This window comes from Veillonella atypica, from assembly GCF_041431435.1.
Classification (GTDB): Bacteria; Bacillota; Negativicutes; order Veillonellales; family Veillonellaceae; genus Veillonella; species Veillonella atypica.
The window spans coordinates 57,672-115,342 of record NZ_JAPVXV010000003.1; the positions used below are offsets into that span (position 1 = coordinate 57,672).

Genomic DNA, 57,671 nt, shown 5'->3' on the forward strand with positions numbered 1-57,671 from the left:
TCGTATAATTGATCCATCGTCAATGGATGGTACCCATTATCCTTGAGGAACTTCATTTGCTGACGGAATAAATCCTCGCGGATAACCGCATCATTATCTTTATCGTCGCCAATCTTGTGATACATGAGCACCGGAACTCCCGACGGATGTACCATTGTAACCTGTTGTGTAGGTGGCGTTTTAGTTTCATTTTCTGTCGTTTGCTGTGAAAGCATTCCACATCCTGCTAACGCTGTAGCAATTACAATTGTGAAAAGCACTACCAATGAAAATCGTTTCATAGGTCCCCCTTTATATAGACACAATTTAATAACTTATATTATATCATTTATAAGGAGAATAGTAAAAACTAGCGAATTGTTTACCCGTGATTGTAATCTACTCAATAATGTTTTAATATTTTAATTATAATATATTTCACATAAACGATACCATTTCACCAAATAAAGGATGTACTATGAAAAAACGCCTAACTATTATTCAAATGGACGTCCATGTCAATGACGTTGAATATAATTACAATCGTGTTCAAGAGTTACTCGTTCAGTCTCTTTCTGAAAGCCCAGATATTATCGTATTGCCAGAAACATGGAACACAGGTTTTTACCCATCTAAAGAATTAATCAACATCGCTGATAGAAATGGAGAACGAACAAAATCATTATTAAGCACATTTGCAAAAGAGCATAACGTAAATATCGTAGGCGGTTCCGTAGCCGTTGCCAAAAATGATGTCGTATTCAATACGTCCTATGCCTACAACCGCAAAGGCGAACTCGTCGGAGAGTACTCAAAAATGCATGGATTTAGTCCCGCAAAAGAAGATCACTATTTTGCAGGTGGCACTCATACCACACATTTTGAGTTAGATGGCATTCCTTGTAGTACTGTCATCTGTTACGACATCCGTTTTCCAGAATTAGTGCGCATGGCCGCATTACCAAATACAGAATTGCTATTTGTACCGGCTCAATGGCCTACCATGCGTCTACGACACTGGCAAGTACTCAATGAAGTACGGGCCATCGAAAACCAACTATTTGTATGTGCTGTAAATGGCTGTGGTACAGTTGGCCGCGTTCAAAGTACGGGGCACTCTGCTGTATATGATCCATGGGGTACAAATCTATTAGAAATGGATACTAAGGAAGGCATCGCTTCTGTGGAAATTGATTTTGCCGTTGTCGAAGACATTCGTAACAAAATAAATATATTTAGAGATCGTAAACCTGAACTGTATAATCTATAAACTTATAACACAAAAGACACATTGCAATGATTTGCAATGTGTCTTTTACATTAGAATTCAATAAGATTCCACATATCCTCTGGCACTTGTTCCAGAGGTTTATTTTTGGCTATCGCTTCTTTCAAAATATCAATCGTATCTTGAACCTCTTGTTTATCCTTTGTATTTGGGTCATGAAGGATAACACGATTTAAAGAATCTTCACCAAATTGTTTGAGATATTCCTTTTCTACTTGGTTTAATTCACGACGTAAGTATTTCATTATTATGACCTCTACTTATAAATAAATTTCCGATGACCTACTTCTACCGCTATAATTACACAATTCGTATCACTAATATCAGCAATAACTCTATAGTTACCAATTCTATACCGCCACAATCCTTGTTTATTACCAGTCAACGATTTACCAGAATATCGTGGATTTTCTACATTATCCAAATGTTTTATCAGCCAATTAAAAATATAACGTTGTGTTGACTTATCCAACTTTGAAAATTGTCGGTCAAACCGTTTACTAAACTCTAGCTTATAAACCATACTTTGCACGCATTTCCGCTACAGAATATGTAACAGGATCCTGCTTATATTCTTTCAGAGCTTCTTGGCCTACTCTAAGATCAAAGTCATTTTCAATTTTTTCTAGTAAAGCTTTTTTAAATAGTGTAGACAATGTTTCATCCATAAATTCTGCATAGGTTTTAAATAGATTTTCTTCTTGTTCATTAAGTCTAACAGAAATATTTGACATACAAAGCACCTCCTTATGTATTACATTGTAATACATAAGGAGGTGTCTGTCTATAACTCTAATTATATTATTTTGTCATACTTGCTTTTAATGCAGCAATTTCTGCACGAATTTCTTGTAGCATCCATATTTTATTTATTTTTTACTATATTTATTTATCAGCCGTAGTATAAAAAGCTGTAATTATACTATATAAAACGAGCTATTATCTGTTTTTAGGTATACAAAAAAGACATGTTACTCTTCTCTCGTCTCTCTCGTAACATGTCTTAATTTGTATATAGATCTCTCGAACTATATCATATTGTATCTGGCTAAACTCTCTAATCCCTTTTTGACACGCCAGTATGTCTACAATTATTTTATATTTTAAAATATTTTATGTCAATAATTTATTTTTAGTTTAATAATTGCTATTTATAAAGAGATTAAATCAGCTAATTACAATATAAAACCTACAATTAACCTTGCTGACAGAAATAAATAATATAATTTCTCTCAGGGCTCACTGCTGCCCCCAGTGCATACGGATGATTCCAATTACCACCAAAATCAAATAAATATATTACGTAATCATCAGGTAATTTTACCGAGTCTTCATTAAAAGACAATCTATGTAAATATTGTTTCTGTAGTTTTCGATTCTCCGACTCTGTATAAATAGGATATTCCTTCTTATCTAAACTTACCATATCCATCTGTTTAGGTTTTAATATATCTCGCTCAGCCTCTACTCTCTTTCGAGTTTCTATATAACGCTTATACTTAGCATCGCTACTTTCACCATCAATTTTAATCTTATTAAACTCAGTCAATACTTGATTCTCTAATTCATATATTTCATCAACAGATTTCTCAATAGGATTATCCACTCGATTTTGTACATATTTGCCCATAGCTACTGTTGTATTTTTTACAACAACTATCGATGTAGGCATTAATGTTTTCAAAGTATCTGCATATTCCATCTTTGAATCAACATAGTTTTTTACATAGACATTGGATAGATCAGATTTCGAAATAACAACTTTAGAATCAGTCCGTGCCTCATCAATGTAAGGCTTCAATTGATCTGGTGTGCCACCAAAAGCTAGTTGTACATATGAACCGCCTTGCAAGAATGCAGGATTACTATGTAGATGAATATTCTTTGCAAAGCTAGGTATTTGTTTAGGAAACCCTGGAATGGCCGCAACTCGCTTATAATCCTTTGGATTATTAATAGGATACTCAATTAACTCTATGGGCTTAAAAAACGCCTCTATTGATTCTTTTATCTCCTCTTTAGTTCTAGGTGTATATAAATCATAAGATTTCCCTTTATTCTTTTCTAGAAAGGCTTTAAATTCTTTATCATATGCTTTATTCTTATCTGCACGCGTTCTGTAGGATGGAATATTAACTGGATGCGTTAATTTAATTTCCCCGTGTCCATTTTTTCTCATATAAGGGCTTACGATACGTAATGGTTTATCTCGATTACCATATCCAATACCTTGCTTATTTGTTTCCAAAGTATTGTAACGTATGATTTGTTTGAGTGCCTTTTCATCCCGATCATTATAAAGGGGATCAAAAATTTGATACTCCACCTTCATATCTGACTTTTGTAATTCTACTAATCGCTGTTTAGATCGTTTCTGGCTTTGTACTTTTAACAACTTAATTTCTTCATCTGAAAGCTCTCTTGGATATTTTGAATTACTCTTCCTAACACTTTTAAAAGCTCCAGGAATTACCTCAACAGACTCCGATGTTAAAGAATCTTCAGATTTTATATTACTTTTTATTCCAACACTTACCGTCTGACTTTGATTTTCAACTGATACAGCCAAACTAGATTGACTAGACAATGCTAGTGAAAGCATGCATAAGGCAATACTTTTTTTAATCATATCTCTCTCCCATAAAACTCTGCTAATCCAGATATAGAAAAAGGACCTACAGCGAACTGTAGATCCTTATATTTGGTGCGGATTGAGAGTTTATACTCAATACTCCGCATCATTACTACATTATTTAAACTCTACATTTCAAAAAGGGGCAACCGTTATTTTTCTTTTATTGAATGCAAGTATTAACCACTTTTTCTAAATCCCCTGTACTATCAAATATGTTGACCTTTATCCTTTAAATGCCATAGAATACTTGTTCTACTTCTTTTTACTATTTCTGCAAAATCACCAATGGTTATGATAGGTACACCATTATAGGTCTTACAATGTATATCACTTTGGTTTACAGACTCTTCTAAATAGCCTTGTTTTAATGTCTTTTCCATTTCGTTGAAAGCCTCAATGTATTTTAATTTCTATTGTAATGTTTTCTTGCCTGTAAATCCCATGGCAAGGAGTGAAAAGCCATCTCGGTTCATAAGGTATGCTTTATAATCTTTCCCACGATTTTGATGTGTAGTTTCTTGGTAAAATTTGGTGGCGGAATTTTCCGCTACTAAAATTCATTGTCACAATTTTGTTCCACTAAGCTTTCACGATAAAAAGAGCCACCGCATTATGATATGCAGTGGCTTTTGCTTTTGTTACCTCTTATGATTAACTGGAAATACTGAATGATCATTATCATACCATAGCGGAAAGAACGTTCCATTTGATACATATCCAACTAATCTCTTTTTTGCAGTTAATCGTAACGAGAATACTTGTTCAAAATTTCTCATATACCCATCTTTGATATATTTCTCTTGATAATCTTTTGGCAATTTAATAGCTGGAATATAGTGGCTATTACTCCCATTACCTTCACTTTTTCCACCAGATGCAGATTTTACTTCAGACCATGTTTGTGTAGAATAGTCCTCTAACTTATGAATAATATTAGTAATAACATCATTCCCAGCTAATCTACACCAGCATTCATGTTCACTGTAATATGATTTAAAAGACCATTTAAATAACTCTGTATCAAAGTTACGCCTATTAGATAGTGGTTTTTCAGACCTCTTTATTGTTGCTCTACCTTTTTTATTTGCCATATTACCAATTCCCTTGGTAATACTCTTCCATGGCTTCTTTGGTAATAATAGTATCACAATGTGCACTAGCTGGCAGTCCACCTCTGGCATCTAACCAAGGTGCTTCTGAATGTGTCATTTGGCTCAAATCATATCCAGATACATCTTTAAGGCTATTACAAACTGCATCTATAGTAGCTTTATGATCATCACTGATTCTATTAATATCTGGTTCATAACTTTCTAAGAACTCTGAACCCTCAATCATGAACATACCTTTATGTGTTTGAAATAGATTTCTACAAACAGGACCTTTTGGCCATGCTTCAAAGTCATCTTCAAAGATAGGTACATCATCCCACACTAATGCCATTGCTTGCGAATAGAAAGCTAACTTCTGTAGCTTCATTGCTGACATTGGTCCAAAGTTATCAATTATGTATTTTGCAACATCATAGATAGTACTTTGTTGTCCTTTTCCTTTCATAATATTTGCCTCCTTAACATCACAACCTTTGTTAGATTTAGTTTATAACCCTTTCATTAATCATACATGAAGAAACGATGAAAAGACAAATCTTTATTTATGCTTCTTTCCCATATAGCCGTTCCATGCCTTGACGGGTTACAAGCCACATTTTCCCAGACTTTCTAAACTCGCCTTCTTTAAATCCATTCTTTACACGGCCTCTACAATTCTGTTTCAATGCATCAGCCGTAACATTCCATCGTTCTGCAGCTTCTTGTGTTGTCATTACATCCTCTAATTTCATTTCAGTAGCCCTAATATTACTAATAAATTATAAACCGATAATATAAGGGCAATAATACTAATTATTAAAGTTAATCTTGAAATCATATGCTCTCCATTGGTATAATACTAAGAAAGATTGGAGCTCTTTCGAGCCCCTGTGGTTTGTGGTTACTGATTTAATAACTGTATTATCGCTATTTCAAGTTGGATAAACGCGGTTATTAACGGTAGCCACTTTTTTATTTTCTTCCTTTTCAAGGGTTTCACCTTCTTACACCCTTTATACCCTATATTGTGTACCAAAAACAACTGTTTATTTTGATTTTTACAAACAAAAAAACCACCGCATCATATGCAGTAGCCTATTATAACCCTCATATAAAAGGGGCAAATATTTATTTTTTTAGGGGCAGAAAAGGGGCAAATTATCGTTACAATGCGTTACGATTTATTACATCTTCCCTTTCCAAATAGCTATATAAATTCTATGTCCGTTATTGTTTAATACAATTCGTTACCATCTATTAATTAGCTTGTAGAAATGGTGCGGTTGGAGGGACTTGAACCCTCACGAGCGTACGCTCACCACCCCCTCAAGATGGCGTGTCTGCCATTCCACCACAACCGCGTGGAATACAAAAATGGTGCCTCAGGACAGAATCGAACTGTCGACACACGGATTTTCAGTCCGTTGCTCTACCGACTGAGCTACCGAGGCATGTTTTTTGTAAAAAAAAATGGCGACCCCGATCAGATTTGAACTGACGATCTTCGCCGTGACAGGGCGACATGTTAACCGCTACACCACGGGGCCGCGTATCAACTCTCGTTGACTACTCGTATATATTAACATGAGCCACTCATATAATGCAAGTACTTTTTTCTAATTTTTAAATGAATTTTTCCAAAATATATAGAAATATGAATTATACATCAAAAATCGTATATATTAATCATTTATATTCAGTATACTTGAATATACTCCAGATTAAACCAAAATTTATAGAAATAAAATTGGCACCTAGTATTCTTTAAGAAAACTAAGCGCCAATTAAAATATAATTATATGGAATTGTTTATTATAGAGACTACATAACTATTATACTATTTATAAAACATCCCACGGTGTATCTCGATAATTTTGCTCCCAATAGTATTCAACAGCCATTTCATGACGTTTTACTTTATCGAGCATCTCGGAACGTGCTGTAGTCAATGTGTCTTCGCTATGTTTACCACCAAAGTACGCATACTTAGACTGACCTAATGTATACATAATAGATACATAAGGGTCACCAGAACTAATATTATTTTTATTAAAACCAAAATCTAAAGAAATATGAGGCGTAACATTTAATATAGCCCCGAACTTCAAACCATTTATAGATTGCCACTTATGTTGATTAATATAATACATACTAGTTGGATGTTCGCTAGGGATCTTCGTTTTCCAATGATATACATCTACATATGTAGAAACCCATCGCGCATTCTTAAAGTCACGTGTATATCGGAGGTTATAGCCATCTAGTACATGCTCATAAGCATATCGTATCTTGGTAAAACCAGTTGGATGCCCATCATTTGGATCATGAAATTCATCTTGTCTCGGAACTATTATAAGCGAATCATTAAAATAATATGGCTCTGTCTTTTTTGTAGACAATCCATAATATACATTGGTACTGATTTTATTCAAGCCAGCAACGTATTCTAAACCAATACTGGCACGAGATAATTTGTTTTTAAATGCATAATCCAAAAATGTATTCGCACCTATATAGGCATGTTCATGCTTACTAAGTCGACGATACCCAACGCCAATACTTCCTAATAGGCCAAGAGAATCATGCTGAACTGTTTCACCTTTATCAACATAGTCATTCTGGCTATTTGCCTGATTGTCATGTTCTGATCCCCCACCACCATTCCAATAAGCATGAGTAGAAATCTTTTCGCCGCCATTTGCATCTAAACGACCTTGCACAAATAAAACGGATGAGTCATTTTTTCCGTAATACTTAATAGGTTGTATCGTTTCTATAAAATATTGTACAGGTTTAACCTTATTTTTAGCACTATGAGTGCTACGATAATATGAATTAGAGTTTCTGGTATACGGTACTGGATTTATTTTTGCATCATGATATGTATCACTCTGACTACCTTGAACCCCAATACCAACATCAGTACGATCCATCCAGCTACTTTGTTCAGTATCCCCAGCTTTTACGTCAGTACTCACATCTGCAGCCATCGTTCCCACACTTAGACTGCACATAAAAGCACTGCAAACCAGAGCTTTTAGTATTAATTTGTCTTTCATTTCTAACTCCTCTCTTACACATTCACTTTAATGATGAATATAAAATGAATACACTTTATTATACCTATAATCTAAAGCGCTGACAACTGTAGAGAAGGAGAAATTTATGTGTTAAAATATATGTATTATATACATCGGAGCAACATTATGAGATCAAAAACATTAACAATAGCAATCATTATTGCCATCATAGCTGCACTGAGCGCTATGTGGTATTTCTTATGGTATATTCCTCATACACCAGTCTATACGTTCCAAACTATCCGTGAAGCCGTTGAAAACAAAGATGCGGACACGGTATTGGAGCACATCGATACAACATCATTGGTTAAAAATATCGTTACCCGCGAAGGCAACACCTATGTGGATACATCCTCACCATTAGGCAAGGCCGCTGTGGCAGCAACAAAAACATTTGGACCAGCCCTTCTTGATGATGTAATTCGTAAATATGTAGAGGATCCAGATAGTTTCAAATCGCAAAATAGTAGTGATTCAGATGTTGAAAGCGAAGATACATCCAATACGTTTTCTATGATAGATCGCATCCAACGCGGTGAATTATTTAAACAACGCCATTTGGAAATCAAGAACATTACCTCTGAAGATGATGGCGATACCGCCACAGTAACCGTAACGATTCACAATACAAAAACAAACCAAATAGCTCCCATCCGAGTACTTATGAAGCACATCGGTGACGGAACTTGGGCTATCTATGATATCCCAGATATCGAAGCACTCTATAAAATCACAAGAAAATAAAGACCTCTTTCGTAGTAAATACGTTTGTAGAAGTAGATGATAGCAAAATTCTCCACCGGCCGGGTCTGTTTACGCCCTTCGGGCTTCGCAGGGCCAAAGTCGAATTTTGCTATCATCTACCTCTTTTCCGTATCAGCTTACAAAAAGAGGTCTTTTTTTCTTATCGATTTTTAGGTACTATCGCACAGGTTACGGTAACCTGAGATATCAAGCGATGGCTTTCATCATACATATCAAAGCGCCACACATGAGATGTTTTCCCTTGTAAGAGTAGCTGTCCTTTAGCAATCAAATCGCCTTCTGCTTTCATAGGGCGCATGTGATTTGCGGTTACCGATTGTCCTACAGCAAATTGATCATCTCGAATCAGTTGATTGCTGAGCATCCCTGATAAAATTTCACCAAAGGCCAAGGTAGCTCCGCCATTGAGATAGCCTTGTGGCTGCGCATGATAACTAGTTAAATGCATCACCCCTTGCCCACTGGTAGGTCCAGTTAGCTCTACACAATCGATTTGTAATGCGTCTATCATTGTCATAGTGTTCGTTTCTCCACTGTATATTCTTCAATACGATTATCCAATACATCAACGCCAAGACCAGCACCATTAGGCACCTGCATGGACCCATCGGTAAATAAAATTGCTGGATTGATAAGGTCATGTTCAAAATAGCGACTAGAATCAGATAAATCCCCTGCCATATAGGTATCACCTAAGGCAGCAAGTTGAACATATAATATCTTTGAGATTCCTGATTCAACCATGCTACCAATCCAATAGAGAATACCTGCTTCGCGGCATCGTAAAATAGCGGCTCGCGTCTGTATTAAGCCCCCAAGACGACCTACTTTCACATTGAGTACATCGATTAATCTATACTCGATTGCATAAGATAAGTCATCATAGGATAAAATCGACTCATCTAAACAAATAGAGGTCGTAATAGGCCAATTAGGCAACGATTCCTTCCACGTTTTATAGGTAGTCAAATTCGTCATGCTAAAGGGTTCCTCTATGCATAGTAAATTCAAATCATTATAGGCAGCCACCATATCCAGCTGGTCATAGGTATAACTTTGATTAGCATCAACAGCTAAGGCTAGAGCTGGATAAGCATCATGCACAAGTCGTGTCCGTTCATAACCATCACGAGGCGATACCTTGAGTTTAATTCGTTTACAACCATTGGCTACATGCTGTTCCACGATACCTAATAGTTCATCCATGGACACGTCACCAATGACGATGCCATTGGAAATAGTTGATTCTAAAGACTGCCCCATGATATACGACACAGAATTCACGCCTTTTCGGTTGCAATCTAGATTAATTAAAGCATTTTCAAGGCCTGCTATCGTCATGGGCATATTATCGCGCTTTAACCAAAATTGTAACTGCCGAATATAGGCCATTAATGGTTTTGGCCGCATCAAGCGCAACTCTAGAATATAGGTATCTACCAATTGTTTCCATGCGGAATCAACAGTTTCCGCCGTATAAAAAGGGTCTGTGAAAGCGACACATTCCCCGTATCCAACATAGCCTTGTTGATCCTCGATACGAACGATGATACTTTCACGAACACGAACAGTACCCTTAGCCGTTTTAAATTCAAACTTTAACGGCAAAGCCACACGATACGTCGTTATGGATTTAAAGTTCAATACATCATTCATAAGAACCTCCATTTGACGCAGTCATGTCGAGATGGGAGGCCAACGACTTACGCATAATCTTACCTGTCCCATTACGTGGCAATGCATCCATAATTGTAATGTATTTAGGCACCTTGTATTTGGCTAGCTTACTAGAAAGATAGCCTCGTACGATCATTTTCAAATCGGTACCTAATGCATCTATATCATCAAAAGCAACAAATAGTGCGGGCACCTGCCCCCATTTCGTATCGGCTACAGGAATAACCGCACATTCCTTCACACCTTGCATAGCATACACAGTATCTTCAATTTCCTTCGGATAGATATTCTCGCCTCCAGAAATAATCAAATCTGTACGGCGATTTAAGATGTATAAAAACCCATCTTCATCGACATAACCCATATCATCGGTATTAAAATCGCCATGAATCGGCTCGCGATTGATATAACCACTCATAACCATGGGCCCATTCAAATGGATTTCCCCGACCCCATCGACATCAGGATTTACGATATGTACGGTCATCCTCGGCAAGGGTTTACCTACCGAATCGAGTTTATTTAGATTTGATAATACAGGCATGGTCACGCTTTGACTAAAGGTTTCTGTCATGCCATATGTTTTATAAATCGGAAGTTGTTTTGCCACACATGCATCAACTAGAGGCCGCGGTATAAACTCACCGCCCAATAAGATGACACGCAATTGATGGTGTGTAATGCGAGGTTCCAAATTTTTTAAGATGGTAGGTACTAAAGACATCATATTGATGCGACCATCATGAATATATTGCAGCACTTGTTCTTCGTCATAGGATTCCATGATTGTCATTGCGGTTCCATTGTAGAGTGATCGCATCAAAATAGATAAGCCACTCACATGAAATAAGGGCAATACCATGAGCCAATTGTCCTGTTCAGACCTACCAAGCACCTCTTGTGATGCTTGTACATGCGCTTTAATTTGACCCCAACGAAGCGGCACTGATTTAAACTGCCCCGTTGTAGCACTGGTATTCATGATAGCTGCTATATCATTATCATTAACAATCCAATCAAAGATATCCTTTTCCCCATTATGCAACATAGACTCCATAGATTCGAACTCCATAGACGTTACCGATTTAGGTACTTGGCCACATCGCTTAGCACTACGTAACACGGTTGTAATATGCAGCTCACATAACTGTTTTTCTATTTCGCCCGCTGTAAGATGAACATTTAATAAGAGTACCTCTTTGCGGACTAGCATGGCTGCCAAGAGATAAACGGCCATTGTTACGGAGTTATCCGACACTATAGCGATACGTGTATCTGACAGTGTTTGTAATCGCGTCGCCACGTTCACAACAGCACTATATATATCCTGATATGTGTAATTATTCATACATATACGATTCGGATAGTACTGTTTTCCATATCGTAACCATTCCATCATCTCACCTCTTAGCTAGCCATAATACTATAAAACATATACGTATAAGAAAGGCGCCTCATATAGAGGCGCACTGCTTATCATGTAAAGGATTCAGGTCCATACATAAGGACTAATAACCATATTCCGATTAAGGGAATTTAGGGAATTGTTTGAAGTCTGGTTTGCGTTTTTCTTTGAACGCATCACGGCCTTCTTTAGCTTCATCTGTTGTATAGTACATCAATGTTGCATCGCCTGCAAATTGTTGTAAACCTGCAAGACCGTCTGTATCGGCGTTGAAGGATGCTTTTAACATGCGCAATGCCATTGGGGACAATGCCAAAATTTCATTACACCATTGAACTGTTTCTTCTTCCAATTTGTCGAATGGTACCACGCAGTTAACCATGCCCATTTCATAAGCTTGTGCAGCCGTGTATTGACGGCAAAGGAACCATACTTCACGAGCGCGTTTGTGACCAATCATGCGTGCTAAGTAGCCAGCACCATAACCAGCATCGAAGGAACCTACGCGAGGACCTGTTTGACCGAATTTTGCATTTTCAGAAGCGATGGTAAGGTCGCATACGATGTGCAATACATGTCCACCACCGATGGCAAAACCATTTACCATAGCGATAACAGGTTTTGGAATGATGCGGATTAAATGTTGCAAGTCAAGTACGTTAAGACGAGGAATATTGTCATCGCCTACATAACCACCATTGCCGCGCACACGTTGGTCACCGCCAGAGCAGAATGCCTCTTTATCTTCACCTTGGCCGTGGTTAGCACCAGTCAAGATAATAACGCCGATTTCTGCATCGTCGCGAGCAATTGTGAATGCATCAATAAGCTCAATTACGGTTTTAGGGCGAAATGCGTTTCGCACTTCTGGGCGATTAATCGTGATTTTTGCAATACCATTATAGGTTTCGTAAATTACATCTTCATAATTACGATCCAATACTTTCCAATCAAATTTGCTCATGGATATTACCTTTCCTTATATAAAAAATCTGCTAAGGCCGTCATAAATGGGCCTGGCTTTTCTAAATGTACATTATGTCCCGCCCCATTGACGATGACATGTTCACAGTTTGGTATATTACTAAACAGTTCTTCTCCTATTGTAGTATATTTTGTATCTAGTGCGCCACTAATATATAAAGATGGCATGGATAATTCTTGTAAGCGATGACCCACATAGGGCATTACACCTTGCCCCGAGCCACGCAATGTAGCCGCTAATGCATAAGGACTATTATGAGACCGACGTTGAAACAACTTATCTTGTACAACTGGTGAAAGCTGATGTTGACTTTCAAAAATAGAAATGTTAGCCCATTTAGTAGCAAACCACTCTCCATCATTATCTTCTATAGCTAGTGCTAATTGTTCATCAGCAGCTTTACGCGCTTGTCGCTCTACCTCTGATTCAATGCCAACAGAACCACTTTCTAAGATGAGGTTTTCAATTTCAGAACTATACTCAAGAGCATATAGTAAAGCTAATCGTGCCCCCATGGAGTATCCCATGAGAGAATAGCTTTCACCAGCCACGGCAGAAATCACCGTATGCAAATCGTTGAGCATAGTAGGAATAGAAAAGGCAGTCTCATCCTCTGGAATATCCGAATCTCCATGTCCAATCGTATCGATACGGATAAGTTGATATCCTGGCACAACGATGCCATCCCAGGTATAACCAGACTCAGAAAAACCATGTAAACACACAAGAGGTTTACCGGCGCCAGCTAGCGTCACCCCATATCGATACTCACCAAGATCGACATACATGCGAAGTGCTGGATTGTATAGGGAGTTATCTATAATACTGCAAGCATATTGGCTCATAGTCGGTCCTCCTTGTTTGTAGGAATCTTCGTATATAGCGCATGTAATTCCCGACTTCGTTCTTTAGATGTGGGGATTTCAATAACGTGAACACCTGCTGTTCCTACATAGTTTTGTAACGCATTTTTCAACTCATCATTGCTCGACACACGTACAAAGTCGATACCATATAGGGTCGCAAGGCCACTATAGTCTAGGCCTTGTGCGGTACTAAATAAGTAATCAAAATGCGGCGTTCCCTTTTGCGGCAAATATTCAAAAATGCCACCCCCATCATTATTGTGAACAATGATGGTTACATTTAATGGGTGCGTTTTCGCCACGGCGAGGCCATTCAAATCGTGAAAGAAGGTCAAGTCCCCCGTAAGCAATACGGTAGGCATGCCATTTGTGGCGATGCCAAGGGCGGTAGAAACGGTACCATCAATACCGTTAACGCCACGGTTACCATAGATAATAGCACTGTGACGATTACCAGACCAGAAATAATCCATATCTCGAATACTCATACTATTGGCAACCACAAGTTGGCTATTCTTCGGCAACAATTCTTGTAATAGATGAATCGTATATCCTTCAAATAGCTCTTGTTCCCTAGCTACTGTATCGAGTTGTTTACGGCCTACACCGTCTGCATCAATCCACGTAGCCAAATAGCCATTATCAACTGTATTGAGTTCCTCATCAGCGACTTCTGCATGGACCTCATTTGCCATTACATGAAGCTCAGAAATCTCCATATTCAGTGCATCAACCAAACCTTGTGGTGTCGATTGTACAAAGAGGGTCGTGTTTCCTGCAGGGTTTGTATAGTCCATTGTAGAGCTAACAGATATAATTGGGATATGTTGCATGGATGCCACCCACTGCTGAACGCGCTTAGATACGACCATCTGACCAATTTGTAACATGCAATCTGGTCGCAATGTATCTCGATACACCTCTTGTGAAAGCAATGCATCATAAGATGTAATGACTCGTTCATCATAAACACGACGCATATTGGACAATGGATCACCTAATATTGGCGCATGGAATATATTAGATAGACCAAGAATGGCATCGGTATCCTCAAGATTCGTACTTGGCCCCGCTAAGATAAGCACTTTTTTATTCGCAAGGAGGTCATAGATAGTGCATACATCACCTGGCTGAATAGCAGCCGGAACAACAGAAAATGGTTGTCTGCCACATTCAAAATGTCTCCCATCTAACTCCGGTACCAATGGCTCAAAGAGCGGTACATTAATATGCACCGGTCCCCTTTTCACATCCATAGACTTCATATAAGCCTTACGAGCTACTAGGCGCGGATATGTATAGTAATGCTCCTGTTGTGGTACTGCCAATTCCTCGTAATAATTAACAGCTGTACCAAATATTTTTTGTTGATCTACCGTTTGTGGAGCCCCTACATGTTGCAATGTGTGAGGCCTATCTGCGGATAAAATAATCAAGGGTACACCGCTATATTGTGCTTCTAGTACAGCCGGCATATAATGTGCTACCGCTGAGCCCGACGTGCACACGAGAATTACAGGCTTTCTATGGGCCTTTGCGATGCCTAAGGCCATAAATCCTGCGGACCTTTCGTCAATATTCATATAGGTTTCAAAAGCACCGTGTTCCCTAAATAGCATGGCCATTGTTGTAGAGCGCGAACCAGGGCTAAACACGGCATATGTGATGCCTAATCGGGCGAATTCATCCACCAAGGCGGCGATATATTCATTCATGTAATTTCTCCGTAATATAGATGAGGATATATTCCTCATCATATTTTTTCGCACTAAATCTTTACCATTTACAATGCATCTAGAATAGTACGCATTTTATTATTAGTCTCTATATATTCTTCATCCGCATCAGAATCGGCAACCACACCACATCCTGCATAGGCATAGAGAATATTATCCATAATCAAAGCGGAACGAATGGCAACGACAACAATGCCATCCCCCATATCCTTCATAAAACCAAATGGTGCAGCGTACATACCGCGCTCATGAGCTTCGTATGTTTCTAAGAGAGCCATCGCCTTCTCTCGTGGTTCACCACCAAGAGCCGGTGTTGGATGTAGTAATTTTGCCCATTCTACGAGAGATTTTGTGCTATCTTTTGCAGTAATAATGGTACGTAAATGATAGAGATGAGCTAGCTCCATAATACCAGTTTCCCCCACCGTAACGTCTGGAGTGATTTGCTTCATCGTGTTCACGATACGGTCACGGACGATATTATGTTCAAAGAGATTTTTCTTATCACTTAGCAACTGTTCCTTAGTCCACGCATCAGGGCCATCCTTTGGCGCGGTTCCAGCCAGTGCATAGCTAAGAATTTCGCTACCACGATGACGCACCAAAATTTCAGGAGAGGCCCCCACAAAGGTGCGCCCATCCTTCTCATAGCCAAAGATGAAACAGTTCGGATTATTTTCAACCAAATTGGCCAAGATACTCGCCACATTAAACGGTGTATCACTTGTGAATTGCACCTCACGGGATGCGACCACCTTTGTCATCTCTCCACGGCCGATTCCATCTGAAATGGCATTCATCAAGCGGTCCCAATCGCCTTTATCATCACTAGTTTCACGGAAATCATGACGAATATGAGGCACTTCTATATCTTCGATGCTAACACTTTCACCAGCATGCAAATAAAAGGCTTCTCCATTTTCTACGATGTAGTAATGGGTGAACGCAATCATTTCATGCCCCATTCCCAACCACTTAGGATCCTTTGATGTGTCAAAAAAAGTATCCCCATAAAATACATACGCATAATTATGGCGGTCCTCATCATCTTTAACTGTGGCTAGACGTTTAGCGCCTACAACAATACGATTACTTTGCCGGTCCACCCAAAAAACACGTTCCTCATTGGGGAAATTAAGCCAAAAGGCTACAGGACTATTCAGTTGTAACGGTTCTTTATTATAAATCATAATGGTATATCGCTATTACAAAGAAAACAGACTCTATTACATCACCAAATGTCATCTACATTGGTGTTTCTATGTATATCGATATTATTATATCACGGGTACATACTAAATTATAGGCAATAAAAATCCCCTACACCGTATGCATATGCATATAGTATAGGGGATTATGTATTATTTGAAAGCTTTTGCACCAATATCCTTACGATATTGCATGCCCTTAAATGTAATATGATCAACACGCTCATAGGCACGGTCTAAAGCGGTTCGCAAATCCTTACCCAGTCCCACAACACCAAGAACACGACCACCATTCGTGACATAATGGTCACCTTCTAACTTCGTACCAGAATGAAAAATGATGGATGTATCATACTGTACAAGTTCACCTAAGATGACATCGCCTTTAGACGAGGTTTCGGGATAGCCTTTTGAAGCGAGAATGACACAGGCAGCAGAAGAATCTTTCCATTTCACCATATTAGGTTGTAATGTACCTGTAGCACAGGCCATCATAATTTGTCCTAAATCACCTTCCAACAATGGTAATACCACTTGTGTCTCTGGATCGCCAAAGCGAGCATTAAATTCCACGACCTTAGGGCCTTCACTAGTAATCATAAGGCCTGCATAAAGACAGCCCACATATGGCATACCTTCCTTTGCCATGGCTGCTACCATAGGCTCTAAAATGGTCTTCATGGCTTCATCGCGCAATGCATCAGTTAGCACAGGTGCTGGTGCATAGGTTCCCATACCGCCTGTATTAGGACCCTTATCACCATCAAAGATACGTTTATGATCTTGAGACGCAATCATAGGAACTACGGTCTTACCATCTACAAAGGCAAGAAGGCTCGCTTCTTCACCTGCCATGAATTCCTCAATAACAACGGTACTACCAGCCTCGCCAAAGCGATTTCCGCTTAGCATGTCATCAACTGCTGCATTAGCTTCTTCAACAGTCATTGCCACTACAACACCCTTGCCAGCTGCTAGGCCATCTGCTTTCACCACAATAGGGGCCCCTGTTTTGGCGATGAATTGTTTTGCTTCATCTACATTGGAGAATACACCGTAAGCAGCTGTAGGGATATTATATTTTTTCATCAGATCTTTAGCAAAGACCTTAGAACCTTCCAATTGAGCAGCCGCCTTAGAAGGCCCAAACACAGGGATTCCTGCTTCATGCAACGCATCTGCAAGACCTGCCACAAGAGGCGCTTCAGGACCTACAACAACAAGGTCCACCTTATTATCTTTCAAAAAACGGATAAGATGATCCGTATGAGACCAATCAATGCCTACTAGTTCAGCACAATTTTTCATAGCTGCACTGCCAGGAACGGCATACACCTTTTCTACACTCGGACTGATGGATAAACGCCACGCTATAGCGTGTTCGCGGCCGCCATTACCGATTACGCAAACCTTCATAGTTACCTCTAATGTTTAAAATGACGAATGCCTGTAAATACCATCGCAATACCTGCTTCATCAGCAGCCTTAATGGATTCTTCATCACGGATAGAACCACCTGGTTGGATAATAGCAGCTATACCATGTTTAGCCGCTGTTTCTACGGTATCGCCAAATGGGAAGAACGCATCAGATGCAAGAACAGCCCCTTTTGCAGCCTCTCCAGCTTGTTCAAGGGCAATTTTAGCCGATCCAACGCGATTCATTTGACCGGCACCAACACCTAGTGTTCGTTTCTCGTTAGAAATTAAGATAGCATTGGACTTTACATGCTTTACAAGCTTCCATGCAAATTCAAGAGCTTTCCATTGTTCTTCTGTAGGTTGCGCCTTTGTAACAACCTTATAATTAGCACGGTCTTCTACGATGTCATCTTCCGTTTGTACGAGCATACCGCCAGACACCTTTTTCACAGTTACTTGGCCAGATTCAGGCTTAGATAACTCGATGAGACGAATATTTTTCTTCGCTTCCAAAATATCTAGAGCTTCCTTTGTGAAAGCTGGCGCCATGATAACTTCTAAGAAAATCTTGCTCATTTCTTCGGCAGTGGCCACATCAACTTCGCGATTTAACGCAACGATGCCACCAAAGGCGGATACAGAATCGGCTTCATAGGCATTGATATACGCATCGTGTAATGTTGCTGCCGTTGCAGCACCACAAGGATTCGTATGCTTAATAATGCAAGCAGCAGGATTAGTAAATTCCCACACCATATTCCACGCAGCTTCCATATCGACGATATTGTTATAGGATAATTCCTTACCGTGTAGTTGTTTTAATGCCCCCATGCCGTGAGCCTTGCCAATTTCTTTATAAAAAGCTGCCTTTTGATGAGGATTTTCGCCATAACGAAGGTCCATAACCTTTTCATAAGCACTTAAATATTCAGGAGGTGTAGGGCCTTCTCCAATAACACCACTCATATAATTAGCAATCGCCGTATCATATGCTGCAGTATGAGCAAATGCTTCTTTAGCGAGTGCAAAACGATAGTCTTGGGTCAACGCGCCATTCGTTTTAAGCATTTCTAGAATTTCATCATAGTGATCAGGGTTAACCACAATGCCTACATATGCATTATTTTTAGCCGCAGAACGCACCATAGTCGGGCCCCCAATATCTATATTTTCAATAGCATCTTCTAATGAAACATTTGGTTTTGCAATCGTTTCGCGGAAAGGATATAAATTTACAACCACTAAATCGATTGGTAAAATACCGTGTTCTTCCATAGCGGCTTGATGCTTTGCATTATCACGAATCGCTAAGATGCCACCATGTACCTTTGGATGTAACGTCTTTACACGACCATCCATCATTTCAGGAAAACCGGTAAGAGATTCTACAGCCTTTGCAGGAACGCCTGCATCAGAAATAGCTTTCAACGTGCCACCTGTAGAATAGATGGTCACCCCTAAGTCTACAAGACCTTTGGCAAAGTCGACAATACCTGTTTTATCAGAAACACTAAGTAATGCGTTTTGAATCATCGTTCCTCCTAAATATAATGTACAATGCGTCCTTCTATACGTAATACATCTTCACAGAACAAGCGAAGTGCTTCACGATATGTTGCATGTTCTACGGGTAATAATCGTTCGGATAAGGTATCCTCTGTATCATCTGGATATACAGGAACCGTATTTTGCATGATGATAGGTCCTGTATCCATACCAGCATCTACAAAGTGAACGGTACAACCTGTTACTTTTACACCCGCATCGATAGCCTGTTGATGACCATGAAGCCCTGGAAAGGATGGCAATAGAGCAGGATGAATATTTAAAATCTTATGCTCATAGCGAGCAATAAGGCCGGTCCCTACAATACGCATGTAACCTGCCAACACAATACCATCAACACAATACGGCTCAAGAACATCCAATTGAGCTTGTTCAAAGGCTTGCTTTGAATCAAATTGATTACGTTCAATAGCAATAAGTGGAATGCCCCATCCTTTAGAGCGTTCTACAATACCTGCATCTGCATGGTCTGTGATAATAACGACAAACTCTCCATTGATAAGCCCCTCTTGCATCGCCTTGTACAAGGCTTCGCCATTTGAGCCTCTACCACTGGCAAATAGAGCAAGACGCTTTTTAGATACGGAATTAGTCATTAAATACCGCCCCTTTTACGACAACAGGACCTTCGCCTGCAACGATACGACCAATTTCATATACAGCTTCATTTCGGCTTTCAAGATTAGCTTTCACCGTATCTACATCATCGGCATCGACGATGAGAATCATACCGATACCCATGTTAAACGTACGGTACATTTCATGCCAATCCACATTGCCCCATTCTTGCAATTTTGTAAACACAGGAAGGCGTGGCCATGTATCACAATCTACCTCAGCAGTTACGCCATTTGGTAGTACGCGAGGAATGTTTTCATAGAAACCACCGCCTGTGATATGAACCATACCTTTGATATAGTTTTCTTTAATCAACGGTAATACAGCTTTAGGATACAAGCGTGTTGGTGTTAATAGTTCTTCGCCAAGGGTTTTACCAAATTCTGGAATGTCTTGATCTATAGAGAAACCCTTATGGTCGAAAACGATTTTACGAACCAAGGAGAACCCATTGGAATGAACACCGGAGGATGGCAAACCAAGAATGACATCACCAGATTTAATATGTTCACCTGTAATCAGTTTAGGACGATCTACAATACCTACGGCAAAACCTGCCACATCATAGTCACCTTCACCATAGAAACCAGCCATCTCAGCTGTTTCCCCACCAAGGAGAGCACAACCTGATTCTTCACAAGCATTAGCGACGCCGCGTACGATATCAGCGACTTGTACGGGATCAAGTTTACCAACCGCTACATAGTCTAAGAAGAACAGAGGCGTTGCCCCTTGCACAAGAATATCATTTACACTCATGGCAACACAGTCTTGTCCAATCGTATCATGTTTATCCATCATGATAGCGAGGCGCAATTTTGTGCCAACACCGTCTGTGCCAGATACGAGCATTGGTTCTTCCATGGAATGACCTGCTAAGGAGTATAGGCCACCAAAGCCACCTAAATCACCTACAACACCTGCTGTGTATGTTCTTTTTACGGATTCTTTCATCAACTCTACGGCTTTATTACCGGCATCGATATCTACACCTGCATCACGATAGGTTAATCCTGTTTTATTCGAGCACATATTTGACCCCTTCCTCTTGTTCTGTAGGCACATCTACCCTGTAATCGCCATTGAAACAAGCGAAACATAAATCCGCTTCTGGCACGCCGCTAATAGCTCGGCACAAGCCTTCTTTTGATAGATAATGCAATTTATCTGCCTTAATATAATCTCTAATTTCTTCAATTGTATGTGTGGCCGCAATCAATTCTTTACGAACCGATGTATCAATACCATAGTGACAAGAATATTCGATAGCCGGCGAGCTAACACACATATAGATTTCCTTAGCGCCTGCCTCTTTTAACATCTTAACGATAAGGCCACTTGTGGTACCACGCACGATAGAGTCATCGATTAATACAATACGTTTACCGCCTACAACCTCTGGCATAGCATTTAGCTTCATACGCACAGCTAGTTCCCGTTCTTCTTGATTAGGTTTGATAAATGTACGTCCACTGTATCGATTTTTAATCAAACCTTCTGCAAAAGGGATGCCCGACGCACAAGCATATCCAAGAGCAGCCGTCGTGCCAGAGTCTGGAATAGACATGACGATATCTGCATCATATTTAGTTTCATTATATAGTTCACGTCCCATATTGAGTCGTGTTTCATATACAGATTGTCCATCAATTTTACTATCGGAGCGCGCAAAATAAATATATTCAAAGACACAAAGTTTTTTATCAATTTTTTGAGGTTCTGCATAGATTGTGCTGCGCACACCACGATCATCGATAATAACCATCTCACCTGGGTCAATATCGCGAATAAATTCAGCCTTTATAGCATCAAAAGCACAGCTTTCACTAGATAACACATAGCCATGTTCAGTCTTACCTAAGCAAAGAGGTCTAAAGCCTTGAGGATCGCGAACCCCAACGAGAGAGTCATTAGTTGTAATAACCAAGGAAAAGGCCCCTTCGATTTGACGTGCCGCATCAGCAATGCGTTCCTCTTGCGTATCAGCCTTAGAACGAGCGATTAAGTTTACGATAACCTCTGAATCCATAGTTGTTTGAAAAATGGAACCATCTGCTTCAAGTTGACGACGGATGCCTAGAGCATTCGTCAAATTGCCATTATGAGCCACTGCAATTTGGCCACCTTGATAATGGATTACAAGAGGTTGAATATTACGTGGGTTATTAGAGCCAGTTGTAGAATACCGAACATGACCAGTCCCCATATGGCTTTTTAATGTTGGTAATTCCTTGATAGCCTCAGTCAATAAACCCATACCTTTTTTTAGAGCCACTTCATTACCATCGGTAATAGCGATACCTGCACTTTCTTGACCGCGGTGTTGAAGGGCAAACAATCCCCAGTATACATATCGTGCAACGTCAACAGTGCGGTCAAACACACCAAAGACGCCACATTCTTCATGCCATTTGTCAAAAATTGGATCGTAGTTCATCAATAACCCCCAGGTTATGCACGTTCGCCCGTTAAGCGGAATAACATTTCTTTATAAGCTTCTTCGATATTGCCAAGGTCGCGACGGAAACGGTCTTTATCGAGTTTTTCACCTGTTGTTGCATCCCAGAAACGGCATGTATCAGGAGAAATTTCGTCACCAAGCAATACTTCTCCATTATGTGTACCAAATTCAAGTTTAAAATCGACTAATGTTACATTCTTAGTAGCCAAGAAGTTTTTAAGGATATCGTTAACCTTCATAGTAATTTCGGAAATTCTATCCAATTGTTCTTGCGTAGCCCAGCCAAGAGCTGTGATTTGAGATTCGTTGGCAAATGGATCGCCAAGTTCATCATTTTTGTAGCAGAATTCAAGAATTGGATGTTTAAGAGGCGTACCTTCTTCAATGCCAAAACGTTTAGCCATAGAACCAGCAGCAATATTACGAACGATAACTTCTAGAGGAACAATGTTCAACGTCAATACTGTTTGGTTACGGTCATCTTCACGACGAACGAAATGTGTTGGAACGCCTTCTTTTTTCAATAATTCAAAGAAGAATGAGGAAATTTTATTATTCAATACGCCTTTACCAAGGATAGTATCATGTTTTTCACCATTAAATGCAGTGGCATCATCTTTGTAGTGAACAATATATGTTTCCTTGTCATCTGTTTGATACACTTGTTTTGCTTTGCCTTCGTATAAAAGTGTTAATTTTTCCAAATCGATATTAGCCATGATAGTAATCCTCCTATGTAATAATTATTTATTTAATTCTGCTTGTAATGCAGCATTATCTGCTAAAACCTTGTCAGCCATATCTTTGCGATAGGCAACATATTTTTCTTTTAGTTCCTTGTTGAAAGTAGCACCGATTTGTACTGCAAATAATGCAGCATTTTTTGCACCATCTACGGCCATTGTTGCTACTGGCATACCAGACGGCATTTGTACGATTGCCAAGAGGGAATCAATGCCCTTTAATGCGGTTGCATTAAGAGGAATACCGATAACAGGTACGGTTGTAAAACTTGCCACCACTCCAGGTAGATGGGCTGCAGCGCCTGCACCTGCGATAAAAGCGATTGCTCCTTCTGCTTCTAGACGCTCCACAAAGGACTTAACAGCCTCTGGTGTACGATGCGCAGAAGCGATCACCATTTCATAAGGAATATTGAATTCATCTAATATAGCAGATGCTTTTTTCATCGTGTCTAGGTCAGATTTACTGCCCATGATAATGCCAACCTTCATTGTTCCTCCTTAATAAAAAAACTCGACCTAAAAAGGCCGAGTTTACACACTGATAGCGTTAGCAGAAATAGTCATAATAGTAACGGATGTTAAGTTCATATGTCTCTTCATGATAACGCCTCCTTATCTGTATCTAAATTGTATCAGACCAATTTGTATCGGTCAATCATTTTTCGAATAATAATTATATTAGTTTTTATAATTGTTCGTTATATTCCGAACTATACAATACTTATATTAAAGATTGCACAGTATGATACGAATAATAATTATTATGTACGAATGTACATTGATAAAAAAAGACTTCCACACATAGGTATGGAAGTCCCTTGTATTCTATTCCCTATTCACACGATATACTATCTTATAAGGAATATCATATTTTATTGTACATTGCTTTCAAAAGCAGCTTTTAAATCGCCAACGGCCTCAGGAATATAATCCACAATCGACGTCATTAAAGCATACATCAACTCTGGTATAAACTCATCATTAGCACACATGTAGACGCAATCTAAATACAATGTAGAATCTTGTTCATCAATATAGAATTTATAGTTTTTATACATTGCATTCTCACGATTGATCAATGCATTAATGGCCGCCATATTCTGTGCTGTTACCTTTTCAGGGCCAAGCACCAAACGGATAACACTGTAAATACTATTATCTAAGATCACGAACATCGGCATATCCCAAAGCGGTGATTTAATATAGGATCGATATACGACTGTACCGTCTTCATCATCAAAATCTTTACGCTCAAAAGCCGTTACTTCTTCTGCCTTCATGAATTTATCAAAGGCTAATGCTTTAGGATTCATACTAACCTCTTATTTTGCTTGTCCTACAATTTTCAAAATTTCTGGATGAACTTCATCTAAGTGCGGTTTAATAACCTCTAACATAAGATTAACCAATACTGCGGGTTCAAATGTTTCAGCTGTAGATGGCACAGAAATATCAGTGTAAATATTGCTATCTTCATCATTTACATAGTATTTTGTCACTTTAAATTGTTGGTTAAGCTCATTCAATTTAGGCAATACTTTTTTAATGGCTGCATCTGTAATGCTCGTTGTTGTAACTGCAACACGAATATAGGAGAATACAGAATCATCCAACACGATAAAAACAGGTAAAGAATTACCATGAATTTCTAAACGACCATGGTATACAACCGTATTGTATTCATCGCCTTCAATAACATCCTTTGTAAACCATTTATTGCCAGATTTTTCAATGTCCGCTACTAGTACATCAAATTTCTCAGCTTTTACGTTCATTATTTCTACCTCTCTCCGCAAAAAACTATAGGACTAGTCCTCTATAAAAACACATTTATTATCTTTAAATTCTTTGATGCGCACTAAGGATTCAACACGGAAACCAGCATTTTCTAAGCGTTCACGACCTGGTTGGAAAGACTTTTCAATAGCAATTGCCATACCAACCACTTCATCGCCTGCATCTTTTACAAGTTTAGCAAGCCCCATAGCTGCTTCACCAGAGGCCAAGAAGTCATCAATAATTAAAACTTTTTCGCCTGCTGGCAAGAATTTTTTAGAAATTGTAATGTCATAATTTTCTTCTTTTGTATAAGAATATACAACAGAATGATACACATCATCGACCATAAGAATAGATTTTTTCTTACGAGCAAATACTAATGGCACATCTAGTTCAAGAGCAGCCATCAATGCCAAGGCAATACCAGATGCTTCAATGGTAACAATACGTTGAACACCAGCATCACGATAGCGGTCAGCAATTTCTTTACCAATAGCTTTAAATAATTGTGGATCGATTTGGTGATTCAAAAAACCATCAACTTTTAATACACGATTGTTTAAGACAATACCTTCTTCACGAATGCGTTGTTTTAATAATTCCATTTCGTTTTACCTCCGCATAACTATCTTTAAATTTTAACGTAAATCAACGCTTAGGGTCAACAAAAAAACACACTTTATTGAAAAAAAGAATAAAGTGTGTTTGTAATTCATATTTATAAAACTTTGTCTCGTTTATCTTCACGATTAGTCAATAAATTTGTAAATCTAGCAGCGCCTTCGGATTGTGGAACGAGACGCGACCGAACAAGTACGATATCTCGCGTTGGCACAGGAATATCTGTATCAATTTTTACGACAGTACCTTCTTGCATTTTTTCTTGCACCACATTACTTGGCAACATAGCGATTCCCATGTTAATTTCCACAAGATCGAGGAGAACGTCTACACTACTCAATTCAAAACGCGGTTTACTACAAGCACCATGCGTTACTTCATCAAAGAAAGTACGGCTAGCTGTTCCCTTTTGTAGTAACAACATAGGCTCACTTAGCAAGCGGCCTTGGTCAAAGAAGCCTGCCCCTTTATATTCATGACCGCCCACAAAAATATCTTGGATGCTCGCCAAGGTAGTAACTTCTAATTGTGTATTGCTACGCAAACCTTCGTAGTCATTAACTACAGCTAACTGCACTTCTTTATTAATGACCATTTCCACACAATCTGGGGACGGTCTGTTTATGATATGCAAGCCAATTTGATTTTCTTGCAATTGCCATTTATGAAAATAGGGCAACAAGAAATGACGACACAGTGTATCTGTAGCAGCAATATTCAAGCTTTCGTAAGCTTGATTCACCCGTTCTTGTAATTGCGTAATCCCATTATCTAGAATGGAAAATGCTTTGGCTACTGTATCGAATAATTCCTTGCCTTCTGGCGTAAATGCTACCGATTTAGTAGTGCGCACAAATAAAGGCATTTTTAATTCGCCTTCTAATTGTTTGATACTTTGACTAATTGCGGACTGCGAAACACCTAGCTCTTTTGCAGCGCGAGAAAATGACAAATACAACCCAACTCCTAAAAATGATCTATATAGATCTGCTGATACTGCCATTTTATCCTCCTCTGTTATATACTAATAGTATAGTAATACATTATTAATATTCTACTTTTTACTCAAAACAAGATGCTATTATTACGGTTTATGAAATTTTGGTCTTATGACCTTCATGAAAACTTCATATCTATAAGTAGCGTTAATCTTTATATAAGTAAGATTATCTTTACTTATAAGTCTAGACCGACTATACTTATCTTGTCAACACCAGAACTCATTTATTCTGCATATTACAGGAGGCTATATGGCTATTCAACGACTATTTGTAAGAAAACGTGATGCTTTCGCTAATGAAGCAGCACATGTATTAGCTACATTACAGCAAGAATTACATGTACCAGCTACAGCCGTGCAAATCTATGAACGTTATGATGTAGAAAATCTTAGCGATGACGCATTACAAAAGGCTAAACATTTGATTTTTTCTGAACCACCTGTTGATTTAGTAGCAGAAACATTAGATATTCCAGCAAATGCTTTTGTCTTTGCTATCGAATATGTACCAGGACAATACGATCAACGTGCAGACAGTGCAGAGCAATGTATTTCTATGCTCACACTTACAACAGGTCATACCGTTCGTTGTGCAAGAGTATTTGTCATAGAAGGTACTTTTACAGACGAAGAAAAAGAATCAATCAAACAATATTACATCAATCCTGTTGATTCTAGAGAAGCAAGTCTCGAGTTACCTGATACCTTGGCACTTAAACTAGAAGAGCCAGAAGATGTAGCTATCATCGACGGTTTTACAGAAATGTCAGAGGATGCACTACAAGATATGATTAGCGAATATGGACTCGCTATGACATTGGCAGATATCAAATTAATTCAAAAGCAATACAAGAATGTAGAAAAACGCAATCCAACGATTACAGAAATTCGCTTATTCGATACATATTGGTCTGACCATTGCCGCCATACTACATTTATGACAGAGTTAACGGATATTACTATCGAAGAGAGTCGTTTCACAGAACCAATCAAGGAAGCACTAGAAGAATATACTGAAGGTCGCAATTTGTTATATACAACTAAGGTAAAAGCTCGTTCTCTCATGGATATGGCCACATTAGCTGTAAAAGAATTGCGTCATGCAGGCGGTCTTACTAACCTTGATGAATCCGAAGAAATCAATGCATGTACTATCATCGTTCCCGTTGATGTAGATGGCAAAGAAGAAGAATGGCTCTTGCTATTCAAAAACGAAACTCACAATCACCCAACTGAAATTGAACCTTTTGGTGGTGCTGCCACATGTCTTGGCGGTTGTATCCGCGATCCTCTAAGTGGCCGTTCTTATGTATATCAAGCTATGCGCATCACTGGTAGCGGAGACCCTCGCACACCGCTAGCCGATACACTAGAAGGCAAGCTACCACAAAAGAAAATTACTGTTGAAGCCGCACGTGGCTATTCCTCCTATGGTAACCAAATCGGCCTTGCTACTGGTGAAGTTAAAGAATACTATCATCCAGGTTATGTGGCAAAACGCATGGAAATCGGTGCTGTTATCGGTGCTGCTCCGCGCAATCAAGTGCGACGTGAAGTACCAACACCAGGTGATATCATCGTACTACTCGGAGGTAAAACAGGTCGTGATGGCTGCGGTGGGGCTACAGGTTCTTCTAAGGAACATACATTAGAATCCCTCGCTACATGTGGTGCAGAGGTTCAAAAAGGGAATGCCCTTACAGAACGTAAAATTCAACGCTTATTCCGTCGCCCTGAGGTAACAATACTCATCAAACGTTGTAATGACTTTGGTGCTGGTGGTGTCTCCGTAGCCATCGGTGAACTAACAGATGGCGTTACCATCAACCTTGACTTAGTACCTAAAAAATACGACGGTCTCGATGGTACAGAACTCGCTATTTCCGAATCCCAAGAACGTATGGCTTGCGTCATTGCACCAACCGATGTTGATGCATTTATGAAGTATTGCGATGAAGAAAATCTTGAATGCACAATCGTTGCCGATGTAACCGATACAAATCGCCTCATCATGACATGGCGCGGAGAAACAATTGTCGATATCAGTCGTGATTTCTTAAATACAAATGGAGCGAGTCAACAACAAGAAGCTGTAGTGACAGCTCCTACTGAAAAATCTTATTTCCGCCGTGGTTCTGCAAGTGCCGACAATTTCAAAGATCAATGGCTCGAAGCAATATCTATATTAAACACTGCTTCTCAACAAGGCCTTGTTGAACGCTTTGATAGCACAGTTGGGGCCAACACAGTGCTCATGCCATTTGGTGGTAAATATCAAAAAACACCTACCCAAGGTATGGTGGCAAAATTACCAGTTCTTCACGGTGAAACAACAACTGCTAGTATCATGACACATGGCTTTGTACCTGAATTGTCCGCTTGGAGTCCATACCATGGCGCACAATATGCCGTGCTTTTATCCGTTGCAAAACTTGTGGCACTCGGTGGTCGTCGTCAAGATGCATACCTTACTTTACAAGAATACTTTGAACGTTTACACTCCAAAGAATCTTGGGGTAAACCGGTAGCAGCACTTCTAGGTGCGTACAAAGCGCAAAAAGAACTTGAAATCGGTGCCATTGGCGGCAAAGATTCTATGAGTGGTACATTTATGGATTTAACGGTACCGCCTACCCTCGTATCCTTTGCAGCGGTAACAGCACCTGTTAAACATATTGTAAGCCAAGATTTAAAAGGACCTGACCATCGTCTCGTATACTTTGATGTACCTCGTACGTACAACGATACACCTGACTGGGATCACTTCAAAGAAAATTGTGATATCTTACAAGAGGAAATTGAAAAAGGTCGCGTATACTCTGCCTATGTAGTAGACCAAGGTGGCATCCCTGAAGCAGTTTCCAAAATGGCTCTCGGCAATAAAATTGGCGTTAAGTTCGACAAATATGCAGAACGAGCTATTTTCCAACCAGCTATTGGTTCTTTCATCGTAGAAGTAGATATTACAGCGGTTAACCATTTACTTGAATTGTCCGACGTTCGCGTTATTGCAGTTACCCAAGACAAACCTGTCATCGAATGGAACGGCCAATCTGTAACACTTGATGAAATCGAAAAAGCATACGAAAAACCATTATCAGATATATTCCCATTGGAAGCAAAATCCGGTACTGGTGAAGCGGTAGCTTACATTCACGATCAACACGCAAAGCCTCGCAGTACCTCCTTAGGTGCTAAACCAAAGGTACTTATCCCTGTATTCCCTGGCACTAACTGTGAATTCGATTCCGCTCGTGCTTTTGAACGAGCTGGTGCTATTGCAGACATCGTACTGATTCGCAATCAAACGCCAGAACAATTAAAAGAGTCTATTGACGTAATCAAAGCTAAATTAGCAGAGTCTCAAATTCTTATGTTCCCTGGTGGATTTAGCGGCGGCGATGAACCAGATGGGTCTGGTAAATTCATGGCTACCCTATTCCGCAACCCATATCTTGCAGAAGGCCTCGAAAACCTACTTTATAAACAAGATGGTCTAGTTCTCGGTATCTGTAACGGTTTCCAAGCGTTGATTAAATTAGGTCTATTGCCTGGTGGCCATATTGAAACATTAACGGCAGATCACCCTACCTTGACATACAATACCATTGGACGCCACGTATCTCGTATGGCTAACACTAAGGTTATTTCTACAAAATCTCCTTGGATGTGTGAAGCTAAGGCTGGCGAAATTTATACGGTTCCTATATCTCATGGTGAAGGTCGGTTTATCGCATCTCCTCAACAAGTATTGGAATTCAATAAAACTGGTCAAATCGCTACACAATATGTCGACTTTGACGGTATAGCATCCATGGATGGACGATTTAATCCTAACCAATCCGTGGCTGCTATCGAAGGTATTTATAGCCCTGATGGCCGCGTATTTGGTAAAATGGCGCACTCCGAACGCTGTGGTTCAGATATTAGTAAAAATATTCCAGGCAACTTAGAAATGCCAATCTTCACATCCGGCGTAAAATACTTTAAATAATCTATATGGCCCATTCTTCGGAATGGGCTATATTTACAAACTTTCACAATACACATTCTAATATGTGAAAGTTAACACAGTTATATCACATTGACATATATCGATATATTGATTTTTTTCTAAAAAAACTGTATTATAAGATGTCAATATAATTAATTAAACCGTCATCACATGGATGAGGTTAGTTATGTATATACATATGTGTAAGGAAAGGATATTACTATGTATTGTGCTCAAAAAATGACCCATAATATCTACTGGATTGGTAGTAATGACTGGACAACTGAACGTTTTGAAAACTTATTCCCTATTCCAAATGGTGTAAGCTACAATAGCTATTTCATCGATGATGAAAAAACTTGCGTTGTAGACTCTGTTGATGCAGAAATTCGCGAAGAATACTTTGACAACTTATCCCACCTTTTAAATGGTCGTGATCTTGATTACATCATCGTAAACCATATGGAACCTGACCACTGTCAAACATTGTTAGAAACATTGGAACGCTATCCAAATTGTAAAATGGTTGGTAATGCAACAACATTCCGCATGTTCGAACAATTCTACCGCACACCAAAGCCTGATCAATATTACACAGTAAAAGAAGGCGACGAAATTTGCTTAGGTAAACATACTCTTGTATCCTACACAATGCCTATGGTTCACTGGCCAGAAGTAACTTGTACCTATGAAAAATCTACAGGTACATTGTTCTCTGCTGATGCATTCGGTACATTTGGTACAATCAATGGCAACATCTTTGCTGACCAAACTGATTTCGTAGCAACCTATGAAGATGAAGCTCGTCGTTACTACACAAACATCGTTGGTAAATACGGTCCTCAAGTACAAAATGCAATTCGCAAGGTTTCCGGCCTTGAAATCAAACGCATTGCTCCACTTCATGGTCCAATCTGGCGCACACCTGAAACGATTGAATATATCTTGCACAAATACTTACACTGGTCCAGCTACACAGCTGAGAAAAAAGGTGTTGTTATCGCCTTCGGTTCCATGTATGGCAACACTCGTGACATCGCTCAACAATTGGCTAAACAATTGTCTAAACGGGGTGTTACAGATATTAAAATCTACGATGTTTCCAAAACTAATCCTTCCTACATCATCGCTGATGCTTGGAAATATACAAACTTGGTAACAATTGCACCAACTTATAACTTGAACCTATACCTTACTATGGAAAACTTCATTCACGAGTTAAAAGCGCTTAACTTCCAAAATCATAAGGTATCCATCATCGGTAATCATTCCTGGGCTTCCGCTGCAATGAAAACAATGGTTGCTCATTTCGAAAACGACTTCAAAGATATTGAAATCGTATCCCAACCTCTTGATATCAAATCCTCTTTAAAAGAAGAAGATATCCCATTAATCGAAAAAATGGCAGACGATATCAAAGCATCCATCGATGCACAAGAAATCAAAGAAGTATTATAATATACTTACTAAAAGCCGCCCTTCGGGGCGGCTTTTTAAAACTCTTATGAAACTATAATAATTCTACTATTTTGTTCTTGACATAAATCTAACTTTTTCATATACTATACAAGTACCTGTTACACAACAGAATACATGGAGAGGTGTCCGAGCGGCTGAAGGAGCATGATTGGAAATCATGTGTGCGGTTATACCGTACCCAGGGTTCAAATCCCTGTCTCTCCGCCACATATAAGAAGGTTATCCGATGGATGGCCTTCTTTTTCTATATACAAGCAAAAAGGGACTGTACTTATACAGTCCCTCTCATTTATTTTACATGTATTTGTTTTGCTACTTCACGAATGATATCAGGATTTGTTCGACAACACCCACCGATTATATTAGCCCCGGCCTTGCGCCATACATCAACATAGTCAATAAAGCTTTGTTGTCCGCCTGACCATGTCTTGGTTTCTCCATCATAGGTTTCACCAAGATTTGGATATACAGCAATCGGTTTATTAGTTACAGACCGTATATCTTTGATTAAGGATTCTACATATTCCGGCGCTGTACAGTTAATCCCTATCCCCGTCACTTGACGCACCTTATCGATCATTTCAGCGCATTTAATGATGGTCTCTCCGCTTGAGATATGATGTTCATCTTTACAAGAGAAAGAAATCCATGCGGGAATGCCTTTTGTCGTAAGCGGATCACACAAGGTACGGGCAATGGCAATGGCCTCATCATAGCACGGCACAGTTTCACAGGCTAACACATCTGGGTTTTCTTCGCAGAATAATGCAATGCGAGGAATATGGAATACTTCTAAATATTCGGTTTGTACACCGTAGTCGCCACGATATTCAGAACCATCTGCCAAGAAAGCACCATATGGGCCAACAGAGGCGGCTACCAATGGTTTTGGTAAGGCCCCTTCAGAGAAGTAACGGACACTGCCATCTGGCAATTGTTCACCTAATGTAATGCCACGCAATGTAAGCGCATCATTCGCTTTAGCTTCTAAAAATTCATTACGTGCTTGCACGGCTAAACGAACGGATAACTTCACCAAATCTAGTGCTTCTTCTGTACCATACCCATGAGCTTTAAACCCGGCTACAGTTGCTTGATAACCAGAACTTTCAATAATATCTGCACCGGCTGCCAAGTAGGAAATGTGCACTTTTTTGATGATTTCTGGATTTTCAATAAGCATCTTAGACGACCACAACTCATCATGAATATTACATCCATGACGCTCTAATTCTGTACCGAATGCACCATCTAGTACAAGAGGTCCATTTTCCTTTACAATCTTCAAAAATGCTTTCCGTTTAGCCATTCTATCACCTATTTCAAATCTTCTGCAGGTGGTTCTTTACCAAACCACTTTTTATAAATCTCTGCATATTTACCATTAGCCTTAATTTTTGCTAATCCATCATTTATTTTACCAAGTAACTCCGTATTACCTTTTTTCACAGCAATACCAAGTGGCGCCGCATCATAGTCTTCACCGGTTACTTTAGCAATGATAACATAAACATATCATATCACCCTATATATCCTAGGTCAATAATTCCTACTATATAAATATGTTTTATTTGATATAGATTATATCTATATCCCAAAGACAATCCCCCAATCATCTCCATATAAAAAACGCTCTCTACGAATTGTATTCATAGAGAGCGTTATTCATAATCCTCTTAGAGAGGATTCATGTTATTTAGCTGTTTTTTTATCTTTAATGTACATAGCTACCTTGTACAAGAATGCACAGAGTAACAAGTACATTACAATACTGAGGTATGTTGCTTCTGGTGTTTCTACCCATTCTTGAGCAAATACATCAATACCTGCAATACGAAGTACGGCACTGAACAAGGAACCAATAGCACCACCGGCTACAAGACCGGATGCAATTGTACTACCTTTGGAGAATCGAAGGTCTGCCAACGCTTTATCGTTTGTACTATTTTGTACAAAGTATGCAATCAAACCACCAACTAGTAATGGGGTGTTGATTTCCATAGGTAGATATGTACCTAATGCAAATGCCAACGGTGGAACTTTCACCATCCATAAGATGATTGCAAACAATGCGCCTGCCATGTATAAAGGCCATTGTGCACTACCACCAGTCATCATAGGTTCGATGATAGCAGCCATTGCATTCGCTTGAGGAGCATTCAATGCATGGTCCCCTACAAAACCATAGGCACCATTTAATAAGATCATGACACCTACAGAAAGTACAGCACAGAGAATGGTACCAACGATTTGCCATTGTTCCATTTTTTTAGGTGTAGCACCTGTCATGTGCGCTACCTTAAGTTCTGACATAAAGTTACCAGCCATACCGATGGTTGTACCGATAAAGGATGCCATCATGAGGACTGCAATCATACCGACTTTACCAGTCATACCAGCAGCTGTTAAGCATACAGCAGAAATGATAATCATAAAGATTGTCATACCGGATACCGGTTCTGTACCAGTATAGGCAATGGAGCTAATACCTACTACAGCAAGTAAGAAGGACATAATTAGAACGATTAAGAATGCTACGCCTGTTTGCGCTAGGCTTTCAGAATACATAAAGTGGAAGTATACGGCAAATAAAACGGTACATAACAAGATACCTGCACCAATCCAAGATGTAGGAACATCACGTTGCGTACGGAGCAAGTTAACTTCTGTAGTTTTGGATGTGAATATATCTAAAACTGCTTTTTTAACAACGCTGCCAACCACCTTAGACATGCTCAAAAGACCAATGATGCCGGCCATAGCAAGCATACCGATACCAATATGACGCACATAATCAAGGAATACCTTACGAATTGGAGCATCCGCTAAAAATACAGATTGACCATTGATGTGCATCACATGTTCTGGTGCTAAGAAGTATACAATTGGAATACATACGAACCAAGAGAAGAAGGAGCCCGCTGCAATAATCGCTGCATAGCGAAGGCCTGTAAAGTAACCAAGACCGAGCAACGCTGCATCAGTGTCTACGGCAGCCGTCAATTTAGTTTGGTCTGCTAAGGCAGCGCCCCATTTAAACGTAGCTGTACGAATGACCTCTTCCCACCAGCCAAGGCTGTTTAGAATAAAGTCATATACGAGAGCAATAAGGCCAGAACCTAACATCAATTTAGCTTTACTACCTTCATTACTCATCAATACTTCAGCTGCAGCGCGACCGCTTGGGAATGGATACACATAGTGCATTTCTTCTACAAAATAGCGACGGAACATAACGCATAATAGAACACCAAGTACGCCACCGAGAATAATTGGAATTGCCATTTGTGTAAAGGTTACATCTGTTACACCCCAAATGTAAAGGGCTGGCAAGAAGAACATAGCCCCAGCTAATGTGTTTGTACTAGAGCTGGCGATTGCTTGAATGTGTACAGTTTCAGCAAACGCATTTTTCCGTTTCAAAATAACTGCTGTACCCATGGCAAGTACAGATACTGGAGCAAAGGCATCTACTGTTTGACCGATTTTCAAGCATAGATAACCAACAGCCAGTGTAAAGATTGCTGCATAGAACAGGCCCCAAAATACTACGTATGAATTAATTTCTTCGTAGTCCTTTTTAGGATCAAGTACCGGTTCTACGGGCGGAATAGAACGAGTTTCGTCCGACATAGTAAAACCTCCTCATAAAAAACACAAACGTATATCTATCCACCTTTATACTATCACGGCATTATATACGATTCAATTGCTTTATATGCATAATACGAATATTTTTACACATTATGCACCGATAGACTTTGCATTTTATGTACTACTAGTCTACAATTAAGATATATAGGCTAAATAGGTCTAACTATGGTATCAACCAATTATATATTCAATACATTCTCTCAAGGAGGCTTATTATGGAACCAATGGTTGAACGTTTTGTACGCTACACAAGCATAAATACACGGTCTAACGAGGAAAGTACAACGATTCCCAGTACGCAAACGCAAGTTGATTTTGCTACCAATGTGCTTGTTCCTGATTTGAAAGCAATTGGTCTTGATGAGGTCATCTACAATCGAGAAAACGGATTTGTCATCGGTACATTAAATGCTAACACAGATGCAAAGGCCCCTTCTATTGGTTTTATCGCCCATATGGATACGGCCGACTATAACGCAGAAAATATTAAGCCACGCATCATTGAAAACTATGATGGCAACGATATTTGCCTCAACGAAGAACATCAGATTTTCACACGTCGTACAGATTTTCCTAATTTAAAGAACTATATTGGTAAATCCTTGGTCGTAACAGATGGTCTCACACTACTCGGCGGTGACGACAAGGCTGGCATCTGCGAAATTATGGAAGCCCTCTCCTATCTCGTGGCTCACCCAGAAATCAAACACGGTAAAATCATGTGTGCCTTTGGCCCTGATGAAGAAATTGGTACTGGCGCAGATCACTTTGATGTGAAACAATTCCCTGTTGATTTTGCCTATACGATTGATGGTGAAAGCCTAGGTCAACTCGAGTATGAAACATTCAATGCGGCTGGCGGTACTGTAACGCTCAAAGGCGTATCGGTTCACACGGGTACAGCAAAGGGTATCATGATTAACTGTGCTAAACTGGCTATGCAATTTGACGCGTTATTACCTGGGGCGGCCGTTCCTGAACACACTTGTGGTCGCCAAGGTTTCTTTATGCTCATGAGCATGGAAACACAAGTAGATACTGGTAAGATGAACTACATCATCCGCGACCATGACAAAGAATTGTTCGAAGCGAAAAAAGCATTTTTCCTACAAGCAGGTCAAACATTAAATGAAATCTATGGCCGTGAAGTTTGCGAAGTCTCCGTAAAAGATCAATATTACAATATGTACGATATCATCAAAGATAATATGGAATGTGTAAACGTAGCCAAAGCAGCCATGGAAAAAGCAGGTATTACACCTATTTGCGATCCTATCCGCGGTGGTACCGATGGTTCTAAAATTTCTTTTATGGGCATTCCAACACCTAATATTTTTACTGGTGTAGAAAATCTCCATGGTCGTCATGAATTTGCATGTATTGACGATATGAAAAAAGCTGTTGAAGTTATCGTTAACATCGTAAATATCGAAAAATAGTACCATAAAATAGCAAAATGACTATTCGAACAATGTCTCGAATAGTCATTTTTTATTACTCTATGAAATTATATATCCAATGTAAAACATTGTTCTACGCAAGTTTACCATTACGTTTACGATTTCTAATTTGTTCTTCTTCAGCACGTGCTTTCAAGGAAAGGTCTTTGTCGGTTCCTACATATCGGCCGTAGAATAAGTAATATGAAACTAAAGCTACAAGGGCAACTACTACAGTTACATGGAACATGCTTGTATAACCGACTACCTCCTTAATGGCACCTAAGATATATGGACCAAAGCCAAGGCCCACATCCAAGGCGATAAAGTATGTTGATGTGGCAACACCAATGCGGTGAATTGGTACAATTTTAACTGTTACCGCTTGACCATTAGACATGAATGTACCATATCCAAGTCCGACGAATACGGCGGATAAAAGTACAAGCCATGTAGAGTGAGCAATGGATAGTAAGAAAATACCAAGCGCTAAAGATACGAAACAAGGATATAAAACGAAGTTTTCCCCTTTCATATCAAATAGAATACCAAGTAAAGGTCTTGTAATAGTGATCACTACGGCATAGACAACGAAGAAGAATGTACCTGCCATAATAAGATCTAAGTCTTTTGTATAAGCTGCCATAAAGCCGATAACACCAGAGTATGCAAAGCCTACAAGCACAGAAACAAGGCTAATAGAATTCATACGAGGTTCAATATAATCGGAAATCTTAATACCCTTATGAGCTTCAGAATCGATATCAAGCTTAGGCTCCTTAAACTTCATAATTACGGCGCCAATGCCACAAATAACGATAAGTGCAACACAGAATGCGATGATAAAATCATAGCCAAGACTGTGAAGCATTAAAATACCTAAGAATGGACCTACTGCAGCAGCAAGAGAAGTAGATAAACCGTAGTAGTTAATCCCTTCGCCACGACGAGATTGAGGTATAATAGCAGCAATAATCGTACTTGTTGCAGTTGATGTAATACCGTAAGCAAAACCATTTATGAATCGAACGCTATCGAGCATTAACAAGTTAGGTGTGTAGAAGTACATGGCTGTTGAAGCCAAATAAATAAACAAACCTAAGTACAGCATCTTTCGGCAACTTAAGACACTAATAAAGCGTCCCGCTAATAATCGTGCCACGACGGTACCGATAATATATATACCAACAGCTAAGCCTGCTTGACTGGCTGTGGCGTGAAGGTTATCTTTTGCCACTACGGCAATAATAACAATTAATAAATAATAAATCAAAAATACTAAGAAATTAATCAAAGTATCGAGGACAAATGATCTTGTCCATAAGGCCTCCTTAGCCTTATCCATAGTATCAACTCCTATTTCTAAAATATTTGTCAACCATATAATGACATTGGTTAATTATAGACCTCTCATCATAAAAAACAAGAATTAAATAGTTATTTTTGTTATCACTTTTAATTATGACTAATCTCATAGATTTATATATAATAAGCAAATTACCATATCACCTATTTACGTAAATTTTTAATAATAAAAACACCTTTGATAGGTTCTACTCTAATTTACCAGTTAGAATAGACCATCAAAGGTATCCTACTATTATTCAATTATTTTGTTTCTAATCCACAAGCTTTAAAAAATGCTTTATAAGCCTCCGCCTTCTTCACAAGACTCAACGGATAGGCTCTAGAGGTAGATGGCAAACGCGTCAAAGAAAGTTCTCGACCTTCATAAACAAAAGGAGTCGTTTCTCCTGTTTTAGGTAGTTTTATCTTTTCAGGTAATAAACTAAGTAAGATTTCTGTAGCCTTGCCACCTGTTGTACCAATATGAGTACAATCTGGTATTTGTGCTAATACGTCAGCGAGAGGAACGGGCTCAACTACCTTTAAAAACGCATCAGATGCATTACCATGCTCACGAATAGCTTTCAATACCGTTGGACAAGAAGCTATACCAATTTGAGATAAAAAAGCTTTAATCTTTTCCGCATCAAATGCTTTTTCTTCCCCTTTTCTAAAATGTTCTTTATCATCAAAGAACACCAAACCGAAAACACGCCACATATCATTTTGAAAATTCGGATAATGAAATTCCATGGCTCGCTTTTCAGATGTTGGTGGAAATGTTCCCATCATCATAACCGTTGCATTCTTCGGCAAGAATGGCGGAAATGGTCTCGTCTCTACAACTTCATTAGAATGTACTTCAACAGTAGTATTATCTTTCACGATACACATCTCCTTATTGTTTATGTTAACTATCTACTCTCACATTAACAAGTTTAGATGATTGATACTATGATAAAACTCACCTTTTATTGAACCATAGGTTGGGTCATAATCGTATTGACCGCATCAAATCCTGTTGGTACAGGAGATACGAGATATAAACATACAACGGCAGCTATAGCAAATCCAATTGCTAGGTAAGAGAAGGTGCCGCGTTTAGGGAACTCGTACAAGCCGAACAAGCGTATACCAATGGCCGCACCAATGGCAGTAATAAAGGATGGCAATGAGAACATGCCATATACGCCAAAGATAACCATCAATCCCGCATAACCGCCTACTACAGTAATCATTGGTAGCATACGATCCATAGAACTCTTATAGTCTCGAGTCAACCCAGATGGATAGTTGGAGCTTTCAATACCGAATAAACCAAGCAAAATGCCGAAATCAACCCAGATAAATTCCCAAATGCCTTTAAATGCATTTCGATTACGGCCTGCATACCAAGCAAAGGCAGTAATGGCCAAGATGGCTAAACCAACTAAGCCAAAATAGTAATCCCCACTAATAGTAGGACCTACATAGGCGCCAATAGCGGTTACAATAGCACTGAGAACGGAAAGTACAATAACACGATGAACAGCAGGACGTTCCGATTCAGGAATGCGTTTGAACACGGTTGCTAGCAATTCCAATACAAAGCAAGCCATAAAGACAGCAATACCAATAGCTGGATTAATGAAGATACCAACTACCGTCAAAACTAAAGGAATTAACAAGCGCCATTTAGGAAATAATACGAGATCCTTGTAATCAAGGCGTACATCTTGTGTTTCAGATGTGAAATTATTATACACTACAAAGAGGAGCATAAACGCAACCACATCTAGTGGTGTAGCCCCCCAAATCAACAAGGTTGGTACGATAATCATGGATAACGCCACACCAGATATTCTAGATAGGCCGGCGGCGATGAACCCTAGCAGTAAAAATGGTAATAATAATGTTAAATATTCGAACATAATAAACCTCCCATCATCATATAAATCTAAGTATATAGTAATTAACTACAAATTTCTATACCGAATGAGTTGAGGTTTATACAGATTTACCATACGACACCATACAATACTACGTCTTTACTAAGTTTGTTGCTGCTTTAATCGGTTTCTTATAACAGACGGGGAACATTCGAGTTGTCGTGCGATAGCTGCAATGGATAATCCTTCCATCCGTAATCTACTAATCTCATTCGTATCTACCTCTAACCGTTTACCACGCAAAGCAACACCAGATTCTCGTAAATATAAGGCAACCGTATTAGCTTGCAGTTGATAGGCAATACCTATATCCTTTGTACTCAACCCATGATAGCTATACAAATAGCTCATTTCATCGATAGGCATCACCTTACGCCGCCCACCGCGTATATTGACCCCCATGTGATGTAAGATATGTAATACCTTCCATCGTGAAAGCCCCATCATATGGGCAATACGAGTTGTACTATTACCACTTTCATAAGCCTTTTTAATACGATCTGGTTCTACACTATGTATAGAATGGTCATGAGTACACAGCAGTCCATACTCATGTAATCGATTAGATATGGTCGCAGTGGATACATTAAAACGACGGGCCAAGGCTTCAATACTAGTATGACTCACTTCATATAAATTTACCAAGGTTGCGCGATTGATATCTTTACGCGTTTCACGTCGCGCAATCTTATACATCTGCATACGCCTTACAATTGTATCTACACTACACCCAATATAATCGGCAATATCTCGTAAGGTCCATTTCTCTTTAACATATAGATTCTCTAATAATTGTTTTGGAATATTTCGTACGCTGCGATACATATAATCGCTCCTTTCACATAATTTAGGCGAACTATATTCACACACCTATTACACTTATTATGAAAGGCTAATTATAGTCTTAGCAATAGAAAAAGGGTTCCCAATAGTCACCCCGGTGACCATTGGGAACCCTGCCTTTATCAGGAACAGATATACATTATCGAGCCCTATGACGCAATGCCTTCGGCTTTTCTAATATAAAAGCCCATTTCATACCTTCTTTAATATCATGACACGACTTGCGAGCCTTCTTCGTTACAGGCTTCGTATGAGTCTCTACATCAACAAGAGGAATCTTTACTTCTTCCATTGCTTTTTGGCGCTTAAATTCTGCTAGGCGCTCAGTCAATGTAGAAACTGCAACCGTTTTACTAGTAGATACTTTATGTTCTTCTCGTTGTTTAGGTTGCTCTTTTTTAGATTGTTCTGCAGATTGATTATAAGAAATCTGAGTATTAGACGACTGATAGCCAGCATCATTAGATGTAGCATTAACCGGAGGTTCTTCTATTTTACGTTCAATAGAAATACCGTATTCACGCTCCATATCCTCCCAAGTCTTTTCAGCACCTGAGGTTTCATACTCATCAGCATCTTCAGTCTTTGAGCTTTTCAAAAAGGAGAACACGATATAAGCAATTATAGCTAGAACAAATATAGGATTATGCGTAAAGGCCGATAGTATTGTAGACAAAATAGAGTCCATAGCTACTCCTATTCACCATCTGCTAAATTCTCACGCATCTTAGTGTCTGCAATAATATTATTCATATTGTAGTAATCCATAACGCCAAGATTACCGTTTCTGAAAGCTTCTGCCAATGCTTTAGGAACTTCAGCTTGTGCTTCCACTACCTTAGCTTGCATATCTTGTGTTTTAGCACGCATTTCTTGTTCTGTAGCAACTGCCATAGCACGGCGTTCTTCGGCACGAGCTTGTGCGATTTTTTTATCTGCTTCCGCTTGGTCTGTTTGCAATTGAGCACCAATGTTACGTCCTACGTCTACGTCAGCGATATCAATGGATAAGATTTCGAATGCAGTACCCGCATCAAGGCCTTTACCCAATACAGTACGAGAAATGTGATCTGGATTTTCCAATACATCTGTATGCTCTTCAGAAGAACCTACCGTTGTTACGATACCTTCACCAACACGGGCGATAATTGTAGCTTCACCAGCACCACCAACGAGGCGATCAATATTAGCACGTACCGTTACGCGAGCACGAACCTTAAGTTCAATACCATTTTTTGCCACTGCAGAAATGATTGGTGTTTCAATCACCTTAGGATTAACGGACATTTGAACCGCTTCCAATACATCACGACCAGCGAGGTCTATAGCAGCAGAACGTTCAAATGTCAACGGAATAGATGCGCGTTCAGCAGCGATTAATGCATCTACAACGCGGTCAACGTCACCGCCAGCAAGGTAATGTGCTTCCAATTGATTTACATTAACCTCAAGACCCGCTTTATTCGCCTTAATTAAAGGCATTACAATTTGAGATGGATTTACACGACGTAAACGCATACCAACTAATGTAAAAATGCCTACGTTAACACCGGCTGCCAACGCGGATACCCAAAGGCCTAATGGCACAACATACAAGAATACCATAATCCCAATCATTAGAATGGGAATCAAAATTAAAATACCTACATCCATAATAACCTCCATTATTTACGACGATGTGGTGAAAGCTTAATCGCGCTTTCTAACAATATTGCGGCCACCTACAACACGAAGCACCACAATGGGTGAACCGGCATCGATGAAGTCCCCTTCGGTTACAACATCCACTAAATTACCATCAATTTTAGCAATACCTGCAGGGCGTAATGTTGTATGCGCTACGCCCTCCTTGCCAGCTAGATCCTTTAATACATCATTAGACACATATCCAGCTTTTGTGGTAGATCGTTGCCCTAAGGTAAAGAGCTTGCCAATCCAGGTTTTTGAAAAGTGATTAAAGAAGGTTAATAATACCACGACTAATACAATCGTGATACCGAGCACCGCATATAAGGCTATATCTGTACCACCAAGGCCGATAAATACGCCCCACATAAACAAACAGTACCCGATAAGACCCGCAATACCACCAGGTATAACTAGTTCAATAGCCATCAATACGAGACCTATAATAAGCCAAAAAATATAATCCATATAAACCTCCTTTCACAAATCATTTCATACAATATATTATACAATAGACATTTATATTTTTCCAATAGACACGCTTCTATGATATATATAAAGGCCCACTATACAAAAACGCGTAGCCGAAAAGCTACGCGTTAATTATAAGTCTTGCTATATAGTTAAATGTATAATCAATTATACATCCGTTTTCTTTAATTGATCATTACCAATACCTGTTTTTTGTAGGATAAGAAGTACAATGCTCATCCCCATACCTACAACAGTGGCCAAGCCCATTCCTTTTAAAACAACAGGACCAATTACGAGCTGTGCACCACTAAGGCCTACAACAAGAATAACAGATGTAAGAATCATGTTAACAGGATTTGTATAGTCTACCTTGCGTTCTACGAGCATACGCAAGCCAGAAGCCGCGATGATACCGAACAATAGAATCGATACACCACCCATAACAGGGATTGGAATGGCATGAATAAGAGCGGCTACCTTGCCCACGAAGGAAATAATCATAGCCAATATAGCTGCACCGCCGATAACCCAAACGCTAAAGCACCGTGTAATTGCTAGTACTCCAATATTTTCACCATACGTTGTATTTGGTGTAGCCCCAAAGAAACCAGAAAGAATATTGGCAAGGCCATCACCTAATAAAGAACGTTCTAAGCCAGGTTCTTTCATAAGATCTTTTGATACGATGTTACTTGTAACAACAAGGTGACCCACGTGTTCCGCAAATACTACAAATAATGCTGGCATAATCATGACGATGGCATTGATATCAAATTCAGGCATACCATAAAACTGTGGTAGCGAGAACCATGGTGCCGCTTCAACAGCGGAGAAATCGACAACGCCCATGATAGCAGATAAGATATAACCTGCCACTACGCCGATAAGCACAGGAATTACAGCAAGGAATCCTCGGAATACGACGGTTCCTAACAAGGTCACAATCAAGGAGAACATAGATACTATGATAGCCTGCTCATGAGACATGCCAAGATTTTGATCACCGATAAGTCCAGCCATACCCATAGCGACTGGAGCTAGTTCAAGACCGATGATAGCAACGATAGCCCCCATCGCAGCTGGTGGGAATAATTTATCAATCCAACCGATACCAATATAGCGAACTAAGAACGATAAAATAACAAAGGATAAGCCAAATACAACAAAGGCACCTTTAGCGGCCTCATAACCCAAGCCTGCAGCCAATACCGCACTGACAGGAGCAATAAAAGCAAAACTAGAGCCTAAATAGGCTGGAATCTTGCCTTTACATACAAATAAGTATAGCAATGTACCAATACCATTCATAAATAATGCCGTTGCTGGATCGACTTTCAACAAATACGGTACAAGTACGGTAGAGCCAAACATGGCAAATAAATGTTGAAAGCTAAGTGGCAATAATTTACCCAATGATGGGCGTTCTTGAATATCAATAAAATCGTTCATAATTTTCCCTCATACACAACACATATATTATCATTTATTTGGTGGTACAAAACGTCCCGGTAATTTAGGTTCAACCGTTCTCTTCGGTCTAAACCGACTCTGCGTTTCCTCGCGCAACGAAGGTAACGTTTCCTTATTACCTACTGGTTTAACACCTTCTACGCCACGTCTCGCAATACTTGCTAAAATACCGATAGCTAAACAATTCATCATTAGAGAAGAACCACCATAGCTAACGAATGGCAATGGCACACCTGTTACAGGCAACATACCACAAACCATGGCGATATTGAAGAATGCTTGACCACTGATGAGAATCGTAATCCCAATGGCTAACCATCTACCAAAAGCATCGCGTGCTCTATTAGCAATACGGAATCCAAAATACGTAAACATGGCCATTAAGAATACGACCAGAATACCGCCTAAAAAGCCCATTTCCTGTGCCCAAACAGCGAAGGCAAAGTCCGTATGTGCTTCAGGTAGATAGAAATACTTTGACGTACCATTCAGAAGGCCTTGTCCAAAGAACCCACCTGAGCCTACGGCTAACAAACCTTGTACAGTTTGATAGCCTTTATCCTGTGCATAGGACCAGGGATCAAACCAAGATACAACGCGTTCCCACCGATACGAACTACTACGAGCAGCATAAATACCTACGACAATAGCCCCCATCAAGGATAAGCCAAATATACTTTTCTCAAAGCCAGATAAGAATATTAACAGGTAGGAGAAACCTATAATCAATACGGCAGTCCCCATATCCGGCTGTTTAATGGTGAGCAAAGCAAATATGATTGGCCAAAGCAACATATAGCACATATATCTTACGCGTTCAAAAATATAACCTAATGCTACCTCTTTTTGAGACAAACCCTTCTTAGGTTTAATCATAGATGTAAATCTGGGTTTTACCCACGGTTTATCCGCCAATTTAGCTGCTGTCCACATGAGTGCAGCCAATTTAGCAAACTCTGATGGCTGGAACGAGAATAGGCCAAGAGAAATCCACCGGCGCGCACCATTGACCTCTACACCGACCAAATATATAGCCACTAAGGATACTGCGGTCAATCCCATTATCCAAGTCAGTAATTTAGCATTTTGTAATCGACGATAATCAAATCGATATAAAAGGACACCCAAAATAGCAGAAGCCAATAAATAACCTAAATGTCTCGGTGCATAGCCCAACAATCCAGTATCTGTTGTAATCGACCCAACATAGGTGGCACTAAAGATATTAATGCTACCAATCAAGGCCATAAGCGCTATAGGCAATAACATGCCTTGTAGGTCGTTCTTAAACACTTTCTCCCAAAAGTGTCCCTTCTTTTCCCTTTTTTGCACCATATTATGCCTCCTTAGTAACAGTCGGTTTCACTGCTTCTAATCGGAAAATAGGTTGTCCCTTTGCGCTAAATTTCTCTTCATATTCCGTTTTTACATTCGGTAAATCTGTACTATGTAAATCATAGGTGACATTCTTGAGTTCCCACCCACAATTTTTGAACTCCTCTAGAGAGAACATAAACAAGTCTTCATTATCGGTTTTAAAGTGCACTTCGCCATTATCTTTTAACAAACGTGCATAGCGGTCAAGGAATGTATGATATGTTAAGCGACGCTTAGCATGCTTAGCCTTAGGCCATGGATCACAGAAATTGATATAGAATCGATCTACTTCTTCAGGGGCTACAATTTCTTCAATTCCTGCAATATCAAACAAAGATACTTTTGCATTGTCCCGTTGAGCTTCGAAAATCTTTTGCGCTGCATAGTAAATTACACCGATTTGAACCTCAAAACCAACAAAATTTGCATCTGGATATGCTTCAGACATGCCCGCAATGAATCGTCCCTTACCAGTGCCTAGTTCCATGTATAATGGTCTTTCTGGATGCGAAAAAGCCTCTCTCCATTTGCCTTTGTAAGCCTCTTGTCCAGATAAAATAATGTGTGAATCATACTCGTGGATAGCCTCATCAATCCACGGTTTTCTACGAAGACGCATCGTTACTCCTTATATATCTATTCTGAAAGTACTATATTACATAACTAATTGTTACCTATCCTTATTATTATAGAAAAATGCTTTACTTTACGTCAATTAGTAATATAAAAAAGCCCCTGTCATTATGAAAAGACAAGGGCTCATCATTAATTAGAAAGCATATTTTCTAAGTATTCAATTTGTTGTGGGCTCAAACCAAGCTCTGTTAAACTTTTCTTAGATGTAGCAAACACCGCATTTGATTTACCAACACGAGTACCTAATGCCGCTGCTGCTACGAGTTCACGATCAAGTTTACCTAGACGTGATCTGTTTCTATTTTGTGGTTTTGGCTTTTTAATACGGAATGTATTATATTTTACAGCTGTTGATGCTTCATCAGCTTTAATTTTGGCAGCCATATTTGTACTATTTGAGCCATTACCTAGTAGAGCACTTAAGCCCACTCGCTTTGGCACAAGTTTATCATAATCTACACCAAACTCAGGGCGTTCTTCACGAAGTTGCTCAAATGTAGCAAGAGCCGCATTCATTTGCTTTAAACCCGCTGCAGAGTACAACTGACGAATAGCAATACTTACCTCTTGAGGTGTCAAAGTACCACGTTCAATAGCAGAAATAATCGTTTCTCTCAAGGAGTCAAGATCTCCGCTAGCTGTATAACGTCCGATTTCAACAAGATCTTTTTGACGTTCATTGAGCTCTTTTGGCACATATATATTAAATTCTGAGATGGAAGGCGCTTTTTTGGTTATCGGTTCTGCGGCACCATTTACCTCACACAGATAACCACTGCTGACTACAGCCAAAGCCACGGCCAAAGTTAAAACCTTTTTCAATGTTTCCAAATCTCCCTTTACACACCAACAAAAGCACATTTACGTTCATATACTAACCAATACAGATTTATAAATTAGTAAAACTGTATCATACATCCAAATGGGTCAGTCTATTTTTATTATATACTACTTCATCTATTATTTATAGTCATATTGATAAAAAACTATAAAATATTTTATTTATAAATACTATTTATAACTCATATTCATATATTCAAAAAGTAGTAGTTTCTATGCTAATTAGCAAGGACTACTACTTTTTAATTCATTCATAAACAATATTTATATAAGTTATATTCTGTAGCGATTTTAACTTAGTAATGCTTTTACATCAGCTACAATTTGTTCTATAGAAACACCGTATTCCTGCAAAACATACCACAATCTAAGAAAAAGAGCCAGTCCATACAGAACCAGCTCTTTATGTAGCAAAAAGGCGGTACAACCAAATGGTTATACCGCCTTGATTCATCAATTATTCTGCAGTGAATGGCAATAAAGCGATTGCACGTGCACGTTTGATAGATGTAGTCAATTTGCGTTGATGTTTTGCGCAAGTACCGGAAATACGACGAGGTAAGATTTTGCCGCGTTCAGTCGTGAAACGACGAAGTTTTGCAACATCTTTATAGTCGATTTGATCGATATGGTCTGCACAGAAAACGCATACTTTTCTTCTTGGCTTTCTGCCTCTATCTCTTCTCATTGCGAATCCTCCTTTTCGAATTAGTAGGAGTCTCGGACACTAGAACGGGATGTGTTCGTCATCGCCGCCTGTACTGAAACTATCAAAATTGGACCCACCATCGAAAGAATTAGTATTCATATCAAGGGATTGGCCCACGAAGTTCGCTACCACTTCAGTAACGTAACGTTTTTGACCATCCTGAGTCTCGTAGGAACGAGTTTGCAAGCGACCTTCTACAAAGCAGCGACTGCCTTTACGAAGATTACCTGCCGCTTCACCAAGTTTACCCCATGCAACACAATTAATGAAAGCAGTTTGTTCTTTCGTTTCATTGGTCGTAGAGTCAACATAAGTATTAGTAGCAGCTACTGTGAAAGTTGCCACTGCTCTACCAGTTTTAGTAAAACGTACTTCAGGATCACGAGCTAAATTACCTAGAATTTGTACAGAGTTCATCTTTTCTCCTCCAGGCTTTAATTATGCATCGTGTTTAACAATCAGGTGTCTTAAGACATCATCGTTGATTTTCAACACACGGTCGATTTCTTTAATTTCAGCTGGATCAGCTTCGAAATTAACCAATACGTAGAAACCGTCAGTGAATTTTTTCACTGCGTAAGCAAGACGACGCTTGCCCCAACGATCTACCTTTTCTACTGTGCCGCCTACACGAGCAATTAAAGCTTCCACTTTTTCAATGACAGCGTTAGTTGCTTCTTCTTCAGCTGGTTTCACAATAACCATGACTTCGTATTTGTTCATACAAAATCACCTCCTCTTTCGGACTAATGCCCCTATCGACACATAGGGGTAGGAAGTGCTTACCATTAATAAGCTCTACTATTATAACCTATAAGTAAAATGAAAGCAAGTGGGTCCTATATAATAAACGGCTCATTATCATCAACTACATAAATACTCCTATGAGATGCTATTTTCTCTAAGTTCTCAGGACTATCAGTATGAACAGGAATAATAACATCAGGATTGACCATATCGATAAACTTAACTAAATCAGCCTTACATACATGACCACTTGCATGGCATATATAAGATGGATACGTATCTAGCAAATCTTTTAACGCCAGATTTTCCTCAATATATCCTGTCCACATAGAATATATAATACGTACATCATCTTTAGGGAATTTTTTAATTTGAGAAATATAATTTTCTGTTCCTCTTACTAAGGAAACAAATCCATTATCCATATAATATTTAGGATATGCCCCCATATCAAGAACTAGTGGACTATCAGGTCTACGATACAATGAACTATCATAGTACACATTATCAATCACCGTATCTAATATTCTTTTCTGATACGCGTCACAAATTAATACCTTATCAGTCGGCATATTATGCCAAATCCCCATAATACGATCAATATTCGTAGAGGAACACATAACAAAGACATATTTTCCATCTTGAATATATGAAGAAATATCGTCTAGCACTTCTCTTTCAGATATCCCATCATGAGCATTTCGAGATAATGAGGTGCCTTCTGTAATTAATACATCAACGTCACCTATATACGTCCTAATTAGCTTTTCTAATACATGACCTCGTACCCCATGCATTCTAAAATCACCTGTATATAAGACACGTTTACCTTCTGCTTCAATAACAAACATATAACTATCCACAGCACTATGGTCGATAACCAAAGGTCTAATATGTATATTTCCTATAGTGAAGGCTTCGCCTCCACGAAATGTATTTGCATCTAACAAACGTAAATATAAATCTTTATCTTGATGTTGAGTAGCTATCATAGCCACTTCCTTACTCAGTTCCCCCATATATAATGGTATTTCTGGTAATGCAGAGGTTAGTTGTCCTAAGTGATCCATATGATAATGTGAAATCACAATACCATCACAATCTAGTATCCCTTTTGTAACACCGTCTATATCTAAATTTATAGGTGTGTACTTTTCATCTAAACTTAATTCATTACCAAAATCCAGTATAATGCGGGTAGATGCTGTACTAATTTCTATGGCACTACCGCCAATCTGATGAGTGCCACGATGGATAATTATATTCATACTTAACCTTTTCTAGAAATTGTTAGCAATGTTTCTGCTCGGTATGAACGCTCTATGTTATGGGATTCATCGACCGTCTCCACACGTAATACAGCAAAACGAATTTGTTTTAAATGAGGCTCTTGCTTTAAGATTGTTTCACACAAGATTCGCAAAGAATCACGTTTATCAGTTGTAAGTAACTCTTGGCACTCTTTATGTTGTTGGCTTTCAACTGTTTTGGATGGATAAACCGCGTTAGCAATATCCTTCGGATTTAGGCGTAACATTAAATTTGTTTTATATCCGCCATCGTTTTCAGTACAAGCCTTCTCATCAAATAAAATAACTAATTCAGCGTTCTTGGTATGCTTATACCCCTTTAAATTTCTTAAAACACTTATACCTTCATGACTATCAGTAGATACGATCTGATCTAAATCAAGTAATTTATAATATGTATAAGCTTCTAAAACACATCGTAGTAAAGTTTCATCACTACCAGATGGACGATATTTCAATTCAATAACAGAGTAGTATTTATCATCCGTGTTATAGCCTAATAAATCTATTTTTCCATAAGAGTCGCTTCGAGCTGCTTTTAATGGTGTTTGGTAATCAAAAATATAACCTAAATCCTTAACCTCACCTTGATAGAATAATAATTTTGCTAAAATTTCTTCTTTTCGATTGGTGATTGATAACTCATTTTGAGTAAGCGTATGGTCTGTATCAAAATGATTAGGTCTTACAGGTTTCAATTTATCCCATTCTTTAACGAGATCCTCTGATACAAGAGTTTTCGCAATAATCTCACTATAAAGATTCTTAGATCCGTTTATATAACCTTTGTAATTTACAATAGGAGCCTTATAAAAGTTTGCTACAAATTTTAATAAATATTCTTCTGTATTAATCTTATTCAAACCAAAGGCTTCTTTAAATTCCTTTAATTTATCCTTCCTCTTAATACAAAGAAAGAGCTCATCAATTGACTTCTTATTATCTACCATTATCATTTCCCTCCCCATAATAATAATTTACTACACTACACATAATTACTAAAAAATTCCTACATACAAATAATGCTTTTAAATATAAATTCATTATATCAATAGACATTTTATGAGTAAATAATGAAGAGCCCTATCTGTTATAAAGAAATTATAACTATTTCATACTTTCATTATACGCCATAAAACGAGTAATAATTTCCCCATTAAACATTATTTACTATAGGAATACACTATAAAATAATTAGACCCAAAAATAACTTCGACATTCTATAGAAACCTCTTGCGTCAATCCCTTATATATTTTACTATATATAGAGAATTCTAATTATAAAAGGAGTCATCATGGCTAATATTAATGAAAACTATTTAAACCTACAAGGTTCTTATTTATTTGCTAACATTGCTAAAAAAGTAGCGGATTACCAAGCAGCTCATCCAGATGCTGACATTATTCGTCTTGGTATCGGCGATGTAACATTGCCTTTAGTACCTGCTATCGTAGATGCTATGACTAAGGCTGTTCAAGAAATGGGCAAAGCTGAAACATTCCGCGGTTATGGCCCGGAACAAGGTTATGATTTCCTTCGTAAAGCAATTATCGAAGGCGATTACAAACCATATGGCATCGAAATAGGTATGGACGAAGTATTCGTTTCTGACGGCGCAAAATCCGACGTTGGTAATATCCAAGAATTATTCAGCGAAGATAATATCATCGCTATCACCGACCCTGTATACCCTGTATACCTTGATTCCAACGTTATGGGCGGTCGTACAGGTCAAGCTGTTGATGGTATGTTCGAAAAGGTTGTATATCTTCCTACATTTGCAGAAAATAATTTCTCTCCAGAATTTCCTGCTGAACGTGTAGACATCGTATATCTTTGCTCCCCTAACAATCCTACAGGCACAGTACTCAGCCGTGCACGCTTAGCCGAATGGATTAAATGGTGTAAAGAAAACGACGCGATTTTGATGTTCGACTCCGCTTATGAAGCTTTCATCAGCACGGAAGACACTGTTAAATCTATCTATGAAATCGAAGGTGCACGCGAAGTAGCTATTGAATTCCGTTCCTTCTCTAAAACTGCTGGCTTTACAGGTACACGTTGTGCCTACGCAGTCGTTCCAAAAGAGGTAACAGGCAAAACTAAATCTGGCGAACGTCAACCTTTGAATCCTATGTGGAACCGTCGTCAATGCACTAAATTTAACGGCGTACCTTATATCGTTCAACGTGGTGCTGAAGCAGTATACTCCAAAGAAGGGCGCGAACAAACGCAAGCTAACATTGCGTACTATAAAGAAAATGCTCGCATTATCAAAGAAGGTCTTGAATCTATTGGACTTACTGTTTACGGCGGCGTTGATGCACCATATATTTGGCTTAAAACACCAGGCAACATGACAAGCTGGGAATTATTCGATCTTCTTCTTGAAAAGGTACAAATCGTGTCTACACCAGGCTCTGGTTTCGGTCCACATGGCGAAGGTTACCTTCGTTTAACTGCATTCGGCAGCCGCGAAAATACAATCCGTGCCGTAGAACGCATCAAAACTTTACAATTCTAATACATTTATAACTAAAAATATGTAATACAAAACGGTTGTGAAACCTTCTCTCCGAATGTTTCACAACCGTTTTTATTTTAAATCTAGATACTAATTAAAAGTTATGACGAATACCCGCATCTACACGATAGGATGTATCAACAGTACTACCAAAGTTTTTAGTAAATGTTCCATATAAATATGTATTTGGACGGAAACTCCATGAACCACCGAGTTCAAGATCAAGCCAAGTATCCTTCAAATCTACTACGCTATTAGTCGTTGGTTCGCCGGCCATGCTATAGGTTGCTTTCATCTTGCCAGAGAATTCATGCGCCAATGCAGCTTTAAGGAAAACATTACTATTCTTAGCTTCCTTACCGATGCCAATGCCTAAGCGGCCTATAGCGGAATTAACCGCATCAGAATTAATATGAACGGTGCTACCAGTATTCGTACGAGCATCAAAGCTTTCACCAGATAAGCGACTAAAGATTAATTCAGCACTAGGATCGATATAGAAACCATTATTTCTTTTGATACGTTTACCATATTCAAGGCTCAAAGATGCACCCGTATTACGGTAGTCACCACTCAACGACGTTCCTAAGCTGTTATGTACGGTAAAATCATTTTTCAAACGATTGCCTTTAGCAATAATATCTAAGTAACGGCCATCATTAAATTGTTTAGCCCCATAGATTGCTAGCCCCGCAGTTTTACCAGAACCTGAACCTAGTGCATAATCACTGTTGTTTGTACCATACAAGAAGGCACCACCTACAATCCAGTTTCCTCGTTTCGTATCATAGCCAATTTGCGCCATATTATAATTTTGATTTACATAGGCAGAGTCTGTAATTTTAGATTTACCACCAATATATTTGCCCCATACGCCTTGATTATCGGAGTTAAGACGCACATCACCTAAGCGGCGTTGTAAATCATTGGTATCAGCTCGCATTTGCATAACAGAAGATGCTAATGCACTCTTAGCACCGGATACAATTTCACTTTCACTAGTGGATAATACAGTTTTATCAGACACCATAGCACGTCCAGCTGCATCAAAATCATCCGGGCTAAGTTTAGCATTTAATGTAGGGCTGATCACACCTGTTTCTAAATGCACATTAACACCAAGGTTTCGCTCACCCTTCGTATATCCAGTGTAGACTATTTTCTTCACAAATTGATTTTCTGCTAATCCTGGAATCTCGGCATTAGCATGTTCTTTCAAAGCATCTACGGAGCTACGCAATGTAACAGAAGAACCAGGATCAGCATGGTTGATAACCACTTCACCCTTTCCGTTTTCTGCAGCAGGTGCACCTTTTTCATAATCAATAGCTGTATGACCAGCATAATTATTAATCGTAATAGGCCGTGCATCTACGGCTTGGATAATGCCGCGGCTACCTTCTGTGGCACCACCTATAAGATGCTCTACCTTACTACCTGTATAGAGATAATTTGCAGTATCTGGTCGGCCTTGTGTAGGGTATTCACGTTCAGCTCCTAACCATTCATTACGCCATGTAGCACCATTTTGTAAATACAATCTCAAACCGCCATGATGAGGATTATTGTTACTTTCATCAAATTCATTAAGTACACCACCCACTAATTTAGAATTTGGTGTCGTTAATCCCAATGAAATTTCTGATCCATGATTGTGTGGATTTTTATCAATACCATAGTTTTTATTGATAAAACCAATATTGCCATACATATTGACGTCCTTAGCACCTGCTTTCAATCCATCCATGCCAGTATTCACATAGACAAATCCTTCTTCTGAAAGTGCAGAATATGTATCAGATGTCGTTAAAGGATGTGTCTTTACATCTGCCCCACCTAGAATCCGAATGTATCCATCCTTATTAGCTTGCAAACCTACGCCAATGGCATCTACTTTGGCATTACCTTGTACGGTAATACGGGTATCATCATTATTACCATCATTTGTAACCCCACCATAACCAGCATATATACCACTCATGTAATAGTGTGCTAAGTCTGGTCTGCGCTTCTCTCCACTTTCCGCAGGTGCTGGATTTACAACCGTTACATTTACATTTTTATCTATGGCAACCTGAGATCCATCAAGAGCATAAATACCGGTAACGTTATTATGGTATTTGTTTCTATTTACACCAAGGCCAGATACATTGACGGTCAAATCATCGGTATAGTGTTTATTTTCACCCCACAAATTCAACCCAATGGATTTTCCATCCGTATGGCTTTCAACTGTAGTGGCTGACACCATGGCCTCTGCACTAGCACCGGTAATAATTAAAGCAGCAATAACAGCAAGGTTTATCTTTCTTCTCATCTCATAACCTCCTCAAACTATACACAATAATATGCATATATTCATTGTATATATAGTAGGGGTATATGTGTCAATTTTTGCACATATGATGTTTTCTTTTATGTATATTCCCATACGCAATGTATCGATATAATGATGAACAATAACAAACGAATTATTCTCTCCACAGAATATATGCTGTATAACTCTATAGAATATTATAAAAAGAGAAATTTCTATGTTATAATAAGTATATTAGTTATTACACTACATTTTATAATTATATAGGAGGCTAATATGAGCAAAATTCGTATTGGTATCGTAGGCTATGGCAACTTAGGCCGTGGCGTAGAAGCATCTGTTAAATTGCAACCAGATATGGAACTCGTAGGCGTATTTTCTCGTCGTAAAGGCTTAGAAACAGTGTCTGGTGTTCCTACATACACTATGGAAGATCTACCAAACTTCAAAGGTAAGATCGATGTTATGGTTCTTTGCGGTGGTTCTGCAACAGACCTTATCGAACAAACTCCAATGGTAACTAAATACTTCAACTGTATCGATTCCTTCGATACACATGCACGTATCCCTGAGCATTTTGCTAATGTAGACAAAGTAGCTAAAGAAGCTAAGACTGCTACATTGATTTCTTGCGGTTGGGACCCAGGCATGTTCTCTTTACAACGTGTTTACGCTGAAAGCATCTTGCCTCATGGCAAATCTTACACATTCTGGGGCCGCGGCGTGTCCCAAGGTCACTCCGATGCTATCCGTCGTATCGATGGTGTTCTTGATGCTCGTCAATACACTGTTCCTAAAGAACAATACCTTGAAGCAATTCGCAACGGCGAAACTCCAGACGTTGATGGCTACAAAGGCCACCTTCGTGAATGCTATGTAGTAGCTGCTCCTGATGCAGACAAAGCAAAAATTGAAAACGAAATCAAAACTATGGAAAACTACTTCGTAGGTTACGAAACTGTAGTCAACTTTATTTCCCAAGAAGAACTTGATCGCAACCACAAGGGTATTCCACATGGTGGCTTCGTTCTTCGTTCTGGTGAAAGCACTGACGGCACTCGTCATGTTGTTGAATACTCTTTAAAACTTGATTCTAACCCTGAATTCACAGGTTCTGCACTTGTTGCATACGCTCGTGGTATCTACCGTCTCGCTAAACACGGCGGCACTGGTTGCTACACAGTATTCGATATTCCACCAGCTTGGATTTCCACACATTCTGCTGAAGAATTGCGAGCTCACTCTCTATAATTCTATACGCACATTAAGAGGATAACTTCGGTTATCCTCTTTTTACATTTAACAATAGCGTATGATGACACGAAAAAAGGACCGCCTTAAGACGGTCCTTTTTTCGTATTAAAATCTATCTATTAATACCAACGTGTTAATGGCAATTCATTATTAACATCTTTTGTCATAAGGATTTGATGCAAATCCATATTGCCAATATAGAAACCTGCTGCACAACCACAGAGGTATAAGTCCCACATACGAACAAATTCAGTACCGCGATCTTTTTCTACTTGGTCACGTACACCTTGGAAATTATTGTACCAATGCATCAATGTTTTATAGTAGTGCAAGCGCAAGCTTTCAACATCGATAACATTAAAATCATAGTCATAAGCAATAGAAACAATTTCACGAAGAGACGGTAAGCATCCACCTGGGAAAATATATTTACGAATCCATGCACTAGATTCTTTTTCTGATGGATCACTGATGTAATGGAGCAAGAATAAACCACCATCATTTAACATAGTGGATGCATCCTCCATATACAATGGGAAATTAGGACGACCTACATGTTCCAACATACCAACGCTGACGATACGATCGAATGTACGACCAGATGCCGCTACATCACGATAATCAATGAGTTCGATTTCAACTTGACCTTCAAGTCCGAATTCTTTAATCCGTTCTTGGCCTTTCTTCCATTGTTCTTCAGACAATGTACAACCAT

The 57,671-nt window shown here is 39.1% G+C and carries 56 protein-coding genes, 4 tRNA genes and 1 pseudogene (2 of these 61 cut by a window edge); 8 read left to right on the forward strand and 53 right to left on the reverse strand.

The features are described from left to right. A protein-coding gene (locus O3598_RS04290; protein ID WP_005380216.1) for a polysaccharide deacetylase family protein crosses the window boundary here: on the reverse strand, positions 1 to 281 show its 5' end (the start). It extends 526 nt beyond the left edge of the window; only the first 281 of its 807 coding nucleotides appear in the window; its start codon is at positions 279 to 281; its stop codon lies off the left edge, out of view. A 176-nt stretch (positions 282 to 457) separates the two neighbouring features. Between O3598_RS04290 and O3598_RS04295 the strand changes: the two genes are divergently transcribed. After that, positions 458 to 1,249: a carbon-nitrogen family hydrolase gene (locus O3598_RS04295; protein ID WP_329844595.1), complete on the forward strand. Its 792-nt coding sequence runs from the start codon at positions 458 to 460 to the stop codon at positions 1,247 to 1,249. Between the two features lie 50 nt (positions 1,250 to 1,299). Here O3598_RS04295 and O3598_RS04300 read toward each other — a convergent pair whose 3' ends face one another. The 13 genes from O3598_RS04300 to O3598_RS04360 form a co-directional block, all read right to left on the reverse strand. Beyond that, the gene (locus O3598_RS04300; RefSeq protein ID WP_009661003.1) at positions 1,300 to 1,512 is read right to left on the reverse strand and encodes a hypothetical protein; all 213 of its coding nucleotides are present in this window, start codon (positions 1,510 to 1,512) and stop codon (positions 1,300 to 1,302) included. Positions 1,513 to 1,523: 11 nt separating this feature from the next. Further along, a complete protein-coding gene (locus tag O3598_RS04305; protein WP_016475957.1) occupies positions 1,524 to 1,790 on the reverse strand; it encodes a type II toxin-antitoxin system RelE family toxin in 267 nt (88 codons plus the stop codon). Next, the gene (relB, locus tag O3598_RS04310; protein WP_287503001.1) at positions 1,780 to 2,001 is read right to left on the reverse strand and encodes a type II toxin-antitoxin system RelB family antitoxin; all 222 of its coding nucleotides are present in this window, start codon (positions 1,999 to 2,001) and stop codon (positions 1,780 to 1,782) included. The genes O3598_RS04305 and relB overlap by 11 nt, the downstream gene beginning before the upstream one ends. Positions 2,002 to 2,462: 461 nt before the next feature. Continuing rightward, the gene (locus tag O3598_RS04315) at positions 2,463 to 3,896 is read right to left on the reverse strand and encodes a hypothetical protein (protein WP_323726078.1); all 1,434 of its coding nucleotides are present in this window, start codon (positions 3,894 to 3,896) and stop codon (positions 2,463 to 2,465) included. 212 nt (positions 3,897 to 4,108) lie between these two features. Continuing rightward, positions 4,109 to 4,282, reverse strand: a complete 174-nt coding sequence (locus O3598_RS04320; RefSeq protein ID WP_314794968.1) for a hypothetical protein — start codon at positions 4,280 to 4,282, stop codon at positions 4,109 to 4,111. A 30-nt stretch (positions 4,283 to 4,312) separates the two neighbouring features. Then, complete coding sequence (locus O3598_RS04325) at positions 4,313 to 4,459, reverse strand: Rha family transcriptional regulator (RefSeq protein WP_314794971.1); 147 nt, start codon at positions 4,457 to 4,459, stop codon at positions 4,313 to 4,315. An 81-nt stretch (positions 4,460 to 4,540) separates the two neighbouring features. Then, entirely contained in the window at positions 4,541 to 4,993 is a 453-nt protein-coding gene (locus tag O3598_RS04330) for a hypothetical protein (RefSeq protein ID WP_314794969.1), read from the reverse strand. A 1-nt stretch (position 4,994) separates the two neighbouring features. Then, positions 4,995 to 5,459, reverse strand: coding sequence for a Panacea domain-containing protein (locus tag O3598_RS04335; protein ID WP_314794970.1), 465 nt, complete (start codon positions 5,457 to 5,459; stop codon positions 4,995 to 4,997). A gap of 97 nt (positions 5,460 to 5,556) precedes the next feature. Further along, positions 5,557 to 5,745 (reverse strand): helix-turn-helix domain-containing protein, encoded by a 189-nt coding sequence (locus tag O3598_RS04340; protein WP_295213851.1) that lies wholly within the window; start codon positions 5,743 to 5,745, stop codon positions 5,557 to 5,559. Positions 5,746 to 6,268: 523 nt separating this feature from the next. Further along, positions 6,269 to 6,354: transfer RNA gene (locus O3598_RS04345), tRNA-Leu, on the reverse strand. 14 nt (positions 6,355 to 6,368) lie between these two features. Continuing rightward, a tRNA-Phe gene (locus O3598_RS04350) sits at positions 6,369 to 6,444 on the reverse strand. A gap of 20 nt (positions 6,445 to 6,464) precedes the next feature. Then, positions 6,465 to 6,540: transfer RNA gene (locus tag O3598_RS04355), tRNA-Asp, on the reverse strand. Between the two features lie 294 nt (positions 6,541 to 6,834). Beyond that, entirely contained in the window at positions 6,835 to 8,052 is a 1,218-nt protein-coding gene (locus tag O3598_RS04360; RefSeq protein WP_323725955.1) for an inverse autotransporter beta domain-containing protein, read from the reverse strand. A gap of 147 nt (positions 8,053 to 8,199) precedes the next feature. Here O3598_RS04360 and O3598_RS04365 point away from each other — a divergent pair, with 147 nt between their 5' ends. Beyond that, positions 8,200 to 8,817, forward strand: a complete 618-nt coding sequence (locus O3598_RS04365; RefSeq protein WP_371451942.1) for a DUF2939 domain-containing protein — start codon at positions 8,200 to 8,202, stop codon at positions 8,815 to 8,817. A 160-nt stretch (positions 8,818 to 8,977) separates the two neighbouring features. Here O3598_RS04365 and O3598_RS04370 read toward each other — a convergent pair whose 3' ends face one another. The 18 genes from O3598_RS04370 to O3598_RS04455 form a co-directional block, all read right to left on the reverse strand. Then, positions 8,978 to 9,355 carry a PaaI family thioesterase gene (locus tag O3598_RS04370; protein ID WP_005382168.1) on the reverse strand — a complete coding sequence of 126 codons (378 nt, stop codon included), beginning with the start codon at positions 9,353 to 9,355 and terminating at the stop codon, positions 8,978 to 8,980. Then, positions 9,352 to 10,494 (reverse strand): o-succinylbenzoate synthase, encoded by a 1,143-nt coding sequence (menC, locus tag O3598_RS04375; protein ID WP_371451944.1) that lies wholly within the window; start codon positions 10,492 to 10,494, stop codon positions 9,352 to 9,354. The genes O3598_RS04370 and menC overlap by 4 nt, the downstream gene beginning before the upstream one ends. Beyond that, positions 10,487 to 11,914, reverse strand: a complete 1,428-nt coding sequence (menE, locus tag O3598_RS04380) for an o-succinylbenzoate--CoA ligase (RefSeq protein WP_371451946.1) — start codon at positions 11,912 to 11,914, stop codon at positions 10,487 to 10,489. Before menE ends, menC begins: the two co-directional genes overlap by 8 nt. Before the next feature lie 127 nt (positions 11,915 to 12,041). After that, entirely contained in the window at positions 12,042 to 12,884 is an 843-nt protein-coding gene (menB, locus tag O3598_RS04385) for a 1,4-dihydroxy-2-naphthoyl-CoA synthase (RefSeq protein ID WP_005377688.1), read from the reverse strand. Between the two features lie 5 nt (positions 12,885 to 12,889). After that, positions 12,890 to 13,750 (reverse strand): 2-succinyl-6-hydroxy-2,4-cyclohexadiene-1-carboxylate synthase, encoded by an 861-nt coding sequence (gene menH, locus O3598_RS04390; protein WP_371451947.1) that lies wholly within the window; start codon positions 13,748 to 13,750, stop codon positions 12,890 to 12,892. Next, on the reverse strand, positions 13,747 to 15,486 hold the full coding sequence (menD, locus tag O3598_RS04395; protein ID WP_371451949.1) for a 2-succinyl-5-enolpyruvyl-6-hydroxy-3-cyclohexene-1-carboxylic-acid synthase: 1,740 nt from the start codon (positions 15,484 to 15,486) through the stop codon (positions 13,747 to 13,749). Before menD ends, menH begins: the two co-directional genes overlap by 4 nt. A 68-nt stretch (positions 15,487 to 15,554) precedes the next feature. Next, positions 15,555 to 16,697: an isochorismate synthase gene (locus O3598_RS04400; protein ID WP_311474960.1), complete on the reverse strand. Its 1,143-nt coding sequence runs from the start codon at positions 16,695 to 16,697 to the stop codon at positions 15,555 to 15,557. Between the two features lie 171 nt (positions 16,698 to 16,868). After that, a complete protein-coding gene (gene purD / locus O3598_RS04405) occupies positions 16,869 to 18,131 on the reverse strand; it encodes a phosphoribosylamine--glycine ligase (protein ID WP_311474959.1) in 1,263 nt (420 codons plus the stop codon). 8 nt (positions 18,132 to 18,139) lie between these two features. Continuing rightward, positions 18,140 to 19,669, reverse strand: a complete 1,530-nt coding sequence (gene purH, locus O3598_RS04410) for a bifunctional phosphoribosylaminoimidazolecarboxamide formyltransferase/IMP cyclohydrolase (RefSeq protein ID WP_316063164.1) — start codon at positions 19,667 to 19,669, stop codon at positions 18,140 to 18,142. A gap of 8 nt (positions 19,670 to 19,677) precedes the next feature. Then, the gene (gene purN, locus O3598_RS04415; RefSeq protein WP_371451952.1) at positions 19,678 to 20,298 is read right to left on the reverse strand and encodes a phosphoribosylglycinamide formyltransferase; all 621 of its coding nucleotides are present in this window, start codon (positions 20,296 to 20,298) and stop codon (positions 19,678 to 19,680) included. Continuing rightward, positions 20,291 to 21,352 (reverse strand): phosphoribosylformylglycinamidine cyclo-ligase, encoded by a 1,062-nt coding sequence (gene purM / locus O3598_RS04420; protein WP_005380238.1) that lies wholly within the window; start codon positions 21,350 to 21,352, stop codon positions 20,291 to 20,293. The genes purN and purM overlap by 8 nt, the downstream gene beginning before the upstream one ends. Then, a complete protein-coding gene (purF, locus tag O3598_RS04425) occupies positions 21,339 to 22,757 on the reverse strand; it encodes an amidophosphoribosyltransferase (RefSeq protein ID WP_371451954.1) in 1,419 nt (472 codons plus the stop codon). The genes purM and purF overlap by 14 nt, the downstream gene beginning before the upstream one ends. Positions 22,758 to 22,771: 14 nt before the next feature. Beyond that, positions 22,772 to 23,500 (reverse strand): phosphoribosylaminoimidazolesuccinocarboxamide synthase, encoded by a 729-nt coding sequence (gene purC, locus O3598_RS04430; RefSeq protein WP_005377738.1) that lies wholly within the window; start codon positions 23,498 to 23,500, stop codon positions 22,772 to 22,774. Positions 23,501 to 23,524: 24 nt separating this feature from the next. After that, on the reverse strand, positions 23,525 to 24,016 hold the full coding sequence (purE, locus tag O3598_RS04435; protein ID WP_005377732.1) for a 5-(carboxyamino)imidazole ribonucleotide mutase: 492 nt from the start codon (positions 24,014 to 24,016) through the stop codon (positions 23,525 to 23,527). 383 nt (positions 24,017 to 24,399) lie between these two features. Beyond that, entirely contained in the window at positions 24,400 to 24,840 is a 441-nt protein-coding gene (locus O3598_RS04440; RefSeq protein WP_005377730.1) for a hypothetical protein, read from the reverse strand. Positions 24,841 to 24,849: 9 nt separating this feature from the next. Continuing rightward, positions 24,850 to 25,302 (reverse strand): hypothetical protein, encoded by a 453-nt coding sequence (locus tag O3598_RS04445; protein ID WP_005377736.1) that lies wholly within the window; start codon positions 25,300 to 25,302, stop codon positions 24,850 to 24,852. Between the two features lie 33 nt (positions 25,303 to 25,335). After that, the gene (locus O3598_RS04450; protein WP_016475979.1) at positions 25,336 to 25,911 is read right to left on the reverse strand and encodes a xanthine phosphoribosyltransferase; all 576 of its coding nucleotides are present in this window, start codon (positions 25,909 to 25,911) and stop codon (positions 25,336 to 25,338) included. A 113-nt stretch (positions 25,912 to 26,024) separates the two neighbouring features. Then, positions 26,025 to 26,930: a LysR family transcriptional regulator gene (locus O3598_RS04455; protein WP_005377632.1), complete on the reverse strand. Its 906-nt coding sequence runs from the start codon at positions 26,928 to 26,930 to the stop codon at positions 26,025 to 26,027. Between the two features lie 247 nt (positions 26,931 to 27,177). Here O3598_RS04455 and O3598_RS04460 point away from each other — a divergent pair, with 247 nt between their 5' ends. From O3598_RS04460 to O3598_RS04470, 3 genes are all read left to right on the forward strand, one after another. Then, positions 27,178 to 30,921, forward strand: a complete 3,744-nt coding sequence (locus O3598_RS04460; protein ID WP_371451956.1) for a phosphoribosylformylglycinamidine synthase — start codon at positions 27,178 to 27,180, stop codon at positions 30,919 to 30,921. A gap of 222 nt (positions 30,922 to 31,143) precedes the next feature. After that, positions 31,144 to 32,379: an FprA family A-type flavoprotein gene (locus tag O3598_RS04465; RefSeq protein WP_371451958.1), complete on the forward strand. Its 1,236-nt coding sequence runs from the start codon at positions 31,144 to 31,146 to the stop codon at positions 32,377 to 32,379. Positions 32,380 to 32,516: 137 nt separating this feature from the next. Beyond that, positions 32,517 to 32,607 (forward strand) — tRNA-Ser (locus tag O3598_RS04470). A gap of 82 nt (positions 32,608 to 32,689) precedes the next feature. Here the strand turns inward: O3598_RS04470 and mmuM are convergent. The 3 genes and pseudogenes from mmuM to O3598_RS04485 all read right to left on the reverse strand — a co-directional run bounded on the left by mmuM (position 32,690) and on the right by O3598_RS04485 (position 36,033). Further along, positions 32,690 to 33,709, reverse strand: a complete 1,020-nt coding sequence (mmuM, locus tag O3598_RS04475; protein ID WP_009661651.1) for a homocysteine S-methyltransferase — start codon at positions 33,707 to 33,709, stop codon at positions 32,690 to 32,692. A gap of 8 nt (positions 33,710 to 33,717) precedes the next feature. Next, positions 33,718 to 33,900: pseudogene (locus tag O3598_RS04480) on the reverse strand (transporter substrate-binding domain-containing protein); the annotation flags it as partial. 192 nt (positions 33,901 to 34,092) lie between these two features. Next, positions 34,093 to 36,033, reverse strand: a complete 1,941-nt coding sequence (locus O3598_RS04485; protein WP_016475982.1) for an OPT family oligopeptide transporter — start codon at positions 36,031 to 36,033, stop codon at positions 34,093 to 34,095. Between the two features lie 236 nt (positions 36,034 to 36,269). On the opposite strand from O3598_RS04485, the gene pepT reads away from it, so the two are divergent. Further along, a complete protein-coding gene (gene pepT / locus O3598_RS04490; protein WP_005377708.1) occupies positions 36,270 to 37,493 on the forward strand; it encodes a peptidase T in 1,224 nt (407 codons plus the stop codon). 94 nt (positions 37,494 to 37,587) lie between these two features. Here the strand turns inward: pepT and O3598_RS04495 are convergent, their stop codons facing one another. The 16 genes from O3598_RS04495 to O3598_RS04570 all read right to left on the reverse strand — a co-directional run bounded on the left by O3598_RS04495 (position 37,588) and on the right by O3598_RS04570 (position 51,810). Then, positions 37,588 to 38,838 (reverse strand): MFS transporter, encoded by a 1,251-nt coding sequence (locus O3598_RS04495; RefSeq protein WP_302745834.1) that lies wholly within the window; start codon positions 38,836 to 38,838, stop codon positions 37,588 to 37,590. A gap of 263 nt (positions 38,839 to 39,101) precedes the next feature. Next, positions 39,102 to 39,734, reverse strand: coding sequence for a DNA glycosylase (locus O3598_RS04500; RefSeq protein WP_156718787.1), 633 nt, complete (start codon positions 39,732 to 39,734; stop codon positions 39,102 to 39,104). Positions 39,735 to 39,811: 77 nt separating this feature from the next. Continuing rightward, complete coding sequence (locus O3598_RS04505; RefSeq protein WP_038124504.1) at positions 39,812 to 40,750, reverse strand: hypothetical protein; 939 nt, start codon at positions 40,748 to 40,750, stop codon at positions 39,812 to 39,814. Between the two features lie 120 nt (positions 40,751 to 40,870). Further along, a complete protein-coding gene (locus O3598_RS04510; RefSeq protein WP_005380182.1) occupies positions 40,871 to 41,593 on the reverse strand; it encodes a helix-turn-helix domain-containing protein in 723 nt (240 codons plus the stop codon). Positions 41,594 to 41,750: 157 nt separating this feature from the next. Continuing rightward, a complete protein-coding gene (locus O3598_RS04515) occupies positions 41,751 to 42,299 on the reverse strand; it encodes a hypothetical protein (RefSeq protein WP_287505068.1) in 549 nt (182 codons plus the stop codon). An 8-nt stretch (positions 42,300 to 42,307) separates the two neighbouring features. Further along, positions 42,308 to 43,264 (reverse strand): flotillin-like protein FloA, encoded by a 957-nt coding sequence (floA, locus tag O3598_RS04520; RefSeq protein WP_371450088.1) that lies wholly within the window; start codon positions 43,262 to 43,264, stop codon positions 42,308 to 42,310. Between the two features lie 36 nt (positions 43,265 to 43,300). Beyond that, positions 43,301 to 43,765, reverse strand: coding sequence for an NfeD family protein (locus tag O3598_RS04525; protein WP_005377650.1), 465 nt, complete (start codon positions 43,763 to 43,765; stop codon positions 43,301 to 43,303). Positions 43,766 to 43,936: 171 nt separating this feature from the next. Beyond that, positions 43,937 to 45,220 carry a uracil permease gene (uraA, locus tag O3598_RS04530; protein WP_005377680.1) on the reverse strand — a complete coding sequence of 428 codons (1,284 nt, stop codon included), beginning with the start codon at positions 45,218 to 45,220 and terminating at the stop codon, positions 43,937 to 43,939. A 30-nt stretch (positions 45,221 to 45,250) separates the two neighbouring features. Next, entirely contained in the window at positions 45,251 to 46,576 is a 1,326-nt protein-coding gene (locus O3598_RS04535) for an FtsW/RodA/SpoVE family cell cycle protein (protein WP_371451961.1), read from the reverse strand. Between the two features lies 1 nt (position 46,577). After that, positions 46,578 to 47,237, reverse strand: coding sequence for a tRNA (guanosine(46)-N7)-methyltransferase TrmB (gene trmB / locus O3598_RS04540; protein ID WP_016475992.1), 660 nt, complete (start codon positions 47,235 to 47,237; stop codon positions 46,578 to 46,580). Between the two features lie 146 nt (positions 47,238 to 47,383). After that, positions 47,384 to 48,076: a hypothetical protein gene (locus tag O3598_RS04545; protein ID WP_009661654.1), complete on the reverse strand. Its 693-nt coding sequence runs from the start codon at positions 48,074 to 48,076 to the stop codon at positions 47,384 to 47,386. A gap of 475 nt (positions 48,077 to 48,551) precedes the next feature. Further along, on the reverse strand, positions 48,552 to 48,782 hold the full coding sequence (gene rpsR / locus O3598_RS04550) for a 30S ribosomal protein S18 (protein ID WP_004693795.1): 231 nt from the start codon (positions 48,780 to 48,782) through the stop codon (positions 48,552 to 48,554). Positions 48,783 to 48,821: 39 nt separating this feature from the next. Next, positions 48,822 to 49,220, reverse strand: coding sequence for a single-stranded DNA-binding protein (locus O3598_RS04555; RefSeq protein ID WP_005382135.1), 399 nt, complete (start codon positions 49,218 to 49,220; stop codon positions 48,822 to 48,824). A 21-nt stretch (positions 49,221 to 49,241) separates the two neighbouring features. Next, entirely contained in the window at positions 49,242 to 49,526 is a 285-nt protein-coding gene (gene rpsF, locus O3598_RS04560; RefSeq protein ID WP_005377647.1) for a 30S ribosomal protein S6, read from the reverse strand. A 116-nt stretch (positions 49,527 to 49,642) separates the two neighbouring features. Continuing rightward, positions 49,643 to 50,818, reverse strand: coding sequence for an MBL fold metallo-hydrolase (locus tag O3598_RS04565; RefSeq protein WP_371451963.1), 1,176 nt, complete (start codon positions 50,816 to 50,818; stop codon positions 49,643 to 49,645). Positions 50,819 to 50,820: 2 nt separating this feature from the next. After that, positions 50,821 to 51,810: a hypothetical protein gene (locus O3598_RS04570; RefSeq protein ID WP_316065079.1), complete on the reverse strand. Its 990-nt coding sequence runs from the start codon at positions 51,808 to 51,810 to the stop codon at positions 50,821 to 50,823. Between the two features lie 345 nt (positions 51,811 to 52,155). Here O3598_RS04570 and O3598_RS04575 point away from each other — a divergent pair, with 345 nt between their 5' ends. Beyond that, on the forward strand, positions 52,156 to 53,385 hold the full coding sequence (locus tag O3598_RS04575) for an LL-diaminopimelate aminotransferase (RefSeq protein ID WP_287505424.1): 1,230 nt from the start codon (positions 52,156 to 52,158) through the stop codon (positions 53,383 to 53,385). 94 nt (positions 53,386 to 53,479) lie between these two features. On the opposite strand, the gene O3598_RS04580 is transcribed toward O3598_RS04575, so the two are convergent. Next, positions 53,480 to 55,702 carry an autotransporter outer membrane beta-barrel domain-containing protein gene (locus O3598_RS04580; protein ID WP_371451966.1) on the reverse strand — a complete coding sequence of 741 codons (2,223 nt, stop codon included), beginning with the start codon at positions 55,700 to 55,702 and terminating at the stop codon, positions 53,480 to 53,482. A 276-nt stretch (positions 55,703 to 55,978) separates the two neighbouring features. Between O3598_RS04580 and O3598_RS04585 the strand changes: the two genes are divergently transcribed. Further along, positions 55,979 to 56,953 (forward strand): diaminopimelate dehydrogenase, encoded by a 975-nt coding sequence (locus O3598_RS04585; protein ID WP_005379726.1) that lies wholly within the window; start codon positions 55,979 to 55,981, stop codon positions 56,951 to 56,953. Between the two features lie 122 nt (positions 56,954 to 57,075). Here O3598_RS04585 and O3598_RS04590 read toward each other — a convergent pair whose 3' ends face one another. Further along, positions 57,076 to 57,671 carry the 3' portion of a class I SAM-dependent methyltransferase gene (locus O3598_RS04590; protein ID WP_316111417.1) on the reverse strand. 577 nt of this gene lie beyond the right edge of the window, so only the last 596 of its 1,173 coding nucleotides appear in the window; the start codon falls outside the window, past its right edge; its stop codon occupies positions 57,076 to 57,078.

Bases quoted from the DNA above. Each gene is read 5' to 3' on its own strand.
- O3598_RS04295 (WP_329844595.1), top strand. From the start codon at position 458: ATGAAAAAACGCCTAACTATTATTCAAATGGACGTCCATGTCAATGAC.
- O3598_RS04300 (WP_009661003.1), bottom strand. From the start codon at position 1,512: ATGAAATACTTACGTCGTGAATTAAACCAAGTAGAAAAGGAATATCTC.
- O3598_RS04305 (WP_016475957.1), bottom strand. From the start codon at position 1,790: ATGGTTTATAAGCTAGAGTTTAGTAAACGGTTTGACCGACAATTTTCA.
- relB (WP_287503001.1), bottom strand. From the start codon at position 2,001: ATGTCAAATATTTCTGTTAGACTTAATGAACAAGAAGAAAATCTATTT.
- O3598_RS04315 (WP_323726078.1), bottom strand. From the start codon at position 3,896: ATGATTAAAAAAAGTATTGCCTTATGCATGCTTTCACTAGCATTGTCT.
- O3598_RS04320 (WP_314794968.1), bottom strand. From the start codon at position 4,282: ATGGAAAAGACATTAAAACAAGGCTATTTAGAAGAGTCTGTAAACCAA.
- O3598_RS04330 (WP_314794969.1), bottom strand. From the start codon at position 4,993: ATGGCAAATAAAAAAGGTAGAGCAACAATAAAGAGGTCTGAAAAACCA.
- O3598_RS04335 (WP_314794970.1), bottom strand. From the start codon at position 5,459: ATGAAAGGAAAAGGACAACAAAGTACTATCTATGATGTTGCAAAATAC.
- O3598_RS04340 (WP_295213851.1), bottom strand. From the start codon at position 5,745: ATGAAATTAGAGGATGTAATGACAACACAAGAAGCTGCAGAACGATGG.
- O3598_RS04360 (WP_323725955.1), bottom strand. From the start codon at position 8,052: ATGAAAGACAAATTAATACTAAAAGCTCTGGTTTGCAGTGCTTTTATG.
- O3598_RS04365 (WP_371451942.1), top strand. From the start codon at position 8,200: ATGAGATCAAAAACATTAACAATAGCAATCATTATTGCCATCATAGCT.
- O3598_RS04370 (WP_005382168.1), bottom strand. From the start codon at position 9,355: ATGACAATGATAGACGCATTACAAATCGATTGTGTAGAGCTAACTGGA.
- menC (WP_371451944.1), bottom strand. From the start codon at position 10,494: ATGAATGATGTATTGAACTTTAAATCCATAACGACGTATCGTGTGGCT.
- menE (WP_371451946.1), bottom strand. From the start codon at position 11,914: ATGATGGAATGGTTACGATATGGAAAACAGTACTATCCGAATCGTATA.
- menB (WP_005377688.1), bottom strand. From the start codon at position 12,884: ATGAGCAAATTTGATTGGAAAGTATTGGATCGTAATTATGAAGATGTA.
- menH (WP_371451947.1), bottom strand. From the start codon at position 13,750: ATGAGCCAATATGCTTGCAGTATTATAGATAACTCCCTATACAATCCA.
- menD (WP_371451949.1), bottom strand. From the start codon at position 15,486: ATGAATGAATATATCGCCGCCTTGGTGGATGAATTCGCCCGATTAGGC.
- O3598_RS04400 (WP_311474960.1), bottom strand. From the start codon at position 16,697: ATGATTTATAATAAAGAACCGTTACAACTGAATAGTCCTGTAGCCTTT.
- purD (WP_311474959.1), bottom strand. From the start codon at position 18,131: ATGAAGGTTTGCGTAATCGGTAATGGCGGCCGCGAACACGCTATAGCG.
- purH (WP_316063164.1), bottom strand. From the start codon at position 19,669: ATGATTCAAAACGCATTACTTAGTGTTTCTGATAAAACAGGTATTGTC.
- purN (WP_371451952.1), bottom strand. From the start codon at position 20,298: ATGACTAATTCCGTATCTAAAAAGCGTCTTGCTCTATTTGCCAGTGGT.
- purM (WP_005380238.1), bottom strand. From the start codon at position 21,352: ATGTGCTCGAATAAAACAGGATTAACCTATCGTGATGCAGGTGTAGAT.
- purF (WP_371451954.1), bottom strand. From the start codon at position 22,757: ATGAACTACGATCCAATTTTTGACAAATGGCATGAAGAATGTGGCGTC.
- purC (WP_005377738.1), bottom strand. From the start codon at position 23,500: ATGGCTAATATCGATTTGGAAAAATTAACACTTTTATACGAAGGCAAA.
- purE (WP_005377732.1), bottom strand. From the start codon at position 24,016: ATGAAGGTTGGCATTATCATGGGCAGTAAATCTGACCTAGACACGATG.
- O3598_RS04440 (WP_005377730.1), bottom strand. From the start codon at position 24,840: ATGAATCCTAAAGCATTAGCCTTTGATAAATTCATGAAGGCAGAAGAA.
- O3598_RS04445 (WP_005377736.1), bottom strand. From the start codon at position 25,302: ATGAACGTAAAAGCTGAGAAATTTGATGTACTAGTAGCGGACATTGAA.
- O3598_RS04450 (WP_016475979.1), bottom strand. From the start codon at position 25,911: ATGGAATTATTAAAACAACGCATTCGTGAAGAAGGTATTGTCTTAAAC.
- O3598_RS04455 (WP_005377632.1), bottom strand. From the start codon at position 26,930: ATGGCAGTATCAGCAGATCTATATAGATCATTTTTAGGAGTTGGGTTG.
- O3598_RS04460 (WP_371451956.1), top strand. From the start codon at position 27,178: ATGGCTATTCAACGACTATTTGTAAGAAAACGTGATGCTTTCGCTAAT.
- O3598_RS04465 (WP_371451958.1), top strand. From the start codon at position 31,144: ATGTATTGTGCTCAAAAAATGACCCATAATATCTACTGGATTGGTAGT.
- mmuM (WP_009661651.1), bottom strand. From the start codon at position 33,709: ATGGCTAAACGGAAAGCATTTTTGAAGATTGTAAAGGAAAATGGACCT.
- O3598_RS04485 (WP_016475982.1), bottom strand. From the start codon at position 36,033: ATGTCGGACGAAACTCGTTCTATTCCGCCCGTAGAACCGGTACTTGAT.
- pepT (WP_005377708.1), top strand. From the start codon at position 36,270: ATGGAACCAATGGTTGAACGTTTTGTACGCTACACAAGCATAAATACA.
- O3598_RS04495 (WP_302745834.1), bottom strand. From the start codon at position 38,838: ATGGATAAGGCTAAGGAGGCCTTATGGACAAGATCATTTGTCCTCGAT.
- O3598_RS04500 (WP_156718787.1), bottom strand. From the start codon at position 39,734: ATGTGTATCGTGAAAGATAATACTACTGTTGAAGTACATTCTAATGAA.
- O3598_RS04505 (WP_038124504.1), bottom strand. From the start codon at position 40,750: ATGTTCGAATATTTAACATTATTATTACCATTTTTACTGCTAGGGTTC.
- O3598_RS04510 (WP_005380182.1), bottom strand. From the start codon at position 41,593: ATGTATCGCAGCGTACGAAATATTCCAAAACAATTATTAGAGAATCTA.
- O3598_RS04515 (WP_287505068.1), bottom strand. From the start codon at position 42,299: ATGGACTCTATTTTGTCTACAATACTATCGGCCTTTACGCATAATCCT.
- floA (WP_371450088.1), bottom strand. From the start codon at position 43,264: ATGGATGTAGGTATTTTAATTTTGATTCCCATTCTAATGATTGGGATT.
- O3598_RS04525 (WP_005377650.1), bottom strand. From the start codon at position 43,765: ATGGATTATATTTTTTGGCTTATTATAGGTCTCGTATTGATGGCTATT.
- uraA (WP_005377680.1), bottom strand. From the start codon at position 45,220: ATGAACGATTTTATTGATATTCAAGAACGCCCATCATTGGGTAAATTA.
- O3598_RS04535 (WP_371451961.1), bottom strand. From the start codon at position 46,576: ATGGTGCAAAAAAGGGAAAAGAAGGGACACTTTTGGGAGAAAGTGTTT.
- trmB (WP_016475992.1), bottom strand. From the start codon at position 47,237: ATGCGTCTTCGTAGAAAACCGTGGATTGATGAGGCTATCCACGAGTAT.
- rpsR (WP_004693795.1), bottom strand. From the start codon at position 48,782: ATGAGAAGAGATAGAGGCAGAAAGCCAAGAAGAAAAGTATGCGTTTTC.
- O3598_RS04555 (WP_005382135.1), bottom strand. From the start codon at position 49,220: ATGAACTCTGTACAAATTCTAGGTAATTTAGCTCGTGATCCTGAAGTA.
- rpsF (WP_005377647.1), bottom strand. From the start codon at position 49,526: ATGAACAAATACGAAGTCATGGTTATTGTGAAACCAGCTGAAGAAGAA.
- O3598_RS04565 (WP_371451963.1), bottom strand. From the start codon at position 50,818: ATGAATATAATTATCCATCGTGGCACTCATCAGATTGGCGGTAGTGCC.
- O3598_RS04570 (WP_316065079.1), bottom strand. From the start codon at position 51,810: ATGGTAGATAATAAGAAGTCAATTGATGAGCTCTTTCTTTGTATTAAG.
- O3598_RS04575 (WP_287505424.1), top strand. From the start codon at position 52,156: ATGGCTAATATTAATGAAAACTATTTAAACCTACAAGGTTCTTATTTA.
- O3598_RS04580 (WP_371451966.1), bottom strand. From the start codon at position 55,702: ATGAGAAGAAAGATAAACCTTGCTGTTATTGCTGCTTTAATTATTACC.
- O3598_RS04585 (WP_005379726.1), top strand. From the start codon at position 55,979: ATGAGCAAAATTCGTATTGGTATCGTAGGCTATGGCAACTTAGGCCGT.